This is a genomic window from Paraburkholderia tropica, from assembly GCF_900109265.1.
Lineage (GTDB): Bacteria > Pseudomonadota > Gammaproteobacteria > Burkholderiales > Burkholderiaceae > Paraburkholderia > Paraburkholderia tropica.
In genome coordinates this window covers 77,716-135,386 of sequence record NZ_FNZM01000018.1, presented here as the reverse complement: position 1 = coordinate 135,386, position 57,671 = coordinate 77,716, and the positions used below count along the sequence as shown (strand labels likewise).

At 65.4% G+C, this 57,671-nt stretch carries 44 protein-coding genes (2 of these 44 only partly in view); 17 read left to right on the top strand and 27 right to left on the bottom strand.

What is annotated here, in order from left to right; translation table 11 throughout:
- Together BMY06_RS28075 and BMY06_RS28070 are read left to right on the top strand one after the other, a co-directional pair.
- A protein-coding gene (locus BMY06_RS28075; protein WP_065057820.1) for a response regulator crosses the window boundary here: on the top strand, nt 1–329 show its 3' portion. The gene continues 409 nt to the left of window position 1, outside the view; only the last 329 of its 738 coding nucleotides appear in the window; the start codon falls outside the window, past its left edge; the stop codon is at nt 327–329.
- 365 nt (nt 330–694) lie between these two features.
- Nucleotides 695–1,840, top strand: coding sequence for a porin (locus tag BMY06_RS28070; RefSeq protein WP_074986587.1), 1,146 nt, complete (start codon nt 695–697; stop codon nt 1,838–1,840).
- A gap of 57 nt (nt 1,841–1,897) precedes the next feature.
- Here BMY06_RS28070 and BMY06_RS28065 read toward each other — a convergent pair whose 3' ends face one another.
- The 5 genes from BMY06_RS28065 to BMY06_RS28045 are packed head-to-tail and all read right to left on the bottom strand — an operon-like array spanning nt 1,898 to nt 9,463.
- Nucleotides 1,898–3,145, bottom strand: coding sequence for an acyl-CoA dehydrogenase family protein (locus BMY06_RS28065; RefSeq protein WP_074986632.1), 1,248 nt, complete (start codon nt 3,143–3,145; stop codon nt 1,898–1,900).
- A gap of 44 nt (nt 3,146–3,189) precedes the next feature.
- Nucleotides 3,190–4,611, bottom strand: a complete 1,422-nt coding sequence (locus BMY06_RS28060) for an NtaA/DmoA family FMN-dependent monooxygenase (protein ID WP_074986585.1) — start codon at nt 4,609–4,611, stop codon at nt 3,190–3,192.
- A complete protein-coding gene (locus BMY06_RS28055; protein ID WP_080180325.1) occupies nt 4,608–5,873 on the bottom strand; it encodes an ABC transporter substrate-binding protein in 1,266 nt (421 codons plus the stop codon). Before BMY06_RS28055 ends, BMY06_RS28060 begins: the two co-directional genes overlap by 4 nt.
- A 51-nt stretch (nt 5,874–5,924) precedes the next feature.
- The gene (locus tag BMY06_RS28050) at nt 5,925–6,626 is read right to left on the bottom strand and encodes an ABC transporter ATP-binding protein (RefSeq protein ID WP_065057824.1); all 702 of its coding nucleotides are present in this window, start codon (nt 6,624–6,626) and stop codon (nt 5,925–5,927) included.
- Nucleotides 6,623–9,463 carry an ABC transporter permease subunit gene (locus tag BMY06_RS28045; RefSeq protein ID WP_074986581.1) on the bottom strand — a complete coding sequence of 947 codons (2,841 nt, stop codon included), beginning with the start codon at nt 9,461–9,463 and terminating at the stop codon, nt 6,623–6,625. The genes BMY06_RS28050 and BMY06_RS28045 overlap by 4 nt, the downstream gene beginning before the upstream one ends.
- 563 nt (nt 9,464–10,026) lie before the next feature.
- Between BMY06_RS28045 and BMY06_RS28040 the strand changes: the two genes are divergently transcribed.
- A complete protein-coding gene (locus BMY06_RS28040) occupies nt 10,027–11,115 on the top strand; it encodes a porin (protein WP_074986631.1) in 1,089 nt (362 codons plus the stop codon).
- A 41-nt stretch (nt 11,116–11,156) separates the two neighbouring features.
- Here the strand turns inward: BMY06_RS28040 and BMY06_RS28035 are convergent, their stop codons facing one another.
- Complete coding sequence (locus tag BMY06_RS28035; RefSeq protein ID WP_065057826.1) at nt 11,157–11,774, bottom strand: TetR/AcrR family transcriptional regulator; 618 nt, start codon at nt 11,772–11,774, stop codon at nt 11,157–11,159.
- Between the two features lie 504 nt (nt 11,775–12,278).
- Between BMY06_RS28035 and BMY06_RS28030 the strand changes: the two genes are divergently transcribed.
- Genes BMY06_RS28030 through BMY06_RS28020 form a run of 3 tightly spaced genes read left to right on the top strand, consistent with a single transcriptional unit; the run spans nt 12,279 to nt 18,205 of the window.
- Nucleotides 12,279–13,508, top strand: coding sequence for an efflux RND transporter periplasmic adaptor subunit (locus BMY06_RS28030; protein ID WP_124263292.1), 1,230 nt, complete (start codon nt 12,279–12,281; stop codon nt 13,506–13,508).
- A gap of 9 nt (nt 13,509–13,517) precedes the next feature.
- A complete protein-coding gene (locus BMY06_RS28025; RefSeq protein ID WP_074986578.1) occupies nt 13,518–16,760 on the top strand; it encodes an efflux RND transporter permease subunit in 3,243 nt (1,080 codons plus the stop codon).
- Entirely contained in the window at nt 16,757–18,205 is a 1,449-nt protein-coding gene (locus BMY06_RS28020; protein WP_074986576.1) for an efflux transporter outer membrane subunit, read from the top strand. The genes BMY06_RS28025 and BMY06_RS28020 overlap by 4 nt, the downstream gene beginning before the upstream one ends.
- Before the next feature lie 75 nt (nt 18,206–18,280).
- On the opposite strand, the gene BMY06_RS28015 is transcribed toward BMY06_RS28020, so the two are convergent.
- The 6 genes from BMY06_RS28015 to BMY06_RS27990 form a co-directional block, all read right to left on the bottom strand.
- Nucleotides 18,281–19,636 (bottom strand): purine-cytosine permease family protein, encoded by a 1,356-nt coding sequence (locus BMY06_RS28015; RefSeq protein ID WP_074986575.1) that lies wholly within the window; start codon nt 19,634–19,636, stop codon nt 18,281–18,283.
- A gap of 276 nt (nt 19,637–19,912) precedes the next feature.
- Nucleotides 19,913–20,908: a 5-oxoprolinase subunit C family protein gene (locus BMY06_RS28010; RefSeq protein ID WP_074986573.1), complete on the bottom strand. Its 996-nt coding sequence runs from the start codon at nt 20,906–20,908 to the stop codon at nt 19,913–19,915.
- Nucleotides 20,898–21,773: a 5-oxoprolinase subunit B family protein gene (locus BMY06_RS28005; RefSeq protein WP_065057832.1), complete on the bottom strand. Its 876-nt coding sequence runs from the start codon at nt 21,771–21,773 to the stop codon at nt 20,898–20,900. The genes BMY06_RS28010 and BMY06_RS28005 overlap by 11 nt, the downstream gene beginning before the upstream one ends.
- Nucleotides 21,770–23,206 (bottom strand): acetyl-CoA carboxylase biotin carboxylase subunit, encoded by a 1,437-nt coding sequence (locus BMY06_RS28000; RefSeq protein WP_065057833.1) that lies wholly within the window; start codon nt 23,204–23,206, stop codon nt 21,770–21,772. The genes BMY06_RS28005 and BMY06_RS28000 overlap by 4 nt, the downstream gene beginning before the upstream one ends.
- A gap of 4 nt (nt 23,207–23,210) precedes the next feature.
- The gene (locus tag BMY06_RS27995) at nt 23,211–23,453 is read right to left on the bottom strand and encodes an acetyl-CoA carboxylase (RefSeq protein ID WP_065057834.1); all 243 of its coding nucleotides are present in this window, start codon (nt 23,451–23,453) and stop codon (nt 23,211–23,213) included.
- A gap of 46 nt (nt 23,454–23,499) precedes the next feature.
- A complete protein-coding gene (locus tag BMY06_RS27990) occupies nt 23,500–24,282 on the bottom strand; it encodes a 5-oxoprolinase subunit PxpA (protein WP_065057908.1) in 783 nt (260 codons plus the stop codon).
- A gap of 176 nt (nt 24,283–24,458) precedes the next feature.
- Here BMY06_RS27990 and BMY06_RS27985 point away from each other — a divergent pair, with 176 nt between their 5' ends.
- Nucleotides 24,459–25,367, top strand: coding sequence for a LysR family transcriptional regulator (locus tag BMY06_RS27985; protein ID WP_065057835.1), 909 nt, complete (start codon nt 24,459–24,461; stop codon nt 25,365–25,367).
- Between the two features lie 153 nt (nt 25,368–25,520).
- Nucleotides 25,521–27,062: a methyl-accepting chemotaxis protein gene (locus BMY06_RS27980; protein ID WP_074986571.1), complete on the top strand. Its 1,542-nt coding sequence runs from the start codon at nt 25,521–25,523 to the stop codon at nt 27,060–27,062.
- Here the strand turns inward: BMY06_RS27980 and BMY06_RS27975 are convergent, their stop codons facing one another.
- Nucleotides 27,063–28,304: an NADH:flavin oxidoreductase/NADH oxidase family protein gene (locus BMY06_RS27975; protein WP_074986570.1), complete on the bottom strand. Its 1,242-nt coding sequence runs from the start codon at nt 28,302–28,304 to the stop codon at nt 27,063–27,065.
- Nucleotides 28,305–28,524: 220 nt separating this feature from the next.
- Between BMY06_RS27975 and BMY06_RS27970 the strand changes: the two genes are divergently transcribed.
- Nucleotides 28,525–29,070: a MerR family transcriptional regulator gene (locus BMY06_RS27970; RefSeq protein WP_080180326.1), complete on the top strand. Its 546-nt coding sequence runs from the start codon at nt 28,525–28,527 to the stop codon at nt 29,068–29,070.
- Nucleotides 29,071–29,192: 122 nt separating this feature from the next.
- Here BMY06_RS27970 and BMY06_RS27965 read toward each other — a convergent pair whose 3' ends face one another.
- Complete coding sequence (locus tag BMY06_RS27965) at nt 29,193–29,450, bottom strand: hypothetical protein (protein ID WP_065057838.1); 258 nt, start codon at nt 29,448–29,450, stop codon at nt 29,193–29,195.
- Nucleotides 29,451–29,724: 274 nt separating this feature from the next.
- On the opposite strand from BMY06_RS27965, the gene BMY06_RS27960 reads away from it, so the two are divergent.
- The 5 genes from BMY06_RS27960 to BMY06_RS27940 all read left to right on the top strand — a co-directional run bounded on the left by BMY06_RS27960 (nt 29,725) and on the right by BMY06_RS27940 (nt 35,527).
- Nucleotides 29,725–30,564, top strand: a complete 840-nt coding sequence (locus BMY06_RS27960; protein WP_074986568.1) for an IclR family transcriptional regulator — start codon at nt 29,725–29,727, stop codon at nt 30,562–30,564.
- A 235-nt stretch (nt 30,565–30,799) separates the two neighbouring features.
- Complete coding sequence (locus BMY06_RS27955) at nt 30,800–31,501, top strand: amino acid ABC transporter permease (RefSeq protein ID WP_074986630.1); 702 nt, start codon at nt 30,800–30,802, stop codon at nt 31,499–31,501.
- Nucleotides 31,502–31,599: 98 nt separating this feature from the next.
- On the top strand, nt 31,600–32,469 hold the full coding sequence (locus tag BMY06_RS27950; protein WP_161495546.1) for a substrate-binding periplasmic protein: 870 nt from the start codon (nt 31,600–31,602) through the stop codon (nt 32,467–32,469).
- 286 nt (nt 32,470–32,755) lie between these two features.
- Nucleotides 32,756–34,894, top strand: a complete 2,139-nt coding sequence (locus BMY06_RS27945) for a putative bifunctional diguanylate cyclase/phosphodiesterase (RefSeq protein WP_074986565.1) — start codon at nt 32,756–32,758, stop codon at nt 34,892–34,894.
- A gap of 282 nt (nt 34,895–35,176) precedes the next feature.
- A complete protein-coding gene (locus tag BMY06_RS27940; protein ID WP_074986563.1) occupies nt 35,177–35,527 on the top strand; it encodes a PilZ domain-containing protein in 351 nt (116 codons plus the stop codon).
- Nucleotides 35,528–35,535: 8 nt separating this feature from the next.
- Here the strand turns inward: BMY06_RS27940 and BMY06_RS39005 are convergent, their stop codons facing one another.
- Nucleotides 35,536–35,796 (bottom strand): hypothetical protein, encoded by a 261-nt coding sequence (locus BMY06_RS39005; protein ID WP_124261604.1) that lies wholly within the window; start codon nt 35,794–35,796, stop codon nt 35,536–35,538.
- A 5-nt stretch (nt 35,797–35,801) separates the two neighbouring features.
- Here BMY06_RS39005 and BMY06_RS27935 point away from each other — a divergent pair, with 5 nt between their 5' ends.
- Nucleotides 35,802–36,425, top strand: a complete 624-nt coding sequence (locus BMY06_RS27935; RefSeq protein WP_065057843.1) for an ATP-binding cassette domain-containing protein — start codon at nt 35,802–35,804, stop codon at nt 36,423–36,425.
- A 25-nt stretch (nt 36,426–36,450) separates the two neighbouring features.
- Here the strand turns inward: BMY06_RS27935 and BMY06_RS27930 are convergent, their stop codons facing one another.
- Complete coding sequence (locus tag BMY06_RS27930; RefSeq protein ID WP_161495547.1) at nt 36,451–37,002, bottom strand: GNAT family N-acetyltransferase; 552 nt, start codon at nt 37,000–37,002, stop codon at nt 36,451–36,453.
- 361 nt (nt 37,003–37,363) lie between these two features.
- Here BMY06_RS27930 and BMY06_RS27925 point away from each other — a divergent pair, with 361 nt between their 5' ends.
- The gene (locus tag BMY06_RS27925; protein WP_065057844.1) at nt 37,364–37,690 is read left to right on the top strand and encodes a hypothetical protein; all 327 of its coding nucleotides are present in this window, start codon (nt 37,364–37,366) and stop codon (nt 37,688–37,690) included.
- 63 nt (nt 37,691–37,753) lie between these two features.
- Here BMY06_RS27925 and BMY06_RS27920 read toward each other — a convergent pair whose 3' ends face one another.
- From BMY06_RS27920 to BMY06_RS27870, 10 genes are all read right to left on the bottom strand, one after another.
- Nucleotides 37,754–40,969: an EAL domain-containing protein gene (locus tag BMY06_RS27920; protein WP_074986562.1), complete on the bottom strand. Its 3,216-nt coding sequence runs from the start codon at nt 40,967–40,969 to the stop codon at nt 37,754–37,756.
- 212 nt (nt 40,970–41,181) lie between these two features.
- Entirely contained in the window at nt 41,182–42,078 is an 897-nt protein-coding gene (locus tag BMY06_RS27915) for an alpha/beta fold hydrolase (protein WP_244144327.1), read from the bottom strand.
- A complete protein-coding gene (locus BMY06_RS27910) occupies nt 42,075–43,268 on the bottom strand; it encodes a glycosyltransferase family 9 protein (protein WP_074986560.1) in 1,194 nt (397 codons plus the stop codon). The genes BMY06_RS27915 and BMY06_RS27910 overlap by 4 nt, the downstream gene beginning before the upstream one ends.
- Nucleotides 43,265–45,388: a tetratricopeptide repeat-containing sulfotransferase family protein gene (locus tag BMY06_RS27905; protein ID WP_074986559.1), complete on the bottom strand. Its 2,124-nt coding sequence runs from the start codon at nt 45,386–45,388 to the stop codon at nt 43,265–43,267. Before BMY06_RS27905 ends, BMY06_RS27910 begins: the two co-directional genes overlap by 4 nt.
- Before the next feature lie 126 nt (nt 45,389–45,514).
- Nucleotides 45,515–48,775, bottom strand: coding sequence for an autotransporter domain-containing protein (locus BMY06_RS27900; protein WP_080180329.1), 3,261 nt, complete (start codon nt 48,773–48,775; stop codon nt 45,515–45,517).
- A gap of 496 nt (nt 48,776–49,271) precedes the next feature.
- Nucleotides 49,272–50,333, bottom strand: a complete 1,062-nt coding sequence (locus tag BMY06_RS27890) for a response regulator (RefSeq protein ID WP_173816810.1) — start codon at nt 50,331–50,333, stop codon at nt 49,272–49,274.
- Nucleotides 50,334–50,358: 25 nt separating this feature from the next.
- Nucleotides 50,359–50,763 carry a response regulator gene (locus BMY06_RS27885; RefSeq protein WP_065057848.1) on the bottom strand — a complete coding sequence of 135 codons (405 nt, stop codon included), beginning with the start codon at nt 50,761–50,763 and terminating at the stop codon, nt 50,359–50,361.
- A gap of 7 nt (nt 50,764–50,770) precedes the next feature.
- Nucleotides 50,771–52,108 (bottom strand): sensor histidine kinase, encoded by a 1,338-nt coding sequence (locus tag BMY06_RS27880; protein WP_074986557.1) that lies wholly within the window; start codon nt 52,106–52,108, stop codon nt 50,771–50,773.
- Between the two features lies 1 nt (nt 52,109).
- The gene (locus BMY06_RS27875; protein WP_065057850.1) at nt 52,110–53,516 is read right to left on the bottom strand and encodes a class I SAM-dependent methyltransferase; all 1,407 of its coding nucleotides are present in this window, start codon (nt 53,514–53,516) and stop codon (nt 52,110–52,112) included.
- Between the two features lie 400 nt (nt 53,517–53,916).
- On the bottom strand, nt 53,917–54,825 hold the full coding sequence (locus tag BMY06_RS27870; RefSeq protein WP_074986556.1) for a LysR family transcriptional regulator: 909 nt from the start codon (nt 54,823–54,825) through the stop codon (nt 53,917–53,919).
- 153 nt (nt 54,826–54,978) lie between these two features.
- Between BMY06_RS27870 and metE the strand changes: the two genes are divergently transcribed.
- Nucleotides 54,979–57,273, top strand: coding sequence for a 5-methyltetrahydropteroyltriglutamate--homocysteine S-methyltransferase (gene metE, locus BMY06_RS27865; RefSeq protein WP_074986554.1), 2,295 nt, complete (start codon nt 54,979–54,981; stop codon nt 57,271–57,273).
- Nucleotides 57,274–57,318: 45 nt separating this feature from the next.
- Here metE and BMY06_RS27860 read toward each other — a convergent pair whose 3' ends face one another.
- Nucleotides 57,319–57,671, bottom strand: partial view of a citrate synthase gene (locus BMY06_RS27860; protein ID WP_074986625.1) — the 3' end only. The gene runs 931 nt beyond the window's last position; the window shows 353 of its 1,284 coding nt (coding positions 932–1,284); its start codon lies off the right edge, out of view — the gene reads right to left on this strand; it ends in the stop codon at nt 57,319–57,321.

Genomic DNA, 57,671 nt, shown 5'->3' with positions numbered 1-57,671 from the left:
ACGGCTTCGAACTCGATGCCATCGACAATCAGCTGTTCAAGAACGGCTCGCGCATTCCCGCGCCGCCGCTCGCGCTGGCGGTGCTGACGGTGTTCGCCGCGAACCGCATGCGTCCGCTGTCGCGCGAGCGCATTCTGAGCCAGCTCGATCGCAATTCGCAATTGCATGCGCGCAGTCTCGACGTGATCGTGTTTCGTCTGCGCAAGTTGCTGGGCTTGTCGCCGTGCGGCCGTCAATATATTCAGACGCGTTATCGCGACGGTTATGTGTTTTGTCCCGACGACGCCTTTCTCAGCGTTGGCGGCGTGGTGGCGGAAGCGACGGCCTGAACGTATCAGCGTGTCCGGCGTTTCAATCAACGTTTCAATCAACGTTTCAATCGCGCCACATGCAAAGCGGAAAACAAACTTGATAGAAGCTGAATAATGCGCGAGCGCGCGGCGATTGACATGCGTGCCCATTGCGGAATTCGGTTTTGCGCCGCGCCGCGAAACGCCTGATGCATAACGCGTTTTGCGCACGCAACGTAGTGCGCTTCACGCATGAAAAACGCTATCCCGGCAGCGTGAAATGCATTGCAAAAAGCGCGCAAAGAGCTTCGATTAAATGATGCGTTAGAAAAGCGATAGCCCCTCCCTAGCATCGATCAGACCTTGCACACCGCAAGGCTTGATACACGCTTTAGGGGTTTCGCTTGAAAACTACAACATGGCTCGGCGCATTGACCGCCGCGCTGCTCTCATCGCACGCCTTCGCCCAGAACTCGGTCACGCTCTACGGCATGATCGACGCCGGTCTCATGTACACCAACAACGTGAGCAAGTCCGGCAATAGCGGCGCGCTCGTCCAGGCCACCAGCGGCAACATCAACGGCAGCCGTTTCGGCATTCGCGGACGCGAATCGCTCGGCGACGGTGTCACCGCGCTGTTCGTGCTCGAAAACGGCTTCAATGTGCAGAACGGCAAGCTCAGCCAGGACAATCGTCTGTTCGGCCGCGAAGCGTGGGTCGGTCTCGCGAGCGACCGCTATGGTTTCGCCGCCGTGGGTCGTCAATACGATTCGGTGATCGATTACGTTGCGCCGCTCTCGGCCGAAGCAGGTTCGTTCGGCAAGACGAGTTTCGCGCACCCGTTCGACAACGATAATCTCGCCGATTCGCTGCGCTTCAGCAACGCCGTCAAATACGCGAGCCCGAATTTCGCGGGTCTGCAATTCGGCGGTCTCTACGCATTCTCCAACGACACCGACTTCAACGAGAACCGCGCATGGAGCGCGGGCGCACGCTACACGCAAGGACCGCTGAGCGTGGGCGCGGGTTATCTGCAGATCGACCGCGCGGGCAGCACGAGCACGGGCGCGGTCGACGTCAGCGAATCGTCGGGCAACGGCGTCGGGGGCTTCACCTTGTCGGCGGCGGTGCAGCGCGTGGCGGCGGGCGCGATTCGTTATGCGTCGGACGGCGCATCGCTCGCGTTCGTCTACACGCATAGCGAGTTCGAAGGCAGCACGGCGTTCGGCTCGGCGGGCGGCGACGTGCGCTTCGACAACTACGAACTCAACGGCCAATATCCGCTCGCGAATCACCTCTCGCTCGGTCTCGCTTACGTTTACACCGACGGCCATGTTTCGCAGAGCCGCACCTACGGCAGCGATCCGAAGTGGCAGCAGGCCGACGCGCAACTGGTCTATTCGTTCTCGAAGCGGACCGACGTGTATCTCGAAGGGATCTATCAGCACGTATCGGGGCATCGCTACGTGGCGTTCATCGATACGGCGGGCGGCGCGTCGTCGACCGCGACGCAGGTGGTCGCGACCGTGGGGCTGCGCACGCGCTTCTGATCGTCGCTCGATGACGAACGGCGGCGCGACCCAGGCCGCGTCGCCATGTCGTTCACCTTAACCGGCGACGCCGATCCGCCATTGCCCCGCGGGCAGTGTGCCCTTCACCGCGAACTCGCCCACGATCCGATCTTTATAGATGCGCGGATTGTGCGACGTGATCGTGCGCGCGTTGCGCCAGTGACGATCGAGCGCCTGCGGGCGCAATGTCGCCGATGCGCCAAGCGCGTCGAATACATTCGCCGTTGCGTCCAGCACGAGTTGCGACACCACGGTTTGTGCCTGCCAGATTTCGATTTCGGCTTCGGCGATCGCGGCGGCTTCGTGCGCCTGGCCCACGGCGCGCTCGGCGCGTTCGAGCGCGCGCGCCGCTTGCGCAACCGCCGCGCTCGCGGTCCACGCATGCGCGCGCACGCGGCCGATCACCTGCAACACCTGAGCGTCGTCGGCGGGACGCGCGGCCGGCGCGTGGCTGTAACTGCGCGTGCGCGCCGCGACCAGCGCCGCCGCTTCGTTGGCCGCCGCGCGGTTGATGCCCGCGAGCGTGGCCAGATGCACGAGCTGATAGTAGGCCTCGGAATACGCGAAGGGCGCGCGCCCGGCGACGATCTCGTGTTCTTCGACCGGCACGTCGCTGAAGCGGCTCGTGCCGCTCGCCGTGAGGCGCTGGCCCATGCCGTCCCAATCGTCGATCACGTCCACGCCCGGCGCGCGCCGGTCGATCGTCAGCGAAACGGATTCGCCGTTTTCGTCGCTCGCGCCGACGTGAATCCAGTCGGCGAACAGCGAGCCCGTCGTGTAGAACTTCGTGCCGTTCAAGCGCCAGCCATCGGGCGTGCGCGTGAGGCGCGTCGAGAACTGCGCCTGCTTCGCCTCGCCGGTTTCGGACCACGCCGCGCCCGCGATCGCGCCGTTCGCGAGACGCGCGAACCAGCGCGCCTGACGCTCGGGATCGCTCGCGAGAATGTGCTCGACGAAACCGAAATGCGCGCGCAGCGCCTGGGTGAGATTCGATTCCGCTTCCGATAATTCGATCAGCAATTCGAAGAATTCCGGCAGGCTCAGGCCGAGTCCGCCGTGCTCGCGCGGCACGCGCGCGGCGGTGAGGCGCGCCTCGCGCAGCCATTCGAGGGCTTCGTAGGGCAAGCTGCGTTCGGTCTCGCGCGCGGCGGCGTGCTCGCGAATGCGCGCGAACAGCGGCCGGAACGGCGCGGCGGCTTGCGCGTAGCTGCCGGGCAGCGGCTCGCCCCAGGCGGGGCCGGTGACGATGCCGGGCGGCAGCGGCGCGGTGCGGTCTTGGCTCATGTCGATGAAATCCTCGGTCGGTTGGGTGCGTGATTCATGCAAGTTCAGGCAAGCGATGCGGAAAGCGCAGCGGCCTGCTTCCCGGCCCACGGCCGCAGACGTCGCGCCGGATGACGGTCGGGCAGATGCGGGCCGTCGCGGAACAGTTTTTCGCGCAACGTGCCGGGCGCGTACTCGCGCTGCATCAGGCCGCGCTTTTGCAGCACGGGCACGACGTGATCGACGAACTCGCTCCACCAGCCGAGCGTTGTGACCGGCACGACGTTGAAGCCCGCGACGCCCGCGGCGGCCCAGCGCTCGACTTCGTCGGCGATCTGTTCGGGCGTGCCCGCGAACTGCGCGGAGATGGTCTTGCGCAAGGCGTCGCCGAACGTGACCACGCCTTGCGGCGCGGCGTCGATGAACGCGCGCACGCTGCCGCGCGTGCCGTTCTGCTCGCGCAGTTCGGTGAGCGGCGTGGCCGGATCGATGGTGGTGAGATCGACGCCGATGCCGCCGCTCCAGAACACTGCGAGCGCGTCGAGGCTGAACGAGTCGAGGATCTCGGCGCGGCGCGCCTTCGCTTCGGCTTCGGTGCTGCCGATCACGGGCGAGAGCATGACGATCGCGCGGATATCCTCGGCGTGACGGCCGGCCGCCACGGCGCGGCGGCGCAGATCGGCGAGATCGTTGGCGGCGCTTTCGGGCGTGCGCGAAGGCAGGAACGTCACCTCGGCGTGACGCGCGGCGAAGTCGCGGCCCGCTTCCGACGAGCCCGCCTGAAACAGCACCGGCGTGCGTTGCGGCGAGGTCCGCACGAGATGCGGACCGGCCACGCGATAACGCGCGCCCACGTGATCGATCGCATGCAGGCGCGCGGGATCGACGAGCGTGTCGCGCGCGGCGTCGGCGACCCACGCGCCGTCTTCCCAGCTCGCTTCCCAGAGCTTGTACGCCACCTCGGCGTATTCCTCGCCCCAAACGTAGCGCTCGTCGTGCGGCGGCAATTTGTCGAAACCGTAATTGCGCGCGGTGTTGTCGAGATAAGACGTGACGATGTTCCAGGCCACGCGGCCCTCGCTCAGATGATCGAGCGTCGAGAGCTTGCGCGCGAAGCTGAACGGATGCTCCTGAATCACCGAACTCGTGACCGCGAAGCCGATATCGTTCGTGGCCGCCGCGAGCGCGGACACGAGCGCGGCCGGATCGTGCGAGGGAAACTGCATGCCGGTGCGCGCGGCCTGCTGCCATTGTCCGCTCGACGTTTCATACAGGCCCGCGACGTCGGCGAGAAACACCACGTCGAAGCAGCCGCGCTCGGCCGTTTTCGCAAGCTCGATCCACGGTCCGAGCTTGTGGAAATCGAGCTGATGCTGACCCTCGGGATGACGCCAGAAACCGTGGCTATGATGGTTCGGCGTGACGTGCGCGAACGCGTTGTAAATCAGCGGACGACGTGCGCCGTCCGAATGCGAGTATTCGCTCATTTTCCGGTTGCCTCCGCGATCTGTTGTTTGCTCCAGGCCTGCACCGGCGTTTTCTGCCAGGCGCTGTACGGCACCGCGTCGTCGACCACTTCGTGGCCGTCCTGCACGTGGCCCGCGTAGGCCCAGATGTTTTCCTGGCGCGGCATGCCTTCGACCGGCGCGACGGCCGTGAAGTCGATCGGATGCAGCACGTCGGTCGTGAACTGCTTGTCGTTCGTGACGTAGTTGCGGAAGCTGTCGACGGTCACGTTGGGCAGCTTGCGGGCGATCTGCGCGAAGGTCCACACGGCGAGCCAGTCGGTCGTGGTCGAGCCGTCGGTCGGGCCTTTCACGTCGTGATGCGGGTCGTATTGCGCGAGCTGGCGCTCGTATTCGGCCCAGGTCGGAAAGCGCTTCGCGTCCTCGCCTTTTTCGAGCGCGAGCGAATTCGGGAACGGCGCTTTGCTGAGCGCGGCGATGGTCGCGTCCTCGATCACGTTGTTGCTGCTCACGAACGGAATCGTCAGGCCCTGCTGCGCGGCGGCTTCGACCAGCAGCGTCTGCTGTTCGGGCGGGTAGAGCATGCCGCCCCAGACATCGGGCTTGAGCGCCTTGATCTTCGCGATGTACGGCGCGAAGTCGGTGGTCGCGGGCGGCACCTCGACGATCTGCACGTCGCTCACGCCCGCCTGCGCATAACCGAAGCGCGCCGTCTGCTGATAGGTCTTGTTGCCGAGCATCGAGACATAGACCGCGCGCTTCGCGCCGAAGCGTTTCGCGCCCAGATACGTGCCTTGCGCCGCGCCCGCCGCGTTGAGCGCGGTGATGAACGAGAGCGGATTGCGCACGTCGGACGGGTCGCTGCCCATCGGGAACCACGCGGCCATGTTCTTCGCGCGCAGGATCTTGTCGACGCCGTTGGCGCTGCTGCCGCCGATCAGCGTGATCGCGCCTTCGTCGGCGAGCCGGCGCGCGCAGGCGAGGCTCGCGGCGGGTTGGCCCTTGGTATCGCAGATCTCGACCACGAGCTTGCGCCCGTGTATGCCGCCCTGGTCGTTGACGGCGCGTGCGGCAATCTGTGCGACGCGGCCCGGGTCGGTCACGGCGAACGGCGAGCCGCTCTGCGCGATGATGAAGCCGACCAGCACGGGCGGCTGATCGGCGGCGTTGGCGGCGTTGGCTGCGTTGGCGTCAGTGGCCGTATCGATGGCGGTGCCGAAGGCGGCGGCCGCGAAACCCACGGCGAGCGCGAGCGCGCGAGGGCGGGGAAAGCGTAATTTCATGCTGGCGGAAGCAATAAGAGTGAACGGGTTGAGGGAGCGTCGATGCGCGATTCAGACATCGACGGCGTGACCGAGATAGATCCCTTCGATTTCCTCGGCGCGCGCGAGCAGTTCGTCGCGGCGCAGATGCAGCTTCACGACGCCTTCGGCCACGATGGCCGCGTGCGTCGCCATGCGTTCGGCGATATGGATGTGCTGTTCGACGGCGAGCACGGCGGTGCCGTCCTGACGCGCGCGTTCGACCACGGCGTCGACGAGACGGCGCGCCATCGCCGGGCTCAGGCCGAACGTGAGTTCGTCGAGCAGCACCACGCGCGGACGGCGCAGCAGCGCACGCGCCACAGCCACCATCTGCTGCTCGCCGCCGCTCAGTTGCCCGGCGCGCACGTGCAGGCGCGCTTCGAGTTCGGGGAAGATATCGAGCAGCGCGTCGGGCGCGAGATCGGCGAGGCGCATGTTTTCCGCGACCGTGAGCGAGGCAAACAGGCTGCGACCCTTGATGACGAGGCCGGTGCCGCGCCGCGCGCGCGTATGCGGCGCGCCCGCGAGCGGTTGGCCGTCGAGCAGGATCTCGCCTTCGACTTGCGGCAGGAAGCCCGCGACGGCGAGCAACGTCGTCGACTTGCCCGCGCCGTTGCGGCCGAGCAGCGCGACGATCTGGCCCGCGTGCACGTCGAGCGTGACGTCGCGCAGGATCTGGCGGCGGCCATAGCCCGCGCGCAGCCCGCGCAGACTCAGTACAGGCGTGCTCATGCGAGGGCTCCCTTGCGAACCTTATTCGTCGCGATTGATTCGATATCCTGATCATGTTCGATCGCGGCAATCTCCTCCGCATCGAGCGGATCGCCGAGATAGGCGCGGCGCACGACGGGCAGGCGCAGCACCTCGGCGGGCGTGCCGTGTGCGATCACGCGCCCGGCATCCATGACGATGGCGGCGTCGCAGGTGGCGAGCACGACGTCGATGTTGTGCTCGACCAGCAGGATCGCCACGCCGAGTTCGCGCGCCGCGCGCCGGATCACGCCGATCGCATGCTGGCGCGCCTCGGGACTCAGCGCGGCGGCGGGCTCGTCGAGACAGAGCACGCGGGGCCGCGCGGCGAGCGCGCGGGCCAGCGTCACGCGGGCCTGCCAGCCGAGCGAGAGTGTGTCGGCGGCGGCGTCGAGATGGTGGACGACGCCGGCGGCCTGGGCCGCCGCGTGCACCGTCTCCCGCGAGCGATGCGCAGCACGACGCGGCGCGAGACCGAACGGCGCGGCGAACCACGCCCAGGCGTCCTTCGGCTCGGCGGCGGTTGCGAGATTTTCGCGCACCGACAAATCGTCGAACAGCAGATGGTCCTGGAACGTGCGCGTGAGGCCGTACGCAACGCGGCGATGCGGCGCGAGCGCGGTGACGTCGACGCCTTGCACGCACACGCGGCCCGCTCGCGCGGGGACGAAGCCGGTCAACGCATCGACGAGACTGCTCTTGCCTGCGCCGTTCGCGCCCAGCACGCCGAGCACTTCGCCCGGCGCGATGCGCAGGCTCACGCCATCGACCACGACGGTGTTGCCGTAGGCCACGCGCAAGTCTTCGACTTCGAGCGCGGCGGTCGCGGTGGTAGTCGAGGCATCGGATTGCGCGCCGCTCAGGTGCTCGCGCAACGCGCGCGCATCGAGCGTCTGCGACGGGCTCGCGCGTCGCGGCCATTGCACGAGCGCGCGAAGCGGCTTGCGCCACGTCTCGGGCAGATGCGCCACGCCGCGCAGGATTTGCGCGACCACGCCATCGGGTTCGCTGATCAGCACGAACACCAGATTGAGCGCGAGCACGAGCGCGACCCAGTCGTTGATCGTGCCGCCGAACGAGAGCAGTTGCGCGAGCGCGCCGCCCGGCGCGAACACGCCCGCGAGCACGCCGCCGAACAGATAGCCCGCGCCCGAGAGCACGGCCATGCTGAGCACCGCGAGCGAATCGGCCCATGCATAACCTTCGCCGAAGCGCTGGCCGCCGACCGTGCCGCTCTGCGCCGCGAGCAGCGCGCCCGCGAGTCCGGCCAGGGCGGCCGAAAGCACGAAGGCCGCGATCTTCGCGTGCGGCACGGCCACGCCGCACGCGGCGGCGGCGCGTTCGTTCGAGCGCGTCGCGAGAATGCGGCGGCCCGCACGGCTGCGTCGCAAGGCGGCCACGGCGAGCGCGGCCAGCGCCGTCACGGCCCACGCGAGCAGCGCGAAGCGGCGCGGATCGAGCGCGTTGTCGAACGAGACGCCGAACAGCGTGACATCGCCGAGACGCCAGCCTTGCACGCCGTTGACGAAACGGTCGGACGTAAAGACCCACGTTTCGAGGATGGCGGCGAGGGCGAGCGTGGCGATCGTCAGGCCGATGCCGCGCAGACGCGCGCTCGGCAAACCGATGGCGAAGCCCGCCGCGCCCGCTGCGAGCGCGGTGCCCGCGAGCGTCGCGCCGAACGGCGCGCCGTGTTGTCCGAGCCAGCCTGCGAACAGCACCGACGCGCCCGCGAGCCCGAGCGGCAGCAGGCTCACCTGGCCCGCGTAGCCGGTGGAGACTACGACCGCGAGGCCGATCAGCGCGAAGATCGCGGTGAGCGCGAGCGTGTCGGACCAGTAATCGGGCAGCGCGTAGACGAGCGCCGCGAGCGTGGCCGCGGCGAGCGCGAGACCGAACGGACTCACGCGGCCGCTGCCGACGCGAAAGAGGCGCGGCGTGTCGAAGGTGCCGCGTCCCGGCAGATTGCGCCCGCTCACCACGAGCGCGACGAGCGTGACGAGATAGGGGATCGACTTGCCGAGTCCGGGCTCGATCGACAGACCGATGGCGAGCGATTCGGCCACACCCGCCGCGAGCGCCACCACGAGCGCGACGCCGAAGCGCCGGAAGCCCGCGATCAGCGCCGCGCCCAGCGCGGGAATCACGAGGCTGCTCAGCGAATTCGGGCTGAGCGCGGTGATCGGCGAAAGCAGAATGCCCGCGAGTGCCGCGAGCAGCCCGCTGATGCCCCACGCGGCTGCGCCCCACGGATGCGGCGAATAGCCGAGCGCCTGCGCGCCGAGCGGACTGTCCTGTAGCGCCGTGGTGGCGTGGCCGAAGCGCGTGCGCTCGAACAGCAGCGTGAGCAGCACGGTCAGCGCGATTGCCGTGGCCAGCAGCACCAGCGCGAGATATTGCACGTGCGCGCCGAACAGCGTGGTGCCGCCCGAGACGAGAAAGCTGTCCACGCGCTCCTGCTGATTGGTCCAGACGATGCGCACGGCCGCTTCGAGCATCAGCAGCAGACCGAGCGTGACGAGCGTTTTCGTGGTGGTCGACGCACCCACGAGACGCCGCCCGACGAAGGCGTAAAACGCGATGCTGATCGTCACGCCCGCCGCGATGCCGAGGCCGATCGCGGGCCACAGCGGTACGCCCGCGTGCGCATGCAGTTTCCAGAACGCGTAGGCGGAGGCCATGCCGATGCCGCCTTGCGCGAAGTTGACCACGCCGGTGCCGCGATAGACGGCCACGAGTCCGAGCGCAACGAGCGCATATGCGCCGCCCGTGCTGAGCCCGAGCAGCGCGTAATCGATGAGGGCGATGAAGGAATGCATGTCAATGCGCCAATGAAGCCGGCCGGACGGCGGTCGCGGCGACGGAAAGATCCGCTTGCATGTCGATATCTCCAGGGCAGCGCCGGGAACGGCAGATTGAACGTGGGAATCGCCGGCATCAAAGCCGCGTTGCCGGCTGGATCAACCATTATGTTCAGCGAACGATTAATTCAAAACCGCCGATTTCTGAAAAGCTAAAGAGATATCGGCGCTTGGCTCGCGTTGCGGGTTTGTGATAACGCGATCAATTGAAATCACGCGATGCGCTGGCGCAGACGAGCATGGCATTACGAAATTTTTCAACTGTGAAGCGAGCGGAGAAGGTGCCTTAAAACACGGAGGAATTCGCGTTCGTACGCGCGAGAAGGTTGCTATCGCAATCACATGAATTGTTCAAACCCGTGGTTCTCAACTCTGCTTTGCGAAGCACGAATGCATTCATTTGATTCGGAGATTTGCTGCTTTGCCGCTTGTCGGTTTTCACTGAACAATCCTGTCGGTTTTTCGGATTCACCCAACGAAACTGATCGACAGGAGTCCTGGATTTGAATCGCACGATTTGGATGGCGGCGTCGTTGACGACGCTCACGACGCTGATGGCAACGAGCGCCGCGCAGGCGCAAAGCAGCGTGACCTTGTATGGCCGCCTCGATACGGGTATCGAATATATGAGCGGCGTGCCCACGAATAGCGGCAGCGCGTCGCGCTGGCGTGCCGAGAATGGCGACTGGAGCGCGAGCATGTGGGGGCTCAAAGGCGTGGAGGATCTGGGCGGCGGATTGAGGACGCTCTTCCAGCTCGAAGGCGCGCTGAACGTGACGAACGGCGCGGGCGCCGGCGACGGTCAACTGTTCAATCGTCTCGCGTTCGTGGGGCTCGGCAGCGATCGCTACGGCACGCTGCTGCTCGGACGTCAGTTCTTCATTGCCAACGGCGTGTGGGATTTCGATCCGTTCGGACAATCGGCGTGGTCGTCGGGCTCGCTTGTGCGCGGCAGAAACTGGCCGTCGTCGAGCAATACGATTTCGTATCAGACGCCGAAATACGCGGGCTTCGACTTCTACGGCCAATACGCGCTGTCCAACGCGACGAACTGGAACGGCAATGGCACGACGGCGCAAGGCCGCGAGGCGGGCGCGCAATTGACCTATACGTCGGCGTTATTCCAGGCGCGGGCGATCTACGACGAAATTCGTGATCCCGCCAACGGACAATTCGACGATCCCTTTACGGCCTCGCGCGAATACACGGCGGCGCTCAATGTGTTCCTCGGGCCATTCAAGATTCAGGGCGCGTATCAGGCGATTCGCACCTCGGGCGGCAGCGCGACGGCGGGCGTTGCGCCCACGACGCTCGATCACGAATGGGGCGGCGTGACGTGGCGCATTTCCCCGGCCGCCGCGTTGATCGCGGCGGTCTATCACGTCAACGCGAACAAGGGCGGCGGCAACGCGACGATCTATACGCTCGGCGGCTCGTACAACCTCTCCACGCGCACGCTGCTCGATTTCCAGGCGGCCAGCGTGCGCAACAGCAGCGGCGCGAATTTCTCGCTCAATGCCAACGCGGCGGGCACGGGCGCGGCGAGCGGCAATCCGATTGCGGGCGCCTCGCAGACGGGCGTCTACGCGGGCATCCAGCACGTGTTCTGACGTTCACTGCGGACGTTCACCGCGCGCGTCGCGCGCCGCGCTCATTTCGCCGCTGGCGCGCCTGCCGCATAAGCGGCGACAAACACATCCACGGCGCGGTTCACGACCGGCGTGAGTTTCGCGCGCGACGTCTTCACTTCGTAGCCGAGCAGCGCGAGTTCGACCAGCTCGGCTTCGATCAACGCAAGCAGATGGCGCGCGGCGACTTCCGGCTCGCACGGGCGGATCGTGCGCGCCTCGATGGCGCTCGCGAGAAAGTCGCGCACATGCATCAGACCTTGCTGCGGACCGGTCTCGTAGAGCACCCGGCCTACGTTCGAGCGGTCGACTTCCTGCACGCACAGACGGCGCGTCGACAGAAACGACGGTTGCAGCACGGCACCGAGATAGTGCAGACCGAACGCGGTCAGCGACTCGCGCAGCGGCACGTCGAGCGTCAGGCGATCGAACGCCTGGCGGATTTCCGAACTTGCGCGGCTCGTCATTGTTTCAGCAAATAACGCCTCTTTCGAGTCGAAATAGCTATAGAGCGTGGCCTTCGAGGCGCCCGAGCGCGTCGCGATCTGCGTCATCGAAGCCTGCTCGAAACCGACCTCCCGGAACACCTCCAGGGCCGCGTCGATAATGGATTGGCGCTTTTCTTCCGTTTTCTTTCTCATGGGGACTCCGCTCCCGATTGGCCGCTTCCCGCCCTTTGCGCACTTTCTCGTGCACGCCTCTCGATTCGCGGCGCAATGCCGTGACAGTGACGATTTGAAACATTCGCGTGAGGCCGGAAAGCTGTAATCGGATTGACAGCGATCAATGGTTCAATTATAAACCATACCGTTCAGTTTAGTTATTCGGGATTGCAGCGCGAGTCTGGAATTCAGGGTTGAAACGCCGGTAGCGGTCATTGGCAACGGTGCGAAGCAAACGAAGTCGATGCGCCGCGCGAGACAAGCACCGCAGCGATGCGGTGAAACGCACGGTCGTCGCCGGCACGAGCGCGAGGGCGCAACGCCGCCGATCGTTTGGTACTCCGAGGCAAACCGCTGCGGGTCGTGCTCGGCGCGCCGCCGGGCAGCCTTCATTTCTACGCCATCCAGCCTTACGAAATCTTTCCGCGCTGTTTCGCTCCGCGCCCCGCTTGGTCTGGAGCTTCAACGTATTCGATGGGATCTATGCCGCAACTCAAACATTCAAGCCGGGGAGCCGCGCGCCAGCCGCGCTGGCTCGCCGCCGCGCTCGTTTGCGCGTCCGTGCTGGCGATCGCCGGTTGCCAGCGTCATGGCGGCGACACGGCCGCCGCTCAGGCCGTCGATGTCGGTGTGCGCACGCTCGCGCCGCAACGCATCGTGATGACGGCGGAGCTGTCCGGGCGGCTGTCGTCGCTGAAGGTGTCGGACGTGCGCCCGCAGATCGGCGGCATCGTGCAGAAGCGTCTGTTCGTCGAAGGCTCGGACGTGAAGGCCGGTCAGGTGCTCTACCAGATCGACCCCGCCACCTACCAGGCGACTTACGATCAGGCGCGCGGCACGCTCGCGAAGGCCGAGGCCACGCTGGCGTCCGCGAAAACCAAGGCCGACCGTTACGCGCAACTCGTGAAGATCAACGCGGTGAGCGCACAGGACAACGACGACGCCATCGCCGCCGTGCGCGAGGACGAGGCCGACGTGATCGCCGACCGCGCCTCGCTCGAATCGGCGCGCATCAACCTCGGCTACACGCGCATTACCGCGCCGATTTCGGGGCGCATCGGCGCGTCGTCGGTGACCGAGGGCGCGCTGGTGACGTCCGACCAGACCACGGCGCTCGCGACCATCCACGCTTACGACGAGATGTATCTCGACGTGACGCGTTCGAGCGCCGACTGGCTGCGCCTGCGCAAGGCCTTCGCGTCGGGCCGCATGAAGCGCGCGGGCAACGGCGCGGCGGTGCAGCTCGTGATGGAGGACGGCACGTCGTACGCGCATCCGGGCGTGCTGCAGTTCTCGGGCATCACCGTCGATGCGACCACCGGTTCGGTCACGCTGCGCACGATTTTCCCGAATCCCGAAGGCGAGCTGCTGCCGGGCATGTTCGTGCGCGCGCAGCTCGACGAAGGCGAGAGCACGAGCGCGCTGCTGGTGCCGCAACTGGCTGTCACGCGCGCGTCGGATGGCGGCGCGAGCGTCTGGATCGTCGATTCGACGGGCCACGCGAAACAGGTGTCGGTGCAGGCCGATAGCGCGTACGGCGATCAGTGGATCGTGACGAGCGGGCTGAAGGCGGGCGACCGCGTGATCGTCGACGGCTTGCAGAAGGTGCAGAGCGGCGTGGCGGTGCATGTAGCCGCTGACTCGGCTTCGGCGGCAACGTCGGCGTCAGATGCGCCCGCCGCATCGGCAAGCTCGGCCGCGACGGCATCGTAAGGAGGGCGCATGGCAGGTTTCTTCATCCAGCGCCCGATCCTCGCGTGGGTCATCGCGATCGTCATCATGCTGATTGGCGGCGCGGCGACCACCACGTTGCCGATCGAGCAATACCCGACCATCGCGCCGCCTTCGGTGCAGGTCACGGCGACCTATCCGGGCGCGTCCGCCGACACCGTGGCGAAGACCGTCACGCAGGTGATCGAGCAGAAGCTCTCGGGCATCGACAATCTGCTCTATATGTCGTCGACGAGCAGCGGCGCGGGTCAGGCGACCATCACGCTGACCTTCAAGCCCGGCACCAATCCGGACATCGCGCAGGTGCAGGTCCAGAACAAGGTGACTCAGGCGAGCGCCTCGCTGCCGGAGACGGTGCAGGAGCAGGGCGTGGAAGTGGCGAAGTCGTCGAGCGACTTCCTGATGATCGTCGCGCTGTCCTCGCCGGGCGGCACGCTCAATTCCATCGATCTCGGCAACGTGATCGCCTCGCAGCTCGAAGACCCGCTCACGCAGATCAACGGCGTGGGCGACGTGACGCTGTTCGGCGCGCAGCACGCCATGCGCATCTGGCTCGATCCGGTCAAGCTGCGCAGCTTCGGCCTCACGGCCTCCGACGTGACGACGGCGGTCACGAACCAGAACGTGCAGCTCTCGGTCGGCGAACTCGGCGGCGCGCCCGCGACGGATTCGCAGGCGATCAACGCGACGATTTCCTCGTCGAGCCTGCTGACCACGCCCGAACAGTTCGGCGACATCCTGCTGCGCGTGAACAGCGACGGCTCGAAGGTGCGCGTGAAGGACGTGGCGCGCGTGGAAGTGGGGGGCGATTCGTACGATACGTCGTCGCGCCTCGACGGCAAGCCGGCCTCGGCGCTGGCGGTCAAGCTCTCGACCGGCGCGAACGCGATGTCGGTGGCGAAGGCCGTGCGCGCGAAGCTCGTCGAACTGCAGCCGCAACTGCCAAAGGACGTGGCGATTGCGTATCCGTACGACTCCACGCCGTTCGTGAAGATCTCGATCGAGGAGGTCATGAAGACGCTCTTCGAAGCGGTGATCCTCGTGTTCCTCGTGATGTATCTGTTCCTGCAGAATCTGCGCGCGACGCTGATTCCGACCATCGTCGTGCCGGTTGCGCTGCTGGGCACGCTCGGCGTGATGTCGGCGATCGGCTTCTCGATCAACGTGCTCTCGATGTTCGCGATGGTGCTGGCGATCGGCCTGCTCGTCGACGACGCCATCGTCGTGGTGGAAAACGTCGAACGCATCATGGCCGAGGAGAAACTCGACGCGAAGGCCGCGACGAAGAAGGCCATGGGCCAGATCACCGGCGCGCTCGTGGGCGTGACCACGGTGCTCACGGCCGTGTTCATTCCGATGGCGTTCTTCTCCGGCTCGACCGGCGCGATCTACCGGCAGTTCTCGGTCACCATCGTCTCGGCGATGGTGCTCTCGGTGCTGCTGGCGATGACGCTCACGCCCGCGCTGTGCGCGAGTCTGCTGACGACGTCCGCCGTCGAGCATCACGAACGGCGCGGCCTGCTCGGTGCGTTCAATCGCCTGTTCACGAAGAGCAATGCGCGTTATAGCGCCTCGCTCGCGGGCGTGGTCTCGAAGCCGGTGCGCTGGATGCTGGGCTATGCGCTGATCGCGGGCGTGGTCGGCATTCTCTATGTGACGCTGCCGTCCTCGTATCTGCCCGAAGAAGACCAGGGCTCGATCATGGTGTCGATCTCGGCGCCGGTCGGCACGCCCGCATCGAAGACGGTGAAGACGGTCGAGGCCGTCGAGCAATACTTCCTCAAGCAGAACGCGGTTTCGCACGTGATGGCCGTGAACGGTTTCAGCTTCAACGGTCAAGGGCAAAACAACGCGCTCGCGTTCGTGCAGTTGAAGGACTGGAGCGTGCGCGGCTCGAACGACAGCGCGCAGGCGGTGATCGATCGCGCGAACGCTGCGTTCGCGGGCAGCCGCGACGCGCAGGTCTTCGTGATGAACGAGCCCGCGATTCACGGCCTCGGCACGCAGAGCGGTCTCGACTTCGAGATCGAAGATCGCGCGGGACAGGGTCACGACAAGCTGCTCAAGGCGCGCAATCAGTTCATCGCGCTGGCCGCGAAGGAACCGTCGCTCGCGATGACGCGCGCCGCCGGTCTCGAAGACACGCCGCAGCTTTACGTCGATATCGACCGTGAAAAAGCGAGCGCGCTCGGCCTGTCGATTTCGGATGTCGATTCGACGCTGTCGACCGCGTTCGGCTCGTCGTACGTGAACAATTACATTGATACGGGCCGCATCCAGAAGGTCTATGTGCAGGCCGACGCGCCTTATCGCATGATGCCCAACGATGTGGGGCAGTGGTATGTGCGGGCGGATTCGTCGTCGTCTTCTTCGTCATCGTCGTCGAGTTCTTCTTCGTCGACGTCGAGCACGTCGAGTTCGACCACCAGCACCTCCGGCTACGACAGCGAGATGGTGCCGTTCTCCGCGTTCGCGAAGACGCGCTGGACCTTCGGGCCGCCGCAGATCGAGCGCTACAACCGCGAGCTGGCGATGGAGATGAGCGCGCAGCCCGCGGCCGGCGTCAGCACGGGGCAGGCGATGGCGGCGGTCGAAAGAGTCGCGAAGCAGTTGCCGACCGGTTTCGGCATCGAATGGACCGGACAGTCGTTCCAGGAGGTGCTCGCGGGTTCGCAGGCGACGTATCTGTACGCCATTTCGCTGGTCGTGGTGTTCCTCTGTCTCGCGGGTCTGTACGAAAGCTGGTCGGTGCCGATCGCAGTGATTCTCGTGGTGCCGATCGGCGTGCTCGGCGCGCTGCTCGGAGCGCATCTGCGCGGACTCTCGAACGACGTCTACTTCAAGGTGGGTCTGCTGACGACCATCGGGCTCGCCACCAAGAACGCGATTCTGATCGTGGAGTTCGCGAAGGACTTGCAGGCGCAAGGACGCGGACTGGTCGAGGCCACGCTCGAAGCGGCGCATCAGCGTTTGCGGCCGATTCTCATGACCTCGCTGGCGTTCGTGTTCGGCGTGCTGCCGCTCGTGGTGAGCACGGGTGCGGGCTCGGCCGCGCGCCATGCGATCGGCACCGGCGTGGCCGGCGGCATGATCGCGGCCACCGCGCTGGCGATCTTCTTCGTGCCTGTGTTCTTCATCGTCGTGCGCAAGCTGTTCAACGAGCACGGCGACGCTCGCGAAGGCCATGCCGACGATAACGGCGACCACGCCGGGACTGCCGGAGATTCAGAATGAAATTGAAGCTTTTATCCGTGCTCTGTGCGGTTGCACTGAGCGCCTGTTCGCTCGATCCGGCTTATCAGCGGCCCGCCGCGCCGGTCGATGCCGCGTGGCCGACCGGGGCCGCGTATGAGACTGTGGGCGCATCGTCGGCATCGTCGGCTTCAGCGCCCGCTACGTCGTCCGCTGCCGCGCCGTTCGCCGCCGATGTCGGCTGGCGCAACTACTTCAAGGACCCGCGTCTGCAGAAGCTGATCGCGCTCGCGCTCGACAACAATCGCGATCTGCGCGTGGCGGCGCTCCAGGTGGCCGAGTACGAGGCGCAGTACCGCATCACGCGCGCGGCGCTCGCGCCGACCATCGACGCGGGAGGCTCGATCACCAACACGCGCACCGACGGCGCGATCAGCCATTCGAATACCGCGTCGGTCGGCACGACGTCATGGGAGATCGACTTCTTCGGCCGCCTGCGCAGTCTCAAGCGTCAGGCGCTGGAGAACTATCTGTCGAGCGAGGCGTCGCGCACCAGCACGCAACTGACGCTGGTGGCCGATGTGGCGACTGACTTCCTGCAACTGCAATCCGACGAGGCGCTGCTGAAAGTCGCGACCGATACCGTCGCGGCCGATCAGAGCACCTACGACCTCACGGTCAGCATGATGAAGATCGGCAGCGCGTCGTTGCAGGACGTGCGCGAGGCGCAGACTTCGCTGGCAAGCGCGCGGGCGAGCATGGCGTCGTACACGCGCGCTGTCGCGCAGGACCGCAACACGCTGAGCGCCCAGATCGGCTGCGCGCTGCCCGACGATCTGGACGGCGGCCCCACGCTGCTCGACAGCGACGCGCTGTTCGCCGACGTCGACGCGGGCGCGCCCTCGGACCTGCTCACGCGCCGCCCCGACATCATCGAGGCCGAGCACACGCTCAAGGGCGCGAACGCGAATATCGGCGCGGCGCGCGCGGCGTTCTTTCCGAAGATCGAACTGACCGCGTCGGCGGGCACGGCGAGCACGAGTCTCTCGCAGCTGTTCAAGGCGGGCACGGGCGCGTGGAGTTTCGCCCCGTCGATTACGATGCCGATCTTCGATTACGGCAGCAACAAGGCGTCGCTCGATGTCGCGAAGATCGAAAAGGATATCGATGTCGCCGACTACGAGAAGGCCATTCAGACCGCGTTCAAGGAAGTCGCGAATGCGCTGGCGGGCCGCGCGACCTATGTCGATCAAGTGGCGGCGGACCGCGATTACGTGACGTCGGCACAGGATTACTACGATCTCGCGCAGGCGCGCTTCAAGACCGGCACGGACAGCTTCCTCACCTTGCTGACCGCGCAGCGCACGCTCTATACGGCGCAGGAGCAGCTCGTCACCGATCAGTTGGCGAAGCTGTCGAACCAGGTCACGCTGTACAAGGTGCTGGGCGGCGGCTGGTCGGCGGACAGCGTGCAGGCGAAGAACTGACGCTGCACCGTTGAAGTGTGAAAAGCAAAAAGCGCGTCCATCGAGGACGCGCTTTTTTATTGCGCTATGCCTTCGTCACAGATTGCGCACGAACCACGTGCGCTTCGCACCGGCCAGCAGCGCGCTATACACGGCCCACGAAATCACGAAAGTCGCGGGCGCCGAAAGCGAAGCGACAAAGCCGGTCTCCGTGTTCAGCGCGAAGCCGACGAACGCGCCGCTGAACCACGCGATCAATCCGCCCGGATTGAATTGCGGCACGTGCGAATCGCGACATTCGATATCGGCGCCGATCAGCCGTTCATAGCGCGTCGAGGTGATATGCGAGAGCGCCACGCCCACCCACGCCACCACGAACACGCCTTGCCACGCGAGCGCTTGCAGAATCTTCGAGAAGATATCGGCCATCATCAGCGTGTAGACCACCACGCCCACCACGAGCGCCCAGACGAATTTCGGCGCGCGCAAACCGGCGGCTTTCTGGAAGAAGGCCTGCATGTTGATGGTCGCGAGATAGTAGTTCGCGGTGTTGATGCGCGACTGCGTGACCCAGACGAACAGCAGTCCCCAGATGCCCATCAGTTTCAGCAGCGCGAGCACGACCGAGACTTCGGAGAGCGTGCCGAGTCCCGGGATCGTGCTGACGAGATAAATGCCCGCCGCGCCGTTGAGCAGGAACGTCACGAGATAGAACGGAATGCCGAAGTTGAAGCGGCCGTGATAGCCCGCGTCTTTTTTGCGGCCGAAACGCGCGTAGTCGAACGTGAACATCATGAGCACCCACACGCCCATGTAGTAGACGAAGCATTGCCACCAGCCGTTCGCGGGCACCGCGCCCTTGGGGCCGAAGTCGAGCCACGCCGCGTTGTAGCCGTATTCCCAGGTCGTGAGGCCCACGGCCGCGAGCAGGCCGAGCAGATAAAACGGCAGCAGCACGCCGTTGAACTTGTCGAGCCAGTGCTGCACGCTGCCGAACACGAGCGGCACGCTGTAGCAGACCACGATCAGCGCGGCCCATTTGTAGTCGAGCGCGGGAAACAGATGATTGGCCGCGACGGCGATCACCGAGCCTTCGAACACCGCGTAGTAAATGGCGGTGGCGAAGAAGATCAGCGTCGCCAGCGCCGCGCCCACGCTGCCGAACAGCACGCGTGAAAACAAGGCGACGGAGAGGCCGGTGCGAATCGCATAGCGGCTGATGATCGTGTTGATGACGCCATACGACAGCACCGAAAGCGCCATGCCGATCAACGCGTTGCGCGCGCCGTAATTGAGCGCGAGCGTCGCGCCCACGACGATGTAGAACACCGCGCTACAGACGGCCCACCACGCCATCGTCAGCGAGAAGGGCGGCATTCTCGCGCTATCGGGGATGGCGCGCGTCGACAGGTCGACGTCGCCCTCCGTGCTTTCCTGAGCCAGGTTGGCCATGATCGTGCTCCTCGAATCGGCAAATCGATGAACGGCGTCGGGGCCGCGCCGCGCGTGCGGCAACGGGGCTGCCGTGACGCCGGTCGGGCAGCCTGATCAGACAAAGAAAGCGCGTGCGCATCCGCCGGGCGGCGCGAGGCCGCACGGAACGCGAGTTGAGAATGGAGCCGGTGAGACGCCGCGCCGGAAGCGGCGCGGGCCTGGTTTTTTACAAGCGGGTGAGGACTGCGGGTTCGACTACGATGAGTACAACGACTGCGACGACTACGACAGCCTTCAGGTCTGCAACGCTTCACGCAGCAGCGCGAGCCGATGCTGATATGCCTTGCGCGCCGCGAGCGCCTCGTCCATCGTCACGCTCACGAAACGCGCGCGATGATTCGGCTGCATCTGGCCGATCAGATCCATGTCGGCGCTGACGACCGTGCCGATGGTCGCGTAGCCGCCGCCCGAGACCGCATCGCGATGCAGGATGATCGGCTCCAGTCCCGCGGGCACCTGAATCGAGCCGATCGGATAGCAGGCGTCGACGATATTCGACGGATCCGCGCCCGCGCCGAACGGCTGTTCGCGGTCGCGGAAACGCAGCGGCGTGCCGCCCTTGTAGCGATAGCCGATGCGGTCCGCCTCGGGCGCGACGATCCATTCATCGTCGAAAAAGCTTTGCGCCGATTCGTCGGTCAGGCGGTAGTGATAGAGCCCGGTGAGCACGCGCAACGCTACGGTGTTCTCCAGCTTCGCGCGCATCGCCGGCGGCAATTCGGTGCCTTCGCGGCCCGCGCCGCGCGCAGCGCCGAAGCCGATGCGGTCGCCCTTTTGCAGACGGCGGCCTTCGTGTCCGCCGATCGCGCCGAGCGTGTAGGTCGAGCGGCTGCCCAGCACCTCGGGCACGTCGATGCCGCCCGCCACCGCGAGATACGCACGCGCGCCGCGCTTCACGTACTCGAAGCTCAGCTTGCTGCCCGCGCGCACGCGCAGCGCCGTGTGGCTTTGCTGCACGACGCCGTCGATCTTCGGCGTCATTTCCGCGCCTGTGAGCGCGACGAGCGCATCGGCATGAAACAGCAGGTCGGGGCCGAGCAGTGTGAATTCGAGCACAGCCGCGTTTTCATCGTTGCCGACCAGCAGATTGGCCGCGCGCGACGAATACTGATCGAGCGAGCCGGACGGCGGAATGCCCACGTGATAGTAGCCCTGGCGGCCGCCGTCCTGCACCGAGGTGGCGAGGCCGGGTTTCACGACTTCGATCAGATTGAGCGTGTCAGTCGGCATACAGCACCTCGACGAGAGAACGGTTGGTCGCGTCGGGATCGCGCAGGAAGGCGTCGAGCGAGAAGCGCACGGGCCGCGTGCGCAGCGCGAACGTGCCCGCTTCCACGGCGGCGAGCGCCGCGTCGTATTCCGCGCGGTCGATGGGCTTGAACTTCACGATGTCGCCGGGACGGAAGAACACCATGAAGTCGCGCAGATAATCGAGACGCTGTTGCGGGTCGAAGATCGGCGCGGGCGTGACGCCGAACATCTGGTAGCCGCCCGCGCCGCGCACCGAATAGATGCAGCCGAAGCAGCCGCCGTGACCCACGGTGAGCTTCGGCGTGTCGGTGCGTGGGCGCAGGTATTTGGGCACCTGCAACTGGCGTTCGCGCTCGACCATCTGATACATGAACGGCAGGCCCGCGACGAAACCGACCATCGAGACGAACCACGGCGAATCCGCATGCGCGGCGATGAATTCGTCGACGTCGCGCTTGCCGTTGATGCGCGCGGCGTATTCCAGATCGGTCGATTCCGGATCCTGATGACGCTCGCGAAAGCGCATCAGCGTTTCGTGCGTCCACGGATCGTTGTAGAGCACCGGCACTTCGACAATGCGTGTGTCGATGTCGAGCGTGGCCTCTCCCACTTCCGCCTCGATGCTTTTCAGCAGCGCCACGAGCGCGTCGGGCGCGATCACGTCCGGGTCGTAGCGCACCTGGTACGAGGCGTTCGCCGGACAGATTTCGGTTACGCCTGGAACCTCGCGGCGCGCGAGTTCGCGCGTGATCGCCGTGCCCTTGAAGAACGCGTCGAGCGACATGTCCTCGCTGATCTCGGCGAAGACGAATTCGTCGCCGCCATAGGTGTAGCGTATCGTCACGATGCCTCCTGCGGGTTCGACTGCTTGGGTTCAGCGCAGGCGGCGCGCCAGGCGTCCATCCACGTTTCGAGGAAGTTGGTGTGATAGCGCGCGGCGCGCACGTCGTCGTCGGCGAGCAGCGCCTGATGCAGCGGCGCGGTGGTTTTCAGCCCGCCGATATGCAGTTCGCGCAGCGTGCGCGCGAGACGCTCGAGCGCGGCGGCGCGGCTCTCGTCGTGCACGATCAGCTTGGCCAGCAGCGAGTCGTAGAACGGCGGCACGACGTAGCCCGGATACAGCAGCGAGTCGATGCGCACGCCCGGACCGGTCGGCCAGATCAGTTCGTCGACGCGGCCAGGATTCGGGCGGAAATCCTGCAACGGATCTTCGGCGTTGATACGGCACTCGATCGCCGCGCCGCGCATGACGATATCGCTCTGCTGGAATCGCAGCGGCTCGCCGTCGGCGATGCGCAGCGTTTCGCGCACGAGATCGATGCCGGTGATCGCCTCCGTGACCGGATGCTCGACCTGAATGCGCGTGTTCATTTCGATGAAGTAGAACTCGCCGCGCGTTTCGTCGAACAGATATTCGAGCGTGCCCGCGCTGCGATAACCGACCTGTTGCGCGAGCCGCGTGGCCGACGCGCACAGTTGCGCGCGCAGCGCGGGCGTGAGCGAAGGCGAGGGCGCTTCTTCGAGGATCTTCTGGCGGCGTCGTTGCAGCGAGCATTCGCGCTCGAACAGATGCACGACGTTGTGACCGTCGCCGAGCACCTGGACTTCGATGTGGCGCGCGTGCTTCACGAAGCGTTCGAGATAGACGCCGCCGTCGCCGAACGCCGCCTGCGCTTCGCGCTGCGCGAGCGGCAGTTCCGCGTCGAGTTGGGCCGCGTCGTGCGCGACGCGAATGCCGCGTCCGCCGCCGCCCGCCGCCGCCTTGATCATGATCGGATAGCCGATGCGCGCGGCGACTTCGCGCGCCTCGTCGAGCGATTGCACGACGCCGGTGCTGCCCGGCACGGTCGGCACGTCGGCGCGCTGTGCGGTCTCGCGGGCGCGGGCCTTGTCGCCCATCGTCGCGATGACTTGCGGCGCCGGGCCGACGAAGATCATGCCGGCCGCTTCGACCTGCGCCGCGAAGTCGGCGTTTTCGGAGAGGAAGCCGTAGCCCGGATGCACGGCGTCGGCGTTGCATTGGCGCGCGGCGTCGAGAATGACCGCCGGATTCAGATAGCTTTTCGCCGCGTGCGACGAGCCGATGTGCACGGCTTCGTCGGCCATGCGCGCGGCGAGACTGTCGCGATCCGCGTCGCTGACTACCACGGCGGCGCGCATGCCGAGTTCGTGCGCGGCGCGGATCACGCGCACGGCGATTTCGCCGCGATTGGCCACCAGCACCGTGCGGATGCGCGCGGGGCGATAGCGCGTATTGGTTGTGTTTGCAACGTTCATGGCGTCACGCCTCCACGCGCATCAGCACCTGGCCGGCATCGACCGGCTCGCCGTCTTCGACCAGCAGTTCCGCGACGCGTCCCGCTACGCCGCTCTCGATCTCCGTGAACTGCTTCATCACTTCGACGAGGCCGACGACGGTATCGGGCTGAACAGCGGCGTCCAGCTCGACATAGAACGGCGCGTCAGGCGAGGAACGCCGGTAGAACGTGCCCGGCAACGGGCTGACGATATCGTGCAGTGCCATCGTGTTGTGCTCCTTGATCGTGTTATGGGATTCAGCGTCGCGCGGCTCAGAGACTCGCGGCCGTCGCCAGCGGTCCGGTGATGCGGATGCCTTCGCGCACCAGCGCCTCGCGCGTGCCGCGCACCAGTTGCAGCGCGCCGGGCGTGTCGCTGTGAATGCAGACGGAGTCGAAGTCGATATCGATGTCGTCGCCGTCGACGGTGCGCACCTTGCCGTCCACGCAGGCGCGCAGCACTTTCTCGGCAACCTGTTCGGGATCGAGCGGCCCGATGCGGCGGATAAAGACGATCGAGCCGTTGCGGTCGTAGTCGCGATCGGCGTAGAACTCGCGGATCGCGGGCTGGCCGATCTCCTGCGCCACGCGCCACGTCGCCGACGATTCCATGCAGAACAGCAAGAGATTCGGATCGACCTGTTGCAACGTTTCGACGAGCAGGCGCGAGAAGGTTTCGTCGCGCGCCGCGTGCATGTAGAGCGCGCCGTGCGGCTTGACGTGCTGGAGCCGCACGCCGTGCAGCCGCGCGAATTCGCGCAGCGCGCCCACTTGATACAGCAGATCGTTGACGAGCGCCTGCGGCGTTTCGGCGATATGGCGGCGGCCGAAACCGACGAGATCGCGAAAGCCCGGATGCGCGCCGATGCCGACGCCGGACTCGCGCGCCAGTTGCACGGTGCGCGCCATGATGTTCGGATCGCCCGCGTGAAAACCGGTGGCGATATTCGCCGAACTGATGAGCGGCATGATCTGGTCGTCGACGCCATCGCCGATGTGCCACGGACCGAAGCCTTCCCCCATATCGGAGTTCAGGTCGACGTACTGCTTGTTCATACGGTGCTCCTCCAGGTTCGTCTGGCGGCGGCGTGTCAGGCCGCTGCGCAACAGGATTGAAAGGCAGGTTAACCGGTGGTCGATCGCCAAAAAAGTTTTATTTTTGTATGCCTCGGTATCAATTTTTTCGATACCATCGGCCGGACTCTTTCCTGGCCGCCGGGCCACCCACGAAGATGGCGCTCACGCTCAGACAGCTCAAATACTTCGTTGCGACCGCCGAACTCGGGCAACTCTCGCAAGCGGCTATTCATCTGACGATTTCGCAGTCGGCCGTCACGAGCGCGATTAAAGAACTCGAAGAGACGCTCGGCACGCAGCTATTCGTGCGCGGCGCGACGGGCGTCGCGCTGACCGACACGGGGCGGCGCTTTCTGAATCACGCGTACACGATCCTCGCGTCGGTGGACGAGGCCATGCGCATTCCCAACCTCGAAAGCACACTCACGGGCACGCTCGCGATTGCCGCGAGTTACACCGTGCTCGGCTACTTTCTTCCGCATCATGTGCAGCGGCTCAACGCGCTGTATCCGCGTCTCACGATTCAACTGCACGAACTCAATCGCGACGCCATCGAGGAAGGTTTGATCACCGGGCAATACGACATGGCGGTGCTGCTCACGTCCAACGTCTCCAATCCCGAACTCGCGCTCGAACCGGTGATTCATTCGGTGCGCCGCCTGTGGGTGGGCGCGCATCATCCGCTGCTCAAGCGCGAGAGCGTGACGCTCGCGTCGGTCGCGCCCGAGCCCTTCGTCATGTTGACGGTGGACGAAGCCGCGCAAACGGCGATGCGCTACTGGAACGAAACCGCGTGGCGGCCGAACGTGATTCTGCGCACCTCGTCGGTGGAAGCCGTGCGCAGCATGGTGGCGAACGGTTCCGGCGTGGCGATTCTCTCCGACATGGTGTATCGGCCGTGGTCGCTCGAAGGGCGGCGCATCGAAACCATCATGCTGCTCGACGCGGTGCCGGCGATGAGCGTGGGGCTCGCGTGGCGCAAGAACAAGGAACTGAGCCCGGCGATGCACGCCGTGCGCGAGTATTTCCGCCATACCTTCATGGAGACGCGTACGAGCGCCTGACGCTGCGCGCCCCACACGCCACACACACTCCGCACTTACCCGACTCAAGAAGCCGCGCGCCGTGCCGATATGCATTAACCAAATGGTTAATTTTGCAGATGCATCGGAAGTCTGCATCGCGCCCGACGTCTTTCCCCGTCTTTTCGAGTCGAAATGAAAGTCTCAACCAAGCTGATCCTTCTCGTGGGCACCGCGCTCGTCGGTGTCGTCCTGATCGCCGCGACGACCCTGTCGCAACTGAAGCAGTCGCTCGTCGAGAGCCGGCAGCAGGAAATCACCAACCTGCTGCTCAAGGCCGAGCATCTGGTGCTGTATTACCAGCAGCAGGAAGCGCAGGGCAAACTCACGCGCGAGGTCGCGCAGAGCGCGGCGAAAGCGGCGATCAGCGAATTGAATGCAGACAGCAAGAGCTATTTCTGGATCACCTCGACGGACAGCATCAACCTCGTGCATCCGAACCCGAGCCTGATCGGCACGAAAACGGGCGGTAATCGCACGACGATGGGCGATCTCACCGACACGCAGGCGTACGCGCAAGGGCTGCAACGCGAGCATGTGGCGCTCGTCGACGTGCTGATCCACCGCTCGGCGAACAGTCCGCTCGAACCGAAATTGCAGGGTGTGGTGGCGGTGCCCGCATGGCAATGGTGGATCGGCACGGGCTTCTTCTACGACGATATCAACGCCGCGTTCTGGCGCGTCGCGCGCACGATGATCGCCATCGCCGTGCTGATTTTCGCGGTGGTGGGCACGATGGCGTGGCTCATGACGCGCAGCATCCGCCGTGCGCTCGGCGGCGAACCGGCCGACGCGGCCGCGCTGGCCGCGCAGATCGCGGCGGGCAATCTGACGACGCCGATCGCGCTGGCGGCCGGCGACCGTTCGAGCCTGATGCACGCGCTGCACGAAATGCGCGTGAAGCTGCGCGATCTCGTGCAGGGCATTCAGCAATCGAGCGATTCGATCGCGACGGGGTCGTCGGAGATCGCGCAGGGCAACGCCGATCTGTCGCAGCGCACCGAGGAGCAGGCGGCCTCGCTCGAAGAAACGGCGGCGAGCATGGAGCAACTCACGGCGACGGTGAAGCAGAACGCCGAAAACGCGCGTCAGGCGCGTCAGCTCGCGGTACTGGCGTCGGACGCGACGGGACGCGGCGGCAGCGCGGTCGACGAAGTGATCGAGACGATGCAGCGCATTGCGGGCGAGTCGAAGCGCATCGGCGAGATCATCGGCACGATCGAGGGCATCGCGTTCCAGACCAATATTCTGGCGCTCAACGCGGCGGTCGAGGCCGCGCGCGCGGGCGACGAAGGGCGCGGTTTCGCCGTGGTCGCGGGCGAAGTGCGCGCGCTCGCGCAGCGCAGCGCGGCGGCGGCGAAGGATATCCGGGCGCTGATCGGCTCGTCGGTGGAGCGCGTGGATGCGGGCTCGGGCCAGGTCGCGGTGGCGGGCGAGCGCATGAAGGAAATCGTGCAGTCGATCATGCGCGTGAGCGACATCATGGGCGAGATCGAGGCGGCGTCGGTCGAGCAAAGCACCGGCATCGAGCAGGTCAATCAGGCGGTCTCGCAGATGGATACCGTCACGCAGCAGAACGCGGCGCTGGTCGAACAGGCCGCTGCTGCTGCGGCCGCGCTCGACGAACAGGCGGCGCGGCTGCGCTCGACGGTGGGCGTGTTCCGGGTCGCGGGTTGATCAGTTTTTTGCCTGCCGCGACTGCGTGATCCAGCGGCGGTAGCGTCGCGTGCGCGCCGCTTCGGCCACTTGCTGAACGATCAGCGCGCGCAGCGGCGAGACGTTCGGATCGGTCCGCTTTCCCACGCTCAAACGCTGCAACTGGAATTTCACGGCAGCCATGTTCGCGAGCGAGGCGAGCGACTTGTTCTTCCAGGCGATGGGCGCGAGCGCGGGCGCCGCGTCGCGGCCAGCACGCCACGCGCTCGGCAGCGTCGGATCGATGGCGAGCGCCGTGCCGATGCCCACCATATCCACGCCGCTCGCGACCACCTGTTGCGCGATGGCGTGGCGGCGAATGCCGCCTGTGACCATCACAGGCATCGTCGCTATCTTGCGGATATCGCGCGCGAACTCCACGAAATAGGCTTCGCGCGCGAGCGTGCGGCCATCGCGCGCGTCGCCCTGCATCGCGGGCGCTTCGTAACTGCCGCCCGATAATTCGACCAGATCGACATCGAGTTCGTTGAGCCATTGCACGACGCCGCGCGCGTCGTCGGCGCTGAAACCGCCGCGCTGGAAATCGGCGGAATTCAGTTTGACGGCTACGGCGAATTGCGGCGAGACCACGGCGCGCACGGCTTTGACGACGTCGAGCAATAGCCGCGCGCGATTCGCGAGCGAGCCGCCCCACCGGTCGGTGCGGCGGTTGCTCAGCGGCGAGAGGAACTGGCTGAGCAAATACCCGTGCGCCGCGTGAATCTCCACGCCGGTGAAACCCGCGCGCTCGGCGAGCTGCGCGGTGCGTGCGAAGCGCTCGATCACGTCTTCGATGACCGCCTGCGTCATCGCGTGCGGTGTGGCGAAGTGCTTCGACATACTGCCCAGCGCGAGCGGCACGGCCGACGGCGCCCACGTCGGCTGCCCGAGATTGGCGCGCATCTGGCGGCCCGGATGATTGATCTGCAGCCAGCATTGCGCGCCGTGCGAGCGGCCGATACGCGCCCATTGACGAAATGCGTCGAGGTGCCGGTCGTTTTCGAGCACTACGCCGCCGGGGCCGGTCATCGCGCGGCTGTCGACCATCACGTTGCCGGTGATGAGCAGTCCCGCGCCGCCTTCCGCCCACGCCTCGTAGAGCCGCATCAGTTGCGCCGACGGCGCGTGATGCGCGTCGGCCATGTTTTCTTCCATCGCCGCTTTGGCAATGCGGTTCGGAATGACCGAGCCGTTCGGCAGGGATAACGGGTCGAACACGTTCATGGCTTCACCTCACTGGATCGTGTGCCGACTTTAAGGTTGAAGCTAACTTGAATGTCAATGGCCGCGAGCGAGTGGGCGCGCGAATTTTTTCTATCGTGGCGATAGGGCAAGCTGGGCTCGCGTGGGCGCTTGACCTTCAGGTTGACTTTAAGCTTAAAGTACAGACTGGCAGACGATCGGCACCCCCTGCGGGAACGACCCGCGCGCGGAGGCGAGGAACATGAAAATCGGAGAACTGGCGCAACGCACGGGGCTGGCGGCTTCGCGTATTCGTTTTTACGAAGACATCGGCCTGCTCAAAGCCGACCGCGAACCGAACGGTTACCGCAGCTATGCGCCCGAAGCGGTGCTGGTGCTCGATCTGATTACCAGCGCGCAACAGGCCGGTTTCAGTCTCGACGAGATTCGCATGCTGCTGCCGCTCGACAATGCGCAATGGCAGCACGGGACGCTGATCGACACGCTGCGCGGCAAGGTGGCGGAAATCGAGGCGCTGGAACAGCGCCTCGCGCAAAGCAGGGCTCAGCTCGTGGCGCTGATCGCCGAAATCGAAGCGAAGCCCGAAGGTATGGACTGCTCCGCCAACGCCCAGCGCGTGCTTTCGCGCATCCGTGCAGGACGCGTGAAAGCGCCCGCGCTGGCTGCCGGCGACGTAAAAACACTCCGCAAAACACCCACTGCCCGTAAAGCGGCGACGAAAATCACGGCGAAAACCACCATAACGACTCAAGCCGCGCCATTGCGTCGTCCGCTCAAACGCGCCTAATGCCAATAGCGCGTAGCTGCATCCCGAATTTGATTACGATATTGGCTATGCGCGAGGCATAGTTCGGGTTTAAAACGCTCTCAGGTTCTATTTTTTTGGCCGGAAAAGCTGACCGCTCGCCACTATTCTTTCAAGGAAGCCAGCAGCTGGTCGATCTCGTCGAATTGGCCATTCGACAACTGGTGGGTTTGCATCAGGTCGCGCAAACGCTTGCGCCAATAACCCGGTGGCAAACCTAAATCGTTCATGTCCTCGTTGGACAATCGTCGCAGTACCGCCTTGATATGCAAAATCTCGTCGTGAGCGAGTTTCGACGAATGAGCGCCCGACAGCTTCTGCTGTCTGGCGCTGTGTAAACCCCGTTCCGATAGGCTTCCCATTGTTCTTCGCCCGGCGTTGAGCGATGCACATGCCCTGAGTGCATCGCCGGCCTGATGGCGTCCTGTTGTCGTCTGTTTTGGGTTGGGCGCGCGGTGAATCCGCGGCGCTTCCCAAATCGCGCTGGATTCAATCGTTCGGCTATACCGAACGCGGTTCGGTAGTGTTATTTATGGTAGGTTCAGCACTAGTGACTGTCAATATCGAGTGTGCGAAGCTAGCGTTTCGTCGGAGGGGTTCGCTAACGGGGCGAATCAGGACGAACACGAAATAAAAATGACATCTGCCGCTCAAACACCCATCGCTCAAAATACCGAAGACCGTTATGCGCTTCGCAGCGTCAGCCGCGCGCTCGACGTGCTGGAAGCCTTGGGAGCCTGCGGCAGCGAGGGGCTCACGGTGGCGGAAATCGCCACGATCATCGGCGTGTCGAAAAGCACGGCGTTCGCCTTGTTGCAGACGCTGCTGGCGCGCAGCTACGTGATCGACGTGCGGCTCGGCGGCTCGCGCCGTTACCGGCTGGGCTTCGCGCTCGTGCATCTCGGCGACCGGGCGGCGGCCGATATCGGCGTCTCGCAGCTCGCCATGCCGGTGCTGCGCGAACTGACCGAAACCACCGGTCTCACGTCGCGGCTCGCGGTGCTCGACGACGAGGGCTACGCCGTGGCGATCGCGCGCGTGGAGGCGGCGGGCATCGTGCGCATCGCGTCCGCGCTCGGCCAGCGCGAACTGCCGCATTGCTCGGCGCTCGGCAAGTCGCTGATGGCGCTTCTGCCGCCCGCGCGCGTCGTGAAACTGCTCGCGCATACCGGCATGCCGCAACGCACGCAGTTCACGCGCACCACGCCCGCCGAACTCATGCGCGATCTGATTCTGGTTGCCGAGCGCGGCTATGCGTTCGACGACGAGGAAGACAACATCGGCGTGGTCTGCGTGGGTTCCGCGATCACCAACCGCGACGGCGAGGGCGTGGCGGCGATCAGCGTCACCACGCTCAAGACCGGCCTCAGCGACAACGACCTGCATGCCCTGGGCGGCACGTTGCGGATGTATGCGGAGCGGATCAGCAGCATGCTCGGCGCGCAGGTGCAGCCGCAGCTTGCCACGCGCGGGTAACTAACCAGTACGGATAAGCGCGCATCGGCGCGCACGGGCGCCTAAGATCGCTTACGAGCCGGCACGTGCAATTAAGTGCAAGTACGCGCCTGTGCGAACGCGCGCCGCCCGACCGGCGCCCGGCGCGCCCGCATGACCGCTATTCCCGGCACGACCCGCTCAACCCGTTCAATCCGCTCAATCCTTTCCACACGCACTACTGCACTCCCGCATGGCCGCCGCGGGCAAGGAATTCATGCCGACTACGCTTCCGGACCTGTTCGACCTGCACGGCGCGAGCCACTATCTGCCCGATCTGCTGCGCGGCGCGCTGACGAGCCTCGAATTGACGTTCTGCATTCTGGCGCTGAGCCTGCCGTGCGGCCTCGTGCTCGCAATGGCGAAGATCAGCCATGCGCGGCTGCCGAGCCTGCTCGCTTCCGCGTATATCGAGTTGATTCGCGGCACGCCCGCGCTATTGCAGCTTTTCTATATTTATTTCGTCTTGCCTTCGTTCGGGATTCGGTTCGATCCGTTCATGGCGGGCGTACTCGGATTGTCGATCAATTATTCGGCCTATCTCGCCGAGGTTTATCGCGCCGGCATACTCGCGGTGCCCAAAAGCCAGCTCGAAGCCGCGAAGGCGCTCGGCATGTCGAACGGGCAGGCGCTCAAACTCGTGGTGCTGCCGCAGGCGCTGCGCATCGTCGTGCCGCCGCTCGGCAATTACGCGATTTCGCTGTTCAAGGACACCTCGCTCGTCTCCATCGTGACCGTCAAGGAACTGATGTTCACCGGTCAGATTATTTCCTCTACGAATTTTCAGTACGCCACCGTCTTCACGATCATTGGCGCGATATATTTGGCGTTCTCATGGCCGAGCGCGTTCGTCGTGCGCTGGCTGGAGCGCAAGATGGGCAGTCCGCGCTTCGGCAACCCCACGACCTCACGCCGCTGATCCGCGCCGCATCGCGCGCATGCCGCGTTTCATGCGCGAGCAACCTGTATTTTGATGCTTTAAAAGCGTCGTTAATTTACTTTTCCGTGGAGCGTTTCGTGCGCAAATACATGCTGGCGCTGGCCGCCTTGCTGGCGGGTCTGGTCGCGTTGCCCAACGCCTTCGCCGACGACAACGTGGCGAGCAACGGCGTCATCAGCGGGGTGCGTTTCGATGGCGGTGACGGCTCGTATGCGCGCGCGGTGCGCAACGGCGTGACGCTCGCGATCGCCGCCGATCCGCCGTCCACCTATCTCGACGACAAGACGCACGCGTTCGACGGCACCGACGTGCGCATCTTCAAGGAGATCATGAAGCGGCTCGGCATCGAGAAAGTCACCTGGAACATCATGCCGTTCGACGCGATGATTCCGACGCTGCTCTCGGGCCGCACCGATATCATCGTCGACAACCTGCACGAGAACGCGCAGCGTCTGCGCGTGGTGGCGTTCACGAGTCCGGCCTACTGGTATGGCTCGGCGATCGCCGTGCAGCGCGGCAATCCGTTGAAGATTCACGGCTGGGACGACTTCAGCGGCCGCACGATCGGCACCTTGCGCGGGAGCCTCAATCACCAGTTGCTAGAAGGGCGCAAGGATCTCAAGGAGCTGAAGCTCTATACGAGCAGCGAAGCCGAATTCGCGGATCTGATTGCGGGGCGCATCGATGTGGCGATGGAAGACGGCATCAAGATCGGCCTCTTTTTGAAGCAGCATCCGAATGCGGGCATGGAGTTCGTGACCGATTACCGGCCGTTGCCGCAGGAATACGGTTACGCGCGCTATGCGCTGCGCAAGGGCGACGTCGATCTGAATCACGCGGTCTCGCGCGCGCTCGACGAAATGCGCGCCGACGGCTCGCTCGCCGCCATTCTCCGGCAATTCGGCTATACCGACCGCAATCTCTGGTTTTATCCGGTCAAGAACTGAGCCGCCCGGGCGCGCGGTAATGCGCCGTAATCAATTAACGAAGCAAACGCTGGCGCGCCGTGTGCGATTGACCTTAAGGTTTTCCCGTATCTGCCGATATGGCGTGAGTCGATAGGCATCGATGCGTCTTGTCGACGACTAAAAAATCCCCGCCGCGCTGAGAGACGCGGCGACGGTGCACGCGCGCCGTGCGGCCCGATTGCGGGCGGCTCACGCGCGTGCGAACACGAGACCTAATCAGAATCAGAACGACGCGCAGTAGAGACGGGCGCGCAAAGGGCCACGAATGAACGGTGTCTATAACCCGCTGTTGACGTGTCTGTCGGTGGTGGTCGCGTTCCTCGCGTCATTTACGGCGCTCGAAGGCGCGGCCATGCTCAGTGCCGTGACCAGCAGCCGATGGCGTCATGCCTGGCTGGCGGGCAGTGCGTGCGCGATGGGCATCGGCATCTGGTCGATGCATTTCATCGGCATGATCGCGCTGACCTTGCCGATTGCCGTGGGTTACGACCTCGACGTGAGCGCCGCCTCGCTCGCGCTCGCCGTGCTCGCGGCGCTCGTGGCGCTCGCCACCGTGAGCCGCGGCCATCTGTCGGCGCGGCGCCTGTTCGCGGCGGGCGTGGTGATGGGGGTCGGCGTGGCCGCCATGCACTACACCGGCATGATCGCCATGCGCATGTCGCCGTCCATCGACTATGACTTTTCGCGCGTGGCGCTGTCGGTGGCGATCGCGATTGGCGCGTCCATCGCGGCGCTCTGGCTCGCGTTCCATCTGCGCGATTCGCGGCGCGAGAACATCGTCTGGAAACGTCTGGCGGCCGCGGCCATCATGGCCTTCGCGATCACCGGCATGCATTACACGGGCATGAGCGCCGCCACGTTCGCGGAGGGCAGCCGCTGCCTGAGCGCGCACAAGGTCGACGCCAACACGCTGGCGTTCGTGGTGGGCGTGGCCTCGACGGCGGTGCTCGTCGGCACGTTGTGGATCTTCGGCACGCAGGCGAGCCGCCTGTCCGCCTCGCTCGACCGCGCGACCCGCACCATTCGTCATCTCGGCACGCACGACGCGCTCACCGACCTGCCCAACCGCGCGTATCTGATGGCGCGCGCGAAGGAACTCGTCCAGCGCAGCACGCGCGGCGGCGGCGCGCTGGCTGTGCTGTTCGTCGATCTCGACGGCTTCAAGGCCGTCAACGACACGCTCGGCCACAAGATCGGCGACGATCTGCTGCGTCAGGCGGCCGAGCGCATTTCCGGTTGTGCGCGCAAAGGCGATCTGGTGGCGCGGCTGGGCGGCGATGAATTCGTGGTGGTGGTGTCGGGCTTGCCGGGCGCGCAGCGGCGCGGGAACGGCCTGCGTGCCGAGGCGAACGATGCGAGCCCGATCGGCAATACGGATGCCGGCGCGATCGCCGACACCATCGCGCGCCAGATACTCGCGAGTCTCGCCGACGAGTTCGTGCTTGCCGAGGCGATTCCGATCCGCATCGGCGCGAGCATCGGCATTGCGCTTTCGCAGGACGAGAGCACGACGCTCGACACGCTGCTGAGCCACGCCGACTGCGCGATGTACGCCGCCAAGCGCGGCGGCCGCAACACCTTCCGCCGCTTCGAGGACAGCATGAGCCAGTCCACGCTGCGCTCGCTGCATATCCAGCGCGACCTGCACGTGGCGCTCGCGCGCAAGCAGTTCGATCTCGTGTTTCAGCCCAAATTCACCGTGGACGGCAAGGCCATGACGGGCGCCGAAGCGCTGCTGCGCTGGGCGCATCCGGTGCTCGGCAACGTGCCGCCGCTCGAATTCATTCCGATTGCCGAGCGCGCGGGGCTGATGATCGCCATCGGCGACTGGGTGCTGCGCGAGATCTGCGCGCATCTCGTCGAGTGGGATCGCGAAGGACTCGCGCCGATGCCGATCGCGATGAATCTCTCGGCGATGCAGTTCAATCTGCCGCGGATCGTCGAGCGGATCGACGCGATCGTGACGGCGGCCGGCGTGCCGCCCGAGCGCCTGATGTTCGAGATCAGCGAAGCGACCGCGATGCAGGACGTGGACCGCACGCGGCGTATCGTGCAGTCGTTGCGCGACCGCGGCTATGCCGTCGCGCTCGACAACTTCGGCTCGGCGTTGTCGAGCCTCGGGCATCTGCACGATTTCCGCGTCGATCAGATCAAGATCGACCGCGCCTTCGTGAGCGGTCTCGACGACACCTCGGCGCGCAGTTCGGCGCTGCTCTCGGCGGTCATGGCGCTCGCCCGCGTGCTGGGCATCGAAGTGGTGGCGGAGGGCGTGGAAACCGTCGCGCAGTCGCTCAAGCTGCTCGCGCTCGAATGCGACCAGATGCAGGGTTTTCTGTGCGGATCGCCGCTCGCGGGCGGCGAGTTTCGTCAGGCCATGGCGGGCGCGTTCGCGATGAAAAGCTGAATGCCGCGTGCCGAATGCGCCGACAATGCCGCTCATGCGGCGCTTGCGTGGCGCATGCGTGGCGCATGCGTGGCAATCGCGCATTCAGATAGCTTACGATTCGCTTGGTCCGGAATAATTAGTGTTCGATGACAAGCGCACACGCTACAATCCGCACCGCATGGTGATGATTTAAATATTTCCTTTATACGGAAAGCCGGGCGGGACCTGAATCGAGTTGAACCGGGTCCTCGACGCGATCAGCACGATAAAAATACATGCTGAAAAACGGGTGTGATTCATATGGGAAGTGAACGCGATTTCCGGCGCGACGTGCGCACGCCGATGCTTTTCGCGCCGCTGTTGCTGAACAAGGACGGCAGGGCGCTCGCGCAGGTTGCCGATCTGAGCTCGCACGGCGCGCTCCTGCATGCGCGAAGCGGCTTGTTTTCGCGGGGCGAAACGGTGTCGGGCTGGCTCCAGTCGTCGGCTGTGGACGGCGAGGACGAGATCGTCGTGGCCGTGTTTCTCGACGTGCGCTGGATCGCCGAAGATCATGAACGCGGCTGGAGCCGCGTGGGCTGCGAAATGCATACGCTCGATGCGCGGTCGATGGCGCGTTTGCATTGCATGATCGAGAAAGCGGCGCCGTAGCGACGCGGTTATTGCCGCTTTATCGCCGCTTTATTGACGCTTTTCGTCGATCCTTCGCCGATATATTGGAGAATGGCGAAAGACTCAATAAGCGGAAACAGGGACATGCTGCTGTCTCTTCGGCTTCGGTGGTACGCCTTTAGCGCGGCGCGTTTGCTGCGCAGGCATTGGCGACGCTGACGCTCGCACTCCCGATCGCGGCCATTGCGCCGCTGCTGCTGGCCGCGATCTGGGTCGCGGCCGCCTGGCACTTTTTCGTTTGACCTCATTCTCCATGCTCCGATTCGAACACCTCAGCAAACGCTACGGAAGTCACGTCATTTTTCAGGGTCTTCATTACGCGTCCGGCCCGGGATGCGTGGCGCTCTGCGATGAAAACGGCAGCGGCAAATCCACCTTGCTCGGCATGCTCGCGGGCGCGATCGACGCCAGCGAAGGCGAGATCTGGATCGACGGCCATTCGCTGCGCACCGAGCCGCTCAAGGCAAAAGCCGCGCTGGCCTTCGTGCCCGACGACTGCATGGCGTATCCGTTTCAAACCGGGCGCGAACTGCTCGAACTCGTGGCCTCGGCCAGGCAGACCACGGTGGATGCGCGCGTCATCGACCTCGCGCATCGCTTCGGCCTGGAGCCGCATCTGGAGAAGCGCTTCGAGCAGATGTCACTCGGCACGCGCAAGAAGTTCTTCCTGACCGCGACGACGATTGGCGACCCTGCGGTCATCATCGCGGACGAACCGGGCAACGGGCTCGACGCGACCACGCGCGCCGTGCTCGTCGACCTGTTCAAGACGCTGGCGAAAGATCGCGTCGTGTTCTTTTCGAGTCACGATCTGAAACTCGTGCAGGCTTGCGAAGCCCGCACGACGAATTTCGCGGAACTCGCGTCGGTTGCGTGAGCAACCGGTTCGGCATGGTCTTGGTTCAAGACGCCATCGTCAGCGCGTAGTGGAATTCGTCGCTGACGGCGCCTTTGAATTCGTCGGCGTGATCGATACGCCGCACGCATTCGAATCCCAGCGATTCCACGAGCCGGATCGACGCGATATTGCGCGTGTCGATTTCCGCATGAAAGCGCCCGATGCCGTACACCTCGCGTAACGCCGGCAGCAGCGCGCCCAGCGCTTCCTTTGCGTAACCCTGACGCTGGCTCGGCGAAAAAACGAAATAGGCGATCCACGCTTCCCGCGCCGCCAGTTGTATCGTCGCCTGAACATAGCCATGCGCGCGGCTATCGTCGCCGATGAGCGCCCAGTTCAGCCATGCTTCGCTCGCATCCGGCGAGCGGCGGCTCTCCAGCTTCTCGTAGCGCGACTGCAAAGCTTCCACGCTAGCGGGCGGCGTTTGTGGAATGTAGCGATAGGCGGCCGGGTCGCTCAACCCTTCGAACAGGATGGCGGCATGTTGCGCGCGCAACGGCGCGAGGCTCAGGCGTGCCGACTGCAGCGCGGTGGTTTCAAAATTTTCGACGCTCAATGGAATGCACCTCGTGAGGGATTCATGTTATTCGAAATCGATTAAATTATTACACGCAGGAAAGGATTGGAAATGAATGGGAAGTAATTCAATTGTCCGAATTAAATCTATGGGTGTAAACCTCAAGTATTCAAATTCCCGGTCGATATAAAAGTGAACGAATATCGGCGGCGTCGCACGATGAAGCACGCAAACGTTAAAGCTTCATGTCGGCGCGTAAATAGGCGGGGAGTAGTCAACTATGCAGGTAACGTCGTCCACCTCCAGTCAGGCTCTGGCTGCGAATACACGCGTCGGCGCAACGACGCCCAAAACAGCCAGCGATGCGGGTCTGGCACCCGAGCCCAGCACGAAAGTTACGTTGTCGGACGAGGGCCTGCAAAAGAGCGCTCAGGCGTTGGCCGGCAGCGCACAAAGCACGAACAGCGAGGATGCCGGCACGCAGGACGCCGGCACGTCCGGCGCGGATGCAGCGGACGCAACCGGTTCGACTGACTCGACGAGTTCGACGAGTGCAACGGACCCGGCCGATGCGCCTTCGTCGCTCAAGTCGGTCACTTACGGCGTGCTCGGCTTGCCCGATCCCTCGAAGCCGCCGCCCACGAACACGGCGTTCGGCGTGGGCAAATGCTTCGCCGCGGTCGGCACGGTGGTCAGCACGATTATGCTCGCGCTGAAATTCCTGTGATGTCTTTGCCTGCGCGGCGCTGATCGCCTCAGTCGCCCCAGTCGCCCCAGTCGCTTCAGTCGTCTAAACCGCCTCGCCCATGCAGGTCTCGGCGCGTGCCTGTATCCACTGCAGCAGCGCGTCGTGCGGCAGCGGCTTCGCATACAGAAAGCCTTGCAACTCGTCGCAACCAATGCGGCGCAGCGCCTGGGCTTCGTGTTCCTGCTCCACGCCTTCGGCGACCACGCGCAATCCCAGTTCATGTCCGAGCCCGACGATCGCGCGGATGACCGCGAGATCGGCGGGCGCGTCGAGACGGCCGTTCACGAACGCGCGATCGATCTTGAGCCGGTCGAGCGGAAAACGCGGCAAATAACTGAGGCTCGAATAACCGGTGCCGAAGTCGTCGAGCGACAGCTTCACGCCCAGCGCGCGAATCTCGTTGACCACGCCCAGATAGCGGTCCACGCTTTCCATCAGCACGGTTTCGGTGATTTCGAGTTCGAGGCTGCCCGCATTGACGTCATGCGCGGCAAGGCTCGCGCGCAGCCGCTCGACGAGTTGCGCGTCGTCGCGCAACTGCACGACCGATAGATTGATCGACACGCGCATCGGCGGCAAGCCCGCCGCGCGGCACCGCGCGATCTGGCGGCAGGCTTCGTCGATCACCCACGCGCCGATCGGCACGATGAGCCGCGTTTCCTCCGCAATCGGAATGAATTGCGCGGGCGGCACGAGTCCCAGATGCGGATGCTGCCAGCGCAGCAGCGCTTCCACGCTCATCAGCTCGCCCGTTTCGGCGTGCACGCAGGGTTGATACGCGAGCCAGAGTTCGCCGCGCTCGACGGCGGTGCGCAAATGCGCATCCAGCTCCAGACGATGGCGCGTGCTCTCGGCCATTTCCTGCGAGAAGAACTTGACGAGATTGCGGCCGCCCGCTTTGGCGCGGTACATGGCGGCGTCGGCGTTCTGCATCAATGTTTCGATATCCTCACCATCGCCCGGATACAGCGCGATGCCGATGCTGCACGCCACCTGCAGGCTCATGCCGCCGAGCGTGTGCGGCTCGCGCATCAGCGGCAGCAGCCGTTCGTCGATCAGGTGGCCGACGTCGGCCGCGCTCGTCACGCCGCCAAGCAGCACGATGAATTCGTCGCCGCCGAGCCGGCTGACCGTGTCGCCCGCGCGCACCGATTGCAGCAGGCGTCGCGAGACCGAACGCAGCAGGCCGTCGCCCGCGTGATGGCCCAGCGTGTCGTTGATGTCCTTGAAGCGGTCGAGGTCGATGAAGAGCACGGCCAACTGTTCGCCGCTTTGCCGCGCCGTTTCGATGGCTGCGCCGAGGCGTCGCGTGAACAGCGCGCGATTGGGCAATTCGGTGAGCACGTCGTGCTCGGCGAGAAATTGAATGCGCGCGTCGCTCTTCTTGCGGTCGGTAATGTCGATCAGCGTGCAGATGTAGTGCGAGACGCCGCCGTGCTTGTCGCGCACGGCGCTGATCATGAGCCACGCGGGATAGTCGCCGCCCGCGCGCCGCCGCACGACGGCTTCGCCGTTCCAGACGCTGGAGATGTCGACGAGCGCCGCGAGCTGTTCCATCAGCGGCGCGTCGCTGCCGCTCGCCACGATGAAGCGCGGCAGCATGCCGCTGATGTTCGCGGCGCGATAGCCGGTGGCGCGGTAGAACGAAGCGTTCGCGGTCAGCAGGCGGCGTTCGCTGTCGAGAATGAGGATGGCTTCGGATGAAGCCTCGAACACCTTCGCCCAGAGTTCGAGACGCTGCTCCATCAGCTTGATCTGATTGATCGGCGTGAAGGCGGTGAGCACCGCGTCGCGGCCCTGAAACTTGAGGCGGCGTGCCGAGAGCATCGCCCACGTGGGCTCCTCGCTCGCCATCCAGCGCACTTCGAATTCGTCGATGGCGTCGCGATCGGAAAGCTGCTGGAAAAAGCGTGCGCGCACCGCGGAATCGAGTCCGTAGGCCCACGGGTCCGAGGTGCGGCCGTTGAGCCAGTAGAGCGCCGGATGATTGGCGTGCAGCACTTCGTGGCCGGGCACGGCCGTGACCATCATGGGCACCGGCGTGGCTTCCACGAGCGCGTGCTGCGCTTCCGACGCGCGCGCCGTGGCGGCGAGTTCCTTCTGCACGTCGCGCTCGTGATCGAGCTGCGCGAGCATGTCGTTGAAGCCGCTCACCAGCTGGCCGATTTCATCCTGACTGTGCCACGAGGCGCGCAGACGATGGTCGCCGGTGCGGCGCACGGTGTCCATCACGCGCGCGAGCTGGCGCAGCGGCCGCGAGATCTGCTGCGCGACCAGATAGACCATCGACAGAATGCCGCACAGCAGAAACAGCGCGGTGCCCAGATGCAGCCACATGCGCGAGAACAGCGCGCTCACGCGCGCGTGCAGCAGCGTGTCGAGTTCCGCGCCGGTGGCGCGCCACGCGTCGCCCACGCTCGCGACGAGCGCGCGCTGGGCCGCGTCGGCGGCGTCGCGCGAGGCGTCGTCGGCGCCGTCGTGGGCCACGGCCACGCGCGCGGCGTCGCGATACGTTTCGAGCGCCGCGAGCAGGCGGGTGATCGGCGGATTCAGCGCGCGCTGGACATGTTCGTTGGCCGCGCCCGCTTCGGCGAAGTCGGAGCGCAGCCCTTGCGCCACGGCATCGAGCTGACCTTCGAGCACGAGATAGCGCGTGCTCAGTTCGCGCCGCCGCTGCGCATCGTTCGCGCCTTCGTGCAGACGATGGCCGATGCCGTCCACGGCGTCGAGCAGCGCGGGGTAGCGCAGGATCGACAGCGACATCGAGTAATAGCTGTCGAGGTCGGGGTCGAGAATCAGATTCGATTGATTGCCCACGCGCGTGATCAGATCGCGGCAGGCCGAGAGCGCGTCGTGCACGGCGCGCGAGTTGGCGGTCTCGGCGGCGATCGAGGTGTCGGGCACCTGCGTGAGCGCATCGAGCGCGGCGCGCACGCGCGCATTCAGCTCGCCGCTCTGCATGTTGGCGCCGTATTGCTGCTCGGCATTGGCGAGCGCGGCGGTGGTGCGCGCCACGCGCGACGCGTCGAGCGTACCGCCCGCGCCGCGCTGGGCGACGTCGATGATGGCGTCGCGCACGCTCGCGAGATAAGCATTGCCGACGATTTCCTTTTGCGAGAAATCGATCGACATGTATTTCTCGTGAATCAGGATGCTGCTGATATACACCACCGCGCTCAGATCGAGCAGATAGATCAGCAGCAATTTGCGGCCCACGCGCAAACGGCCCAGCAGTCGAAAAAACGGATTGTGTTTCATCGCTCGCGCCAAAATGACACCCTGTTTTACGCTACATTCTGTACTGAAAATCGACGTGCCCAATATTAGCGCGCGAGATTACGCGCCATTCTCTCTGTTTGACGGCAAGGTTGTGCGCGCACTTAAGTGCGCGGTTCGCGATTCCCCGCGTTGGGGTGTCCATGCCTCGACGTGGTGCGGCGACGCACTGCGGCGGCGCGTGCGTTCCGGCTTTATTCGTTGCTTGATTCGCAGCGTGGCGCGATCTGCAATAGCATGGGCCACTGACGGCTCCAGTCGCCGTCGTGTTCCATGCCCGGCACCGTGCGCACGCTCACGCAGCGGCCGCCCGCCGCCGCCGCGAACCGGCGCGCGACTTCGGGCGTGACGATGCGGTCGGCGTCGCTGTCGAAGTGGATCTGCGCAATCGTGGCGACGCGCGCGGCGGCATCGACGGGATTGAGCGAATCCGGCATCGCGGAAACGCCGTGGGTGCGATTGATGTATTCGTCGTCGAGATTGCCCGCGACGGTGCGCAGCGTGGCGACGTCGTGGCGGCGCGCGGCGACCAGCACGGCAATCGCGCCGCCGCCGGAAAAGCCGATCAGATTCAGACGCTGGCCCGGCGCGCGCGCGGCGATCTGGCCCACGGCGTCGTTCATCGACGCGACTACCTCAGGCGCAAAACGTTTGCCGGTCCACCAGGGCACCGAGCAGCGCGGATTGAGCGCCATCGGCGTGAACTGGCAAGGGCGCGCGAGATAGGCCACGTTCGGGCCGGGATCGGCGGCGGCGAGCGCGAGGCCGGTCGCTTCGCGCGGCGTGGGATCGAGCGAGGGTTCGCTGCGCGAGAGCCACGCGAGGCCGTCGCCTTCGATATACACGTCGATCGGCTGGCCCGGCTGCGTGATGCGTGTCCATGCCGTGAGCACGAATTGCGGCGTGGCGATCTGCTCGCGCACCAGCGGAGCGGGGGCGGCGTGCGCGGCGAGTGCGTCGGCGTGCGCGTCGCGGTCGAGCGCCGCGCAACCGCTCAACTGCAAAGCCGCGCCGACGATCAGGCCGAAACTGCCGAATGCGCGCGACAGGTCCAGAAGCGGGAAGCGCCGCATGATGCTCGTGAAGTTCATGGTGTGGCGCGCCTCGGCGTCTTCGCCACAAGGCGCTTGAGATCGCTGGCGAGCGCGCGCGTGACGCTGTCCCAGTCGCCGCGCTGCGGCTGGCGATAGAGCTTCATCGACGGATACCACGGGCTGTCGTCGCGGCCGAGCAGCCAGCGCCAGTCGGGCACGAACGGCAGCATTACCCAGACCGGCCGCCCGAGCGCGCCCGCCAGATGCACCGGCGACGAATCGACGGAAATCAGCAGGTCGGCGACTTCGAGAATCGCGGCCGTGTCCTCGAAATCGCGAATCTCGTCGCTCAGCGATAGCAGCGACATGCCCGCGGGCGGCTCGTTCGCCTGCGCTTCGGCGGGGCCTTTCTGGATCGAGACGAAGCTCGCGCCCGTGGCCGCGAGCGGCGCGAGGCGCGCGAGCGCCAGCGAACGGTTCGCGTCGTTGCCGTGCGTCGGGCGCCCGGCCCAGACAAGTGCGACAAGCGGGCGCGGCAGATGGGCGAGGCGCGCGCGCCAGTGTTCGACGCGTTGCGGATCGGCACTCAGATAGGGCACCTGGCCGGGCAGGTCGGTCAGCTTGATTTGCATCGCCATCGGCAGGCTCATCATTTCGCAATGCTGATCGAAGGCGGGCGGCAGGTCGCCGCGCACGACGAGTTCGTCGTAGCCGCCGAGGCGGCGCGCGAGCGGCAGCGCTTCGGCGTTCACTTCGAGCACCACGCGCGCGCCGCTGCGCGCCTTCGCCCACGGCACCATGCGCATGAACTGGAAGGTGTCGCCGTAGCCCTGTTCATCGTGAATCAGCAGCGTTTTGCCGGTGAGTCGCTGGCCTTCCCAGCGCGGCATCTGCACCTTGCGCTCGTATTGCGTCGTGTGCGCGAGGCTGTAGCGATAGCGATATTCGCGCCAGCCGCGTTCGAATTCGCCGAGCAGCAGCAGCGTTTCCGCGAGATCGAAACGTATCGGGTAATCGCCGGGCAGATTCGCGACCAGCATTTCCTGGATCGCGCGCGTGCCCGCGAGTTTGCCTTGCGGACGCAGCGCGGCGGCCATCAGGCGCCACAGGCGCAGCGGTCCTGTGCCCGACGCGAGCGAGGGTGCGAGCAGCGCTTCCGCTTCGTCGAAACGCCCCGCGTTGAGCAGGTTTTGCGCCGAGCGTTCGAGGGCCGCGAGCGCGGCGGGATCGATTTGGCCTGCGCTCATGCTGCGTCTCCGTGCGTCGTGACGCCCGCGGCGGCCAGCGCGGCAAGCAGGGGTTGCAGATGCGCGGCGTAAGCGCGCCCGCGGCCTTTCGACGTGGCGTAGAGCGGCCGGCGCACCTGGTTGACGCTCGCGGTGCGTACCACGCGCGGATTCGCGTGGAAGTCGAGGCAGGCGTCGTCCCACGCCAGACCGAGGAAGTCGATCAGGCGGCGAGCCTGAGCTTCGAGATCGTCGATCACGTCTTCGTAATCGACTTCGATAAAGTGGTCGGCGGGCAGCGTTTCGCGCCACTGCGCCATGAGGCGCGCGTAGTCGCCGTAGAACGCGCCGAGTTCGCCCTGATCGTAGGCGAAACGCTGATCGCCCGCGAACAGTTGCGTGTAGCACGACAGGCAGGTGTCGACGGGATCGCGCCGCACGTGCACGATGCGTGCGCGCGGCAGGATGTGCGGAATGAGCGCGGCGTAGAAAAAGTTCGCGGGCATCTTGTCGACGAGGCGCGTGATGGCTGCGTGGGCCGAACCGGCTTGCACGAGCGGTTCGATGCGCGCCAGATAGTCGTTGCCGATGCGCGCGAGCTGCGCGGCGTCGAGTATGGCGGCGCTCGCGGGCCAGGCACCGCGCGCTTCGACGGCGCGCCGCAGCGCGGACAGTTCGCCCGCACCCGCGACCTGCGGATGCGAGGACAGAATCTGCTCGATCAGCGTGGTGCCGGAGCGCGGCATGCCGATCACGAAGACGGGCAGTTCCGACACGGGCGAGTGCGTGCCATCGAAGCGCGCATTGGCGCAGGCTTCGCCGATCCGCGTCATCCACGCATGGGTGGCCGCCGGATCGTAGACGAGGCTCGCGCGCTTGAGGCGGTTGCCCGCGTCGAAATGCGCGAAGGCGCGCGCGTTTTCGCCGAGTTCGAGCCAGGCTTTGCCGAGTGCGAAACGCGCGAGGATCCGCTCGGGGCGCGCGCGTTGCGCGCCGTCGGCGATGAAGGCTTCGAGCCGGGCGATGTCCGGGTCGTCGGCGCGGGTGGTGCGGCGCGCCTCCATGCGGCTTGCGCGCGCATGCACCGAGTCGGGAAACGCGGCGAGCGTCTGCTCCCAGGCCGCGAGTGCGTCGTCGGTGCGGCCCGCTTCGTTCAGCAGCGCGGCGCGGCCGAGCAGCGCCTGTTCGCGCTGCGCGCCGGGCAGCGCCGCCGCGCGTGCGTAGGCGTCGAGCGCGGGCGCGGTCTGGCCGAGCGACTGCAGCACGAGCGCGAGCGTGTAATGCGCGTCCGCGTGTTGCGGCGCCAGCGCCAGCGCCTCGCGCGCGACCACGAGCGCTTCGTCGTGCCGCTCGAACTGGCGCAGCACCTTGGCGCGCGCGATTAGCGCGCCCGGATGGCGCGGCGCGAACGCGGCCAGCATGTCGAGCGCGCGCAGCGCGGCGGCGGCGTCGAGGCGCGCGCTTTCGACATCGGCGAGATTGAGGTAGGCGTCGATCAGACGCGGGTCGAGATCGATCGCGAGACGGGCTTCGCTGGCCGCCTCGTCGAGACGTCCCTGGGTCGAGAGCAGGAACGCGAGATTGCTGTGTGCCGACGCGAACGACGGCTTGCAGACGAGCGCTTCGCGGTAGCAGGCTTCGGCGAGATCGAAGCGGGCCAGCCTGCGCCAGGTGTTGCCGAGATTGTTGTGGGCGTCGGCCGAGTCGGGCTGGAGCGCGACCACGCGCTCGAGACAGCGCCGGCTCTCGTCGAACTGGCCCGTTTCCTGCAACACGATGCCGAGATTGTTCCAGGCCGCGACCAGTTCGCCGTCGAGCGCGACGGCGCGGCGCGCGGCTGCTTCGGCTTCGACGAGCCGGCCGCGCTGGCGGTACATTTCCGCGAGATTCGCGTGGCAGACCGCGTTCGCCTGCGGCGCGCGGCAGGCGCCTTGCAGATGTTCGATCGCGAGGTCGAGATTGCCGTAGGCGTGCGCCATGAGGCTCAGCAGATGCAACGCATCGGATTGCCCCGGCGACACGGCCAGCACGCGCTGGCAGAGCTGTTCGGCCTGAGCGGCTTGCCCCGCGTTCCAGTGGGCGTAGGCGCGCGTGAGCGCTTCGGCGAAAGTCAGGGTCGGAGAAGCGTTGGAATCCGGCATGCGGTGTTCGAATTCGTGGCCCAGCGGGCCGGGTTGAAACTTGCGCTCCGCCTGCCGCGCCCCGTGTGGGCGGCGCGGCAGGCGGACCGTGCGGCTTCCGTTACATCAGAAGCTCATGAGGCGACATCAGAAACGCTGTTGCAGACGCAGGATGCCGGTGTTCGACACGAACCCGGAACCCGCCTGCAACTCGTAACGCGCCGACACGCTCATGTTGTTCGCGCGCACGAGGGTCACGCCGATCGACACATCGGCGAGATTCGACAGCGGCGTGGCGGCGAGCGTCGTGAACGCGGTGGCGCCCGTCGGGTCGGCGGCGAAGCTCGCGCTGGTCGTCTGACGCGTGCGATTGTAGTCGTGAACCCACTGCACGCGCAGTTCGGGCACGAGTTCGCCGTACGACGTGCCGAACGACTTCTCGAGCTTCGCGCCCAGCGCGCTGCGCACGGAGCTCGAATGCTCGCCGCCGATCGTCAGCGCCGCACCGTTGCCGCCTGTTTCAGTGTAGCCCGCTTCGTTCAGGTAGCTGTACGTGAGGCTCGCGAGCGGCGTGAGCGTCATGCCAGCGACCGCGAGCGGCCAGCCGGTTTCCGCGCGCGCCACGTACTGCTGGCCGCTGAAGCTGCCGTTGGCGACGCCGCTGTAGCCCGTCATCGTCACGGCGCGCGTGGTGTCGAAGTGCTGGAGCGTGGCCGCGCCGGAAAGGTTCACGTACCACGGCGAACCGGTGTAGCTCGCATAGCCGATCAGGCCGTAGGCGTTGACATCGGCGCTGTCGCCCGACTCGCTGCCGGTGAAGTTGATCGCCGTGTGCGAGTAGTCGAACGCGCCGCCCACGCGCCAGTTGTCGCCGAAGTTGCGGTCGGCGCCGAGCAGCAGGCCGCCGTAGTTCGCGCTGTAGCCGTCGGTGTTGTCGCGCTCGCCCTGGCTCGCGTGGCCGCCGAATGCCTGGCCCCAGGCGGTCCAGTGCGTGGGGCTGTCGCCGGTCGAAAGGCCGGTGGCGCCCGACGAGTGCGCGATACGCAGCGCGTCGATGTGCGCGCCCACCACGCCGACCGCGTCGAGCGTGGCTGCCGAACCCGCGTACTGCGTCTGCAGCGGTCCGAGCTGCTTGCCGATCTGATTGGCCGCGCCGCTCGAACCCGAGGCGAGCGAAGCGAGCGTCGCGTCGTACAGATTCAGCAGCGCGGCGTTGCTCACGCCGGTATAGCCGAGCAGGCCCGAGATTGCGTGCGAGGCGTTGGGCTGCGTCGCGACCTTGGTGTAGTCGGTGGTCGACGTGCTGGACGAGCCGCTGCCGCTCGATGAACCGCTGCCGCTCGATGAACCGCTGCCGCTTGACGAACCGTCGCCGCTCGACGTGGTAGTGCCCACGCTGTCGACCGTCACGACGAGGTCGGTGTGGCCGTTGGTGGTGGTCACCGAGGTGCCGGTCAGCGTGGCGGTGACGCCCGCGATCGAGTAGGTCAGCGTGCCTTCGTTATAGGTGCCGGTGCCGGTGGCGTCGACCACCACGAAGCGCTGGCCCGCGACGAAGCTATAGCCGCCCGTCGTGCTCTTGAGCTCGACCGACGAACCCGAGGCGATGGTGGCGTTGCCCGAGACGACGAGACGGCCATAGCCGGTGTCGGTGAGGCTGCCGGTGGCGGTCGCGCCGCTCGTCACGCCGATCAGCAGCGTGGCCGCCTGACCTTGCGAGTAGTTGCCGGTGATGGTCGTGACGCTGTCGACTTCGAGCGTCGCGCTGTTGTTGTACACCGTGTTGGTGCCGACGTTGACCGTGTCGTTGAGCAGCAGGTTGCCCGAGTCGAACACGAGATCCGACGCGGTGCTCGTGATCGTGCCGGCCGCGCCGTTGTAGCCCGTCAGCGTGCCGAAGATCGTGCCGGCGCCGCCGCTGATCGTGAGCGCGGTGCTCGACCCGTTGTTGATGTTGCCGGCGATGACGCCCGAGTTCACGATCGAACCGATCGAGGCGGCGTTCGAGATCGCGTAGATGCTGCCCGTGATCGTGCCGCTGTTGGAGAGCGTGCCGATCGTGCCGTCGTTGTAGAAGGCGGCGGGCGCGCTCACGAGGCCCGTATTGTCGATCGAGCCAATCGTGCCGTAGTTGATGAGGGCGTTGTTGGTGCCCGTGATCGTGCCGCTGTTCACCAGCGCCGTGATCGAGCCGTTCGGCATGTTGTCGATGCCGCTGCTGGTGCCGGAGATCGTGCCGGCGTTGTCGAGCGAGCCGATGGTGCCGATGTTGTAGACGCCGTATAGGCCGGCGGAGATCGTGCCGTCGTTATCGAGCGTGTCGAGCGTGCCTTGATTGTCGACGCCGAATGTGGTGCCGCTGATCAGCGCCGTATTGCTGATCGAGTCGAGCGTGGCGCCGGTGCCGTTGATGACGGCGACGCTGCCGGAGATCGTGCCGCTATTGGTGATCGTGCCGATCGTGCCGAGGTTGTTGACGCCGTACTCGCTGCCGCTGATCAGCGCGGTGTTGGTGATCGAATCGATCGTGGCGCCGCTCAGATTGCCGATTGCCGAATAGCCGGAGACCGTGCCGTTGTTCTCGATGGTGCCGATCGAGCCGGCATTGTAGATGCCGTAGATGGTGTTGACGCCGGTGGTCGTGCCGGCAATGGTGCCGTTGTTCTCGATGGTGCCGATCGTGCTCGTGACCGTGCCATTGTAGATGCCGTACAGCGCGCCTTCCATCAGCCCCGTGTTGTTGATCCAGCCGATGGTGCCGGGGGTGTTGTCGATGGCGGCGAAGGTCGTGCCGATAATCGTGCCGGCGTTGGTGATCGTATCGATCGTGCCGGTATTGCGGATGCCGGTGTTATGCGCGTTGATCTGCGCGCCGGCATCGTTCTCGATCGTGGTGATCGAGCCGAGCACGTTGTAAATGCCCGAGTTGTTGTTGGCGGTGATGATCGACTGATTGTCGATCGCGCCGATGGTGCCGGAGCTGTACACCCCATAGTTGCCCGAGAGCGTACCGGCGTTGACGAGCGAGGCGATCGAGCTGCCCGCATCGTTTTTGATCGCGTACAACGCGCCGGTGATCGTGCCGTTGTTGGTGAGCGCGCCAATGCTGCCGTTGGTTTCGATGCCGGTGGAGGTGCCGCTTACCGTCGTGTTCGAGTCGACCGTCGCGTCGCCCGTGGTATAGGTCTCGCCCACGGGCGTGACCGCGTACGCGCCAGTCGGCGTCATGATGGTCAGCGCCGAGACCGCGAGCGACAGCGCGCTGAGCGCCGGACGCCACACGCTGGCTGCCGCACGCGTCGTCGTGCCGACCGACACGGAGCGCGGCCCCTGTCGTTTTGCGAGTTCCGATACCGCTTGCCACGTCCCCTGGCTCGCATTCCAGACTACGTTGTATGCCTGATTCATTGTTCGATTTCCCCGTCTTTTTCCATTGCGCTCGTTCCGGGCGTGACGAAAACGACCGAAGCGAGGCGGAACTGGTCTCCGATCCGCCAGCGGGTTTATCGGCGTTAAGAATCAGAAATTAAGTATTAACTTAGTCGAAATACTGCGGTTTTCATTTCGTAATCTTACGCAAAGGTTTGCGCGCGTTACTTTAAAAAGGGGCGGGATGATTTTGGCGGATGAGTCGCTCTGAGCCTGGTGTGGCGGGCGTGAGCGGGATTTGATGGGGGCGAGGTAAGGCAGAAGGAAATCGCGGATGAAAATCCGCTGGTTAAACGTTTGCGCGATTTTCTGAGAGAGGAATTGTTACCGATTTACCTCGCGGTTAATTCGGCGAATATCGGCGAAAAATGAGGGTTTTTAAAAAAACCGGGTATCGGTCGGGGAAATCAAACGAGGGGCGATGAAGGCAAGCACAGCGCCATTGCAGCGCGTGCTCGCCATGCTCGACATGCGCTTAAACCCGCGCCGTTTCCCTCATCTGCTCGAAGGCGCGTTCCGAAAACCGCTCGATCCACACCGCCAGGCGATCGGCGGCAAAACCTTCGTTGCGCGCGGCGGCGCGGCAGAGAATCGTGTCCGCGTCGCGGCCGAACTGCAGCGCGCCGCCCGCTTCCTCGAGCCACAGCAGGCAGGCGAGCCATGCAGCATGGCCCGCCGAGACAGCCTGCCCAACCGGTCGCGTAAGAAACTCGCTCAACGTCTGCGGCGCGGTCCAGACCAGCGCGTCGCCGCTGCCGCGCACGGCGTCGCCGAGTGCGTCGGCGAACACCGTCAGCGCGTCGGCCGCGCCGCGTCCCGGATGTTGAGCGTGTTGCGCGCGCAGCGCCGCGAGGCGCGTGGCGACCGCGTGACCGAAGCGGCCGCTGTCCTCGCTTTCGGCGCGCACGAGATCGGCGTAATCCATGCGCTGCCAATCCGGCTCCACGTTGTGCGTGCCCGCGAGATCGGCGCCTGCCAGATAGGTTTCCACCGGCTGAAAGCGCCCCGGGCCGATCAGGCTCGCGCACAGCGTCTGCACGATGCCGAGCCGCGTGGCCACAGTCTGCGTCTGCATCACGCCGAGCTTTTCGCGCACGAGCTGGTCGCGCTCCTTGCGCAGCCCCGCGAGTTCGAGCGCCTGTTTCATCTCCATGCGCAGCGCGGCGATGTCCCACGGCTTCTTGATGTAGCGATGAATCTGCCCTTGATTGACGGCCTCGACGGTCTGGTCGAGTTCCGAATACGCCGTCGTCAGGATGCGCACGATGTGCGGATAACGCTCGCGCGCATAGCGCAGCAATTCATTGCCCTGTTCGCCCGGCATGCGCTGATCGGAGACCAGCACGGCGAGGCTGGCGGCGTGCGCGTCGAGCCGCGCCTTGCCTTCCTGCACCGAGCCGGCCGTCGCCACCGGCGCGATCGCACCGATCGCGCGCTCGAAATATTTGACCGCGGTCGCTTCGTCGTCGACGAACAGAATTGCCGGCGGTGGCGGCGTCGGCGTTGGCGTCATCGGGCTGGCCATCGTGTCGCTCATGAGTTACTCCTGTGCATTCGATTCTTTAATTGGGGGCCGACGGCGGGCGCGCCGTGGCGGCAGCCAGCACCTCGCGGACCATGCTCACGCTGAGCGGCTTCTCGAGAATGCGGAACACGTCGCCGGACGCGAGCGCGTCGAGCAGCGCGTCCTTGTCGGCAAAGGCGGTCACGAGTATCCGCACGATCTGCGGATAGGCCTGCGCAATCTGCCGCAGCAGCGCGTCGCCGTGACGGCCCGGCATGCGGAAGTCGGTGACGAGCACCGAGACGCGCGCGCCTTCGCGGCTCAGGAGCGCGAGAGCCTCGTCGGCGCTTTCGGCGAGCAGCACCTCGTAGGCGTTGCCCGCCGAGCGCGCGAAATATTTGCGGGCCAGTTCTTCGTCGTCGACATAGACGACGGTTGGCCGGACTTGCTGGGTGTCGCTCATGTCGGCCTCACTCCACACGGGGCAAATCGAAATTGAACGCGGTCCACTCGCCCAGCTGGCTCTCCGCGAACAGCGTGCCGCCGTGGCGCTCGATCACCGCATAGCTGATAGACAGACCAAGGCCGAGACCCTGGCCGACTTCGCGCGTCGTGAAGAACGGTTCGAACACGCGTGCGAGATGCTCGGCGGCGATGCCCGGGCCGTTGTCGCGCACGTTCACGTGCAGCCGCTCCTCGCGCCAGTGCGCGCTCACGTGGATCTGCGGGGATGCGGTGCCGGCCTTGTGCATGGCCAGCGCCGCGTTGGAAAAGAGATTGATGAGCACGCCGATGATGGCGGCTTCGTCGCCGAGCACGAGCGTGTCGGCGGGCAACTCGCGCGTGAGCGTCACGCCGCGCAGTTCGTGCGCGCTGAGCCGGATCGACGAATCGAGCGCCTTCTCGAACAGGAAGGGCACGTCGTCGGCCGCGGCGCCGGGCTTGCGGTACGCGAAGGTCTTCAGATCGGAGACGATGTGCTGGATGCGGTGCATGCCCTGCTTCACGTCCGTCAGGCATTCCTGCAGCGATGCGCTGTGCTTGACCTCCGGCTCCTCCATGGCGATCTCGATCGCCATCAGGCAGAAGTTCACGGGGTTGTTGACTTCGTGAAGCAGCCCCGCCGACAAGGTGCCGATCGCGGCCATCTTCTCCTGCTGCAACAACTGGCCCTTGATCTGCGCGAGATTCTCGTTGGTGCGCGCGAGCTGGTCGTTCTTGTGCGCGACTTCGTCCTTGAGGCGAAAGAGCTGGAAGCGGCCCTTCTCGTTGAAGTACGTGTAGATGGAGCTGGCGAGCGCGCAGAAGAAAATGATGATGAGCTGGAACTCGAACTTGCTCGCGTCCTGAATGCCGCCCGGATGCGCGGCGCAGGCGATGAAATAGAGCGTGACCGTGGCGAACCCGAACGCGAGCGTCTGCCACGCGCCCGAGGGAAACAGGATGCCCACCGCGAAGATGGTCAGCATGAGTCCGGCGTAGAACAGCGAGCCTTCGCCGAGCGTGGCGTAGATCATCCACGAAATCATGACCTGCGGCAGCAGCAGCCAGCAGAAGGTGATGATCTGCACGTGCCGCCGCCCCGTCTGCGTGTAGAGCGAGAGCAGGGCGACGCCGATCGCCGCGCTGGTCGCCATGCGCACGAGCGCGAAGGTCTTCTGCTGATCCGGATACACGACGTAGTCCAGCGCCATGCCCATCAGCACGAGCGCGATCACCGTCAGGCCGCCCGCCTTGCTGCACAGCAGCCGGTAGTCGCGCAGCTCTTCACGATAGGTCGATCGCAGCCCCACCAGAGAGGACGTCATGTCAGGCGGCGGGCGGCAAGCCGATCACGACTTCGGCGAACACGTTCACGCCGGTCGGGTCGGTGTAAAGGCGCGGCTCGTGGCTGTGCTCCGGCATGATGGCGCGCATCTGGGCTTCGTTCCGGTAGATCAGATACCACTCGAGCACGTGCTCCATGCTCAGGCGCTCGGGGTTGTCGGCGTGCACGTTGGTGACGAGCAGACGGCCGCCCGCACGCGTGCGGCTCGCGAAATACTGATTCAGGCGCGCGCAGACCTTGTCCGAGAGATAGTCGAACAGCCCGGCGCAATAGACCGCGTCGAAAATGCGCGCGTCGGGCGCGTGCTCGTCCATGCGGCGCTTGAGCAGATGATGCACCGAGTCGTGCGTGTAGCTGATCATCATGGGCTTGCCCGACGATTGCGCGAGCGCGCCGAGGCGGTTGCGCGTCCAGTCGAGCGTTTCCTGGCTGAAGTCGAGCAGCTCGAAAGTCAGCCATTGCGGCTCGTCGTATTCCTGAATGAAGCGCTGGATTTCCTGCGCGGGGCCGCAGCCCACGTTCAGCACGCGGAACGGCCGCTGCGCGGCGCGCGCCGCGTTGGCGAGACGCGTGAGGTAATCGACCAGCAGGTCGATGCGGTTGCGATGCGCGCGCGCCACGGCCGTTTGCAGGAAGGCCGCGTTGACGATCTGGAAATACGTGCTCGGACCCTGGCGCGGATCGTCGAGCATCTGGTTGACCATCTGATAGTCGCCCGCGTAACCGAGCGGCTTCGTGAAGGTGCGGAACACGAAGGGCGAGCGCAGCAGCAGCGGATGGAGCGCGGCCTGGGCGAAGGCGCGATGCGCGGGCGCGAGTTCTTCGTCCACGAGGCGCGCTTCGCCTTCGAATTCGTCGAAATAGACCTTGGTACGCTGCATCAGCGGCGAGGCGAGTTCGAGGAAGAAGTCCTCGCGCAGGCTCTTGCCTTCTTTGGGCAGCGTGTCGGCGAGATCGGCCTGCTCGACCCAGCGCGACATGTCGGTGAGGAACGCGCGCAACTGGTTGACGGCGATCTGATAGTCGCGGCGGATCTGGAAACGCTCGGCCCATTCGTGCGCGAAGCGGCGCGCTTCCTCGCCCACCGCGCGCGCTTCGAGCACGCCGCCGCTCAGTTCGCGCCACTCGTCGATCAGCGTGACCGAGACGATCGCGGTCAGCCCGGTATTGACCATGCTGATGACGACCGCCTTGCCCGAATAAGCGTGCTCCGTACCCATCTTGACCGACAGCTCGCTCAGCACCTCGCTGACCTGAACAATCGAGTACGGGTTATAGACCTCCATCACCAGGGACTTGCGCTGGAGATTGATGATCGTGCCCCGCACCAGCTCGCCCTGCGAGTTGCGGAAGCTCACTACCGGATCGATTTGTGTTTTGGAATACACGGTATTGCGGCTAGGTAAGTACCACAAGAAATGGATCTGGGCGCGCGCGAAACCCGGGATGCACCGAGGCGCCAATGCGGCCCGCCGGCCCGCCGCACCGGATTGGCGCGACGGCTATGCCTTTGACTTATCCGCGGCACATCGCGACGGCCCCCGCGGGCATGGCCCGACTCCGCTCGCTTCCTGGTCCTGAATGGGCTCATGCATGACGCCCCGAAAGCGGGTCGGCATGCTCACCCGATATGCACTTCGCAAGCCGTTTCGAAACGAAAACGAACCGGCGCGTTTGCAGCATTCTACTGATAAAAAAGGATTGCTGTCGTCTCGCGCGAGCGCGATGGAAGGCCCGCGCGAACGCGTCCGGATGCCGGTGCGATCAACGCGTTCGTCAACTGATTCATCAACGCATCAGTCGCGACGCCTGCCAGTTCGACTCGCGCGCGAATTCGACGAATGAGTTCAGGTAATCGAGCGCCGCGTCGCCTTCGCGCGTGCCCAGAAAAATCTGCTTGGCGATGCCCTGTTTGCCGAGCTTCACGATGGCGAGCGGCATGCGATCGGCGTATTCCTCCGCGAGCCACTTCGGCAGCGCCGCCACGCCGCGCCGGCTCGCGACCATCTGCAACATGATGTCGGTGGTTTCGATGGTCTTGTGACGGCGCGGCATGATGCCGGCCGGGCGCAGGAACTGGTTGTAGATGTCGAGCCGGTCGGTTTCCACGGGGTAGGTGATGAGCGTTTCGTCGACGAGCTGTTCGGGCTTGATGTAGCGCTCGGCCGCCAGACGATGGCTTTCGGCGACCACCAGCACCTGCTCGTAATCGAACACCGGTTCGAAGCGCAGGCCGGGGCGGTTCAGCGGATCGGGCGTGACCAGCACGTCGATATCGAAACCGATCAGCGCGCCAATGCCACCGAACTGGAAGCGCTGCTTCACGTCGACATCCACGTCGGGCCAGCGCGCGAGATACGGCGACACCACCTTGAGCAGCCACTGATAGCACGGCGCGCATTCCATGCCGATGCGCAGCGTGCCGCGCTCGCCCGCCGCGAACTGCATCATGCGCGCCTCGGCGGTTTCGAATTGCGGCAGCAGACGTTCCGCGAGCGACAGCAGATACTGCCCGGCCTGGGTCAGCCGCAGGCTGCGGCCCTCGCGGTCCCAGATCGGCGTGCCGAGTTGCTGCTCGATCTTCTTGACCGTATGGCTCAGCGCCGATTGCGTGAGAAACAGCGCTTGCGCGGCGGCGGTGAGCGAGCCCTGGCGGGCCACTTCGCGGACGATGACGAGATGAACGCGTTCGAGCATGGAAATAGGGAGTCCGGCGGAGAGAGCCGCAAAGCGACTCCGGTTCAGATGAAAATTTCTAATGGATGGATGAAATAATGCCATTTTTCTTCATCATCAGAAAGCCCTATGATCGCTGCCACTTCGGCACTTTTTTATCGGACGGCAGCGCATATGGTCACGACACACAACCTCGGCTTCCCGCGCATCGGCGCGAAACGCGAACTGAAATTCGGCCTCGAGCGCTACTGGAAAGGCGAGAGTTCGCGCGACGAACTGACGGCGCTGGGCGCCGAACTGCGCGCGCGTCACTGGGCCAGCCAGCGCGCGCTCGACTTCGCGCCGGTCGGCGACTTTGCGTTCTACGACCACGTGCTCGACATGAGCTTTACGCTCGGCAATCTGCCGGAACGCGTGCAGGGCTTCCACGGCGACAAGCTCGACAACGCCTTTCGCGTGGCGCGCGGCCGTTCGGCGGCGGGCGAGCAAGACCATGCGGGCTGCTGCGGCGGCGTGGCGGCGGGCGAAATGACGAAGTGGTTCGATACGAACTACCACTACATCGTCCCCGAATTCACGGCGCAGACGCAGTTCAATCTCGACTTCTCGCGCCTCTCGGCGCAACTGAAAGAAGCGCAGGCGCAGGGCGTGAAGGCCAAGCCGGTGATCGTCGGGCCACTCACGTATCTGTGGCTCGGCAAGGCGAAGGACGACTCGGACAAGCTCGCGCTGCTGCCGCGCCTGATGGCGGTCTATCGCGCGCTGCTCAGTCATTTCAACGCGGTGGGCGTGGAGTGGGTGCAGATCGACGAGCCGATTCTCGTGACCGAACTGGAGCCGGCGTGGCGCGAGGCCTTCGTGCGCGCTTACGAAGGCTTCGAGGAACGCAGCGTGAAGCTGCTGCTGGCGACGTACTTCGGCGAGCTCAAGGAGAATCTCGATCTCGCCTGCGGGCTGCCCGTCGACGGCCTGCATATCGATGCGATCAACGCGCGCGAGGAAGTGGCGCTGGCCGCGCAGACACTGCCTGCGACGAGCGTGCTTTCGGTGGGCGCGATCAACGGCCGCAACATCTGGAAGACCGACCTGAACGCCACGCTCGACTGGCTCGCGCCGCTCGCGCGGGAACTGGGCGAGCGTCTGTGGATCGCGCCGTCATGCTCGCTGCTGCATGTGCCGGTCGACCTCGCGAGCGAGATCAAGCTCGACGCCGAGATCCGCTCATGGCTCGCGTTCGCGCTGCAAAAGCTCGACGAAGTGCAGGTGCTGGCGACGGCGCTCAACGCGGGGCGCGACGCCGTGGCGGCCGAACTCGCTGCGAACGCCGCGGCCATCGGCGCGCGTCGCCGCTCGCCGCGCGTCAACAATCCAGTGGTGCAGGCCGCGTTGGCGCGTATCGACGCGAAGCTCGGCCATCGTCAGCACGCTTACGCCGAGCGCGCCGCGAAGCAGGCCGCGCTGCTGAACCTGCCCGCGTATCCGACCACCACGATCGGCTCGTTTCCGCAGACCGGCGAGATCCGCCAGGCGCGCAGCCAGTACAAGCGCGGCGCGCTCGATCACGCGGGCTATCAGGCCGCGATGCGCGCCGAGATCGAGCGCAGCGTGCGCGAGCAGGAAAAACTCGGGCTGGACGTGCTCGTGCACGGCGAAGCCGAGCGCAACGACATGGTCGAATACTTCGGCGAACAGCTCGACGGCTACGCGTTCAGCGAGTTCGGCTGGGTGCAGTCGTATGGCTCGCGCTGCGTGAAGCCGCCGATTCTGTTCGGCGACATCAGCCGCCCGAAGGCCATGACGGTCGAGTGGATCGGCTACGCGCAATCGCTCACGAACAAGCCGATGAAGGGCATGCTCACGGGCCCGGTGACGATCCTCAACTGGTCCTTCGTGCGCGACGACCAGCCGCGTTCGGTGTCGTGCTACCAGCTCGCGCTGGCGATCCGCGAAGAAGTGCTCGACCTCGAAAAGGCGGGCGTGCGCGTGATCCAGATCGACGAGGCCGCGCTGCGCGAAGGTCTGCCGCTGCGGCGCGCGCAGTGGGGCGAGTATCTGCGCTGGGCGGTGGAATCGTTCCGCATCACGGCGAACGGCGTGAGCGACGACACGCAGATCCACACCCATATGTGCTATTCGGAGTTCAACGACATCATCGCGTCGATCGCCGATATGGACGCCGACGTGATCACGATCGAGACCTCGCGCTCGGATATGGAACTGCTCGACGCGTTCGACCATTTCAAGTATCCGAACGAGATCGGCCCGGGCGTGTACGACATTCACTCGCCGAACATCCCGACGCAGGAGCACATCGTGCAACTGATGCAGAAGGCGGCCGAGCGCATTCCGGCGCAGCGTCTGTGGGTCAATCCGGATTGCGGGCTGAAGACGCGTCAGTGGGCCGAGGTGATTCCGGCGCTCACCAACATGGTGGCGGCTGCGAAGACGCTGCGCAGCGAGGCGCGATAACGCGATACCTTGCAACGCAACTTGCGCAAGTGAGCCGGCGGCAGCTCAGCTGCCGGCGACCTTGAACAGCCGGTTCTTCTGTAGCGTCTTTTCGTCGGGCGTGGTGCTTTTGCTCCGGCGCGGCGCAAGCGTTTTCGCGGCAGGATCGGCCACGCCCGCTTCTTCGAGCGGCGGCCCGGTATAGCGTCCGCGCGGACGGATCACCTTGCCCACCCGCAGTTGCTCGATGCAATGCGCGAGCAGCCCCACGCAGCGCGCCGTGGCGAACAGCGCGAACGCGGTGTCGCGCGGCAGATCGAGTTGCGCGGCGAGCGTCGCCAGTGCCACGTCGATGGTCGGCTTGAGGCCGGTGAGCTTCACCACCTTGGCGATGAACGCCGCGAGTTCCGGCGGCGGAT

Excerpts from the sequence above, each read along its gene's own strand:
- BMY06_RS28040 (WP_074986631.1), top strand. The coding sequence starts at position 10,027 with ATGGCGGCGTCGTTGACGACGCTCACGACGCTGATGGCAACGAGCGCC.
- BMY06_RS27870 (WP_074986556.1), bottom strand. The coding sequence starts at position 54,825 with ATGCTCGAACGCGTTCATCTCGTCATCGTCCGCGAAGTGGCCCGCCAG.
- metE (WP_074986554.1), top strand. The coding sequence starts at position 54,979 with ATGGTCACGACACACAACCTCGGCTTCCCGCGCATCGGCGCGAAACGC.
- BMY06_RS27970 (WP_080180326.1), top strand. The coding sequence starts at position 28,525 with ATGAAAATCGGAGAACTGGCGCAACGCACGGGGCTGGCGGCTTCGCGT.
- BMY06_RS28050 (WP_065057824.1), bottom strand. The coding sequence starts at position 6,626 with ATGAGCACGCCTGTACTGAGTCTGCGCGGGCTGCGCGCGGGCTATGGC.
- BMY06_RS27935 (WP_065057843.1), top strand. The coding sequence starts at position 35,802 with ATGCTCCGATTCGAACACCTCAGCAAACGCTACGGAAGTCACGTCATT.
- BMY06_RS28020 (WP_074986576.1), top strand. The coding sequence starts at position 16,757 with ATGAAATTGAAGCTTTTATCCGTGCTCTGTGCGGTTGCACTGAGCGCC.
- BMY06_RS27945 (WP_074986565.1), top strand. The coding sequence starts at position 32,756 with ATGAACGGTGTCTATAACCCGCTGTTGACGTGTCTGTCGGTGGTGGTC.
- BMY06_RS28000 (WP_065057833.1), bottom strand. The coding sequence starts at position 23,206 with ATGAACGTTGCAAACACAACCAATACGCGCTATCGCCCCGCGCGCATC.
- BMY06_RS27880 (WP_074986557.1), bottom strand. The coding sequence starts at position 52,108 with ATGACGTCCTCTCTGGTGGGGCTGCGATCGACCTATCGTGAAGAGCTG.
- BMY06_RS28010 (WP_074986573.1), bottom strand. The coding sequence starts at position 20,908 with ATGCCGACTGACACGCTCAATCTGATCGAAGTCGTGAAACCCGGCCTC.
- BMY06_RS28025 (WP_074986578.1), top strand. The coding sequence starts at position 13,518 with ATGGCAGGTTTCTTCATCCAGCGCCCGATCCTCGCGTGGGTCATCGCG.
- BMY06_RS28015 (WP_074986575.1), bottom strand. The coding sequence starts at position 19,636 with ATGGCCAACCTGGCTCAGGAAAGCACGGAGGGCGACGTCGACCTGTCG.
- BMY06_RS27990 (WP_065057908.1), bottom strand. The coding sequence starts at position 24,282 with ATGAACAAGCAGTACGTCGACCTGAACTCCGATATGGGGGAAGGCTTC.
- BMY06_RS27960 (WP_074986568.1), top strand. The coding sequence starts at position 29,725 with ATGACATCTGCCGCTCAAACACCCATCGCTCAAAATACCGAAGACCGT.
- BMY06_RS27885 (WP_065057848.1), bottom strand. The coding sequence starts at position 50,763 with ATGAGCGACACCCAGCAAGTCCGGCCAACCGTCGTCTATGTCGACGAC.
- BMY06_RS28065 (WP_074986632.1), bottom strand. The coding sequence starts at position 3,145 with ATGAGCCAAGACCGCACCGCGCCGCTGCCGCCCGGCATCGTCACCGGC.
- BMY06_RS28060 (WP_074986585.1), bottom strand. The coding sequence starts at position 4,611 with ATGAGCGAATACTCGCATTCGGACGGCGCACGTCGTCCGCTGATTTAC.
- BMY06_RS27980 (WP_074986571.1), top strand. The coding sequence starts at position 25,521 with ATGAAAGTCTCAACCAAGCTGATCCTTCTCGTGGGCACCGCGCTCGTC.
- BMY06_RS28035 (WP_065057826.1), bottom strand. The coding sequence starts at position 11,774 with ATGAGAAAGAAAACGGAAGAAAAGCGCCAATCCATTATCGACGCGGCC.
- BMY06_RS27910 (WP_074986560.1), bottom strand. The coding sequence starts at position 43,268 with ATGAGCGCAGGCCAAATCGATCCCGCCGCGCTCGCGGCCCTCGAACGC.
- BMY06_RS39005 (WP_124261604.1), bottom strand. The coding sequence starts at position 35,796 with ATGAGGTCAAACGAAAAAGTGCCAGGCGGCCGCGACCCAGATCGCGGC.
- BMY06_RS27995 (WP_065057834.1), bottom strand. The coding sequence starts at position 23,453 with ATGGCACTGCACGATATCGTCAGCCCGTTGCCGGGCACGTTCTACCGG.
- BMY06_RS28055 (WP_080180325.1), bottom strand. The coding sequence starts at position 5,873 with ATGAAATTACGCTTTCCCCGCCCTCGCGCGCTCGCGCTCGCCGTGGGT.
- BMY06_RS27975 (WP_074986570.1), bottom strand. The coding sequence starts at position 28,304 with ATGAACGTGTTCGACCCGTTATCCCTGCCGAACGGCTCGGTCATTCCG.
- BMY06_RS27985 (WP_065057835.1), top strand. The coding sequence starts at position 24,459 with ATGGCGCTCACGCTCAGACAGCTCAAATACTTCGTTGCGACCGCCGAA.
- BMY06_RS27955 (WP_074986630.1), top strand. The coding sequence starts at position 30,800 with ATGCCGACTACGCTTCCGGACCTGTTCGACCTGCACGGCGCGAGCCAC.
- BMY06_RS27915 (WP_244144327.1), bottom strand. The coding sequence starts at position 42,078 with ATGAACTTCACGAGCATCATGCGGCGCTTCCCGCTTCTGGACCTGTCG.
- BMY06_RS27890 (WP_173816810.1), bottom strand. The coding sequence starts at position 50,333 with ATGAGCGACACGATGGCCAGCCCGATGACGCCAACGCCGACGCCGCCA.
- BMY06_RS28045 (WP_074986581.1), bottom strand. The coding sequence starts at position 9,463 with ATGCATTCCTTCATCGCCCTCATCGATTACGCGCTGCTCGGGCTCAGC.
- BMY06_RS28030 (WP_124263292.1), top strand. The coding sequence starts at position 12,279 with ATGCCGCAACTCAAACATTCAAGCCGGGGAGCCGCGCGCCAGCCGCGC.
- BMY06_RS27920 (WP_074986562.1), bottom strand. The coding sequence starts at position 40,969 with ATGAAACACAATCCGTTTTTTCGACTGCTGGGCCGTTTGCGCGTGGGC.
- BMY06_RS27900 (WP_080180329.1), bottom strand. The coding sequence starts at position 48,775 with ATGAATCAGGCATACAACGTAGTCTGGAATGCGAGCCAGGGGACGTGG.
- BMY06_RS27905 (WP_074986559.1), bottom strand. The coding sequence starts at position 45,388 with ATGCCGGATTCCAACGCTTCTCCGACCCTGACTTTCGCCGAAGCGCTC.
- BMY06_RS27940 (WP_074986563.1), top strand. The coding sequence starts at position 35,177 with ATGGGAAGTGAACGCGATTTCCGGCGCGACGTGCGCACGCCGATGCTT.
- BMY06_RS27965 (WP_065057838.1), bottom strand. The coding sequence starts at position 29,450 with ATGGGAAGCCTATCGGAACGGGGTTTACACAGCGCCAGACAGCAGAAG.